The 54,919-nt window shown below is 69.1% G+C and carries 59 protein-coding genes and 1 pseudogene (1 of these 60 cut by a window edge); 38 read left to right on the plus strand and 22 right to left on the minus strand.

Going from position 1 to position 54,919, the window contains the following annotated elements; all coding sequences use genetic code 11:
• The 10 genes in view from ON38_RS32715 to ON38_RS32760 are tightly spaced (at most 56 nt apart) and all read left to right on the plus strand, a layout consistent with a single transcriptional unit that may run on beyond the window.
• Positions 1-526 carry the 3' portion of an alpha/beta fold hydrolase gene (locus tag ON38_RS32715; protein WP_051165579.1) on the plus strand. 302 nt of this gene lie to the left of the window's left edge, so the window shows 526 of its 828 coding nt (coding positions 303-828); its start codon lies beyond the left edge, outside the window; the stop codon is at positions 524-526.
• On the plus strand, positions 523-1,263 hold the full coding sequence (locus ON38_RS32720; protein WP_039829143.1) for an SDR family oxidoreductase: 741 nt from the start codon (positions 523-525) through the stop codon (positions 1,261-1,263). Before ON38_RS32715 ends, ON38_RS32720 begins: the two co-directional genes overlap by 4 nt.
• A gap of 52 nt (positions 1,264-1,315) precedes the next feature.
• Positions 1,316-2,104, plus strand: a complete 789-nt coding sequence (locus ON38_RS32725) for an SDR family oxidoreductase (RefSeq protein WP_039829144.1) — start codon at positions 1,316-1,318, stop codon at positions 2,102-2,104.
• 56 nt (positions 2,105-2,160) lie between these two features.
• On the plus strand, positions 2,161-3,837 hold the full coding sequence (locus ON38_RS32730; protein ID WP_039829146.1) for a thiamine pyrophosphate-binding protein: 1,677 nt from the start codon (positions 2,161-2,163) through the stop codon (positions 3,835-3,837).
• Positions 3,838-3,841: 4 nt separating this feature from the next.
• Positions 3,842-4,432 (plus strand): alpha/beta fold hydrolase, encoded by a 591-nt coding sequence (locus ON38_RS32735; RefSeq protein ID WP_039829148.1) that lies wholly within the window; start codon positions 3,842-3,844, stop codon positions 4,430-4,432.
• Positions 4,425-4,652 (plus strand): recombinase-like helix-turn-helix domain-containing protein, encoded by a 228-nt coding sequence (locus tag ON38_RS32740; protein WP_039829149.1) that lies wholly within the window; start codon positions 4,425-4,427, stop codon positions 4,650-4,652. The genes ON38_RS32735 and ON38_RS32740 overlap by 8 nt, the downstream gene beginning before the upstream one ends.
• Position 4,653: 1 nt before the next feature.
• Positions 4,654-5,739, plus strand: a complete 1,086-nt coding sequence (locus ON38_RS32745) for a Rieske 2Fe-2S domain-containing protein (protein WP_039829151.1) — start codon at positions 4,654-4,656, stop codon at positions 5,737-5,739.
• Complete coding sequence (locus ON38_RS32750) at positions 5,736-6,077, plus strand: hypothetical protein (protein WP_039829152.1); 342 nt, start codon at positions 5,736-5,738, stop codon at positions 6,075-6,077. The genes ON38_RS32745 and ON38_RS32750 overlap by 4 nt, the downstream gene beginning before the upstream one ends.
• Positions 6,074-6,514 (plus strand): RidA family protein, encoded by a 441-nt coding sequence (locus ON38_RS32755; protein WP_051165580.1) that lies wholly within the window; start codon positions 6,074-6,076, stop codon positions 6,512-6,514. Before ON38_RS32750 ends, ON38_RS32755 begins: the two co-directional genes overlap by 4 nt.
• 10 nt (positions 6,515-6,524) lie before the next feature.
• The gene (locus ON38_RS32760; protein ID WP_245564494.1) at positions 6,525-7,652 is read left to right on the plus strand and encodes an FAD-dependent monooxygenase; all 1,128 of its coding nucleotides are present in this window, start codon (positions 6,525-6,527) and stop codon (positions 7,650-7,652) included.
• Positions 7,653-7,751: 99 nt separating this feature from the next.
• Here ON38_RS32760 and ON38_RS36750 read toward each other — a convergent pair whose 3' ends face one another.
• Complete coding sequence (locus ON38_RS36750) at positions 7,752-7,940, minus strand: MmyB family transcriptional regulator (RefSeq protein WP_306306711.1); 189 nt, start codon at positions 7,938-7,940, stop codon at positions 7,752-7,754.
• Between ON38_RS36750 and ON38_RS37990 the strand changes: the two genes are divergently transcribed.
• Positions 7,911-8,033, plus strand: a complete 123-nt coding sequence (locus tag ON38_RS37990) for a hypothetical protein (protein ID WP_281004658.1) — start codon at positions 7,911-7,913, stop codon at positions 8,031-8,033. The genes ON38_RS36750 and ON38_RS37990 overlap by 30 nt on opposite strands.
• 69 nt (positions 8,034-8,102) lie before the next feature.
• Here ON38_RS37990 and ON38_RS32770 read toward each other — a convergent pair whose 3' ends face one another.
• From ON38_RS32770 to ON38_RS32780, 3 genes are read right to left on the minus strand one after another with little or no spacing between them, the layout of a single operon-like run.
• Positions 8,103-8,981: a sugar phosphate isomerase/epimerase family protein gene (locus ON38_RS32770; RefSeq protein WP_039829156.1), complete on the minus strand. Its 879-nt coding sequence runs from the start codon at positions 8,979-8,981 to the stop codon at positions 8,103-8,105.
• Positions 8,978-10,168, minus strand: a complete 1,191-nt coding sequence (locus ON38_RS32775; RefSeq protein ID WP_039829157.1) for a dihydrodipicolinate synthase family protein — start codon at positions 10,166-10,168, stop codon at positions 8,978-8,980. Before ON38_RS32775 ends, ON38_RS32770 begins: the two co-directional genes overlap by 4 nt.
• Complete coding sequence (locus ON38_RS32780) at positions 10,165-11,328, minus strand: Gfo/Idh/MocA family protein (protein ID WP_039829158.1); 1,164 nt, start codon at positions 11,326-11,328, stop codon at positions 10,165-10,167. The genes ON38_RS32775 and ON38_RS32780 overlap by 4 nt, the downstream gene beginning before the upstream one ends.
• A gap of 174 nt (positions 11,329-11,502) precedes the next feature.
• On the opposite strand from ON38_RS32780, the gene ON38_RS32785 reads away from it, so the two are divergent.
• From ON38_RS32785 to ON38_RS32805, 5 genes are all read left to right on the plus strand, one after another.
• Positions 11,503-12,543, plus strand: a complete 1,041-nt coding sequence (locus tag ON38_RS32785; RefSeq protein ID WP_039829160.1) for a LacI family DNA-binding transcriptional regulator — start codon at positions 11,503-11,505, stop codon at positions 12,541-12,543.
• Between the two features lie 255 nt (positions 12,544-12,798).
• Complete coding sequence (locus ON38_RS32790) at positions 12,799-13,542, plus strand: ABC transporter permease (RefSeq protein ID WP_245564495.1); 744 nt, start codon at positions 12,799-12,801, stop codon at positions 13,540-13,542.
• A gap of 43 nt (positions 13,543-13,585) precedes the next feature.
• Complete coding sequence (locus ON38_RS32795; RefSeq protein ID WP_039829162.1) at positions 13,586-14,626, plus strand: ABC transporter substrate-binding protein; 1,041 nt, start codon at positions 13,586-13,588, stop codon at positions 14,624-14,626.
• Between the two features lie 17 nt (positions 14,627-14,643).
• The gene (locus ON38_RS32800; RefSeq protein WP_039829164.1) at positions 14,644-15,447 is read left to right on the plus strand and encodes an ABC transporter ATP-binding protein; all 804 of its coding nucleotides are present in this window, start codon (positions 14,644-14,646) and stop codon (positions 15,445-15,447) included.
• A 40-nt stretch (positions 15,448-15,487) separates the two neighbouring features.
• Positions 15,488-16,630 carry a glycerate kinase gene (locus ON38_RS32805; protein WP_039829165.1) on the plus strand — a complete coding sequence of 381 codons (1,143 nt, stop codon included), beginning with the start codon at positions 15,488-15,490 and terminating at the stop codon, positions 16,628-16,630.
• 99 nt (positions 16,631-16,729) lie between these two features.
• On the opposite strand, the gene ON38_RS32810 is transcribed toward ON38_RS32805, so the two are convergent.
• A complete protein-coding gene (locus ON38_RS32810) occupies positions 16,730-19,285 on the minus strand; it encodes an ATP-binding protein (RefSeq protein ID WP_157182036.1) in 2,556 nt (851 codons plus the stop codon).
• 559 nt (positions 19,286-19,844) lie between these two features.
• Between ON38_RS32810 and ON38_RS32815 the strand changes: the two genes are divergently transcribed.
• The 4 genes from ON38_RS32815 (at position 19,845) to ON38_RS32830 (ending at position 24,315) form a co-directional block, all read left to right on the plus strand.
• A complete protein-coding gene (locus ON38_RS32815; RefSeq protein WP_039829169.1) occupies positions 19,845-20,156 on the plus strand; it encodes a hypothetical protein in 312 nt (103 codons plus the stop codon).
• A gap of 348 nt (positions 20,157-20,504) precedes the next feature.
• Entirely contained in the window at positions 20,505-21,422 is a 918-nt protein-coding gene (locus ON38_RS32820; RefSeq protein ID WP_039829249.1) for a tyrosine-protein phosphatase, read from the plus strand.
• A 178-nt stretch (positions 21,423-21,600) separates the two neighbouring features.
• A complete protein-coding gene (locus tag ON38_RS32825) occupies positions 21,601-22,071 on the plus strand; it encodes an NUDIX hydrolase (RefSeq protein ID WP_039829171.1) in 471 nt (156 codons plus the stop codon).
• Positions 22,072-22,386: 315 nt separating this feature from the next.
• Positions 22,387-24,315 (plus strand): S9 family peptidase, encoded by a 1,929-nt coding sequence (locus ON38_RS32830; protein ID WP_051165581.1) that lies wholly within the window; start codon positions 22,387-22,389, stop codon positions 24,313-24,315.
• Between the two features lie 60 nt (positions 24,316-24,375).
• Here ON38_RS32830 and ON38_RS32835 read toward each other — a convergent pair whose 3' ends face one another.
• The 3 genes from ON38_RS32835 to ON38_RS32845 form a co-directional block, all read right to left on the minus strand.
• Complete coding sequence (locus ON38_RS32835; protein WP_039829172.1) at positions 24,376-24,867, minus strand: hypothetical protein; 492 nt, start codon at positions 24,865-24,867, stop codon at positions 24,376-24,378.
• Positions 24,868-24,880: 13 nt separating this feature from the next.
• A complete protein-coding gene (locus tag ON38_RS32840; RefSeq protein WP_039829173.1) occupies positions 24,881-25,357 on the minus strand; it encodes a GreA/GreB family elongation factor in 477 nt (158 codons plus the stop codon).
• A 329-nt stretch (positions 25,358-25,686) separates the two neighbouring features.
• Entirely contained in the window at positions 25,687-27,222 is a 1,536-nt protein-coding gene (locus tag ON38_RS32845; protein ID WP_039829174.1) for a PucR family transcriptional regulator, read from the minus strand.
• A gap of 328 nt (positions 27,223-27,550) precedes the next feature.
• On the opposite strand from ON38_RS32845, the gene ON38_RS32850 reads away from it, so the two are divergent.
• On the plus strand, positions 27,551-28,141 hold the full coding sequence (locus ON38_RS32850; RefSeq protein ID WP_039829175.1) for a hypothetical protein: 591 nt from the start codon (positions 27,551-27,553) through the stop codon (positions 28,139-28,141).
• Positions 28,142-28,162: 21 nt separating this feature from the next.
• Here ON38_RS32850 and ON38_RS38330 read toward each other — a convergent pair whose 3' ends face one another.
• The gene (locus ON38_RS38330) at positions 28,163-28,450 is read right to left on the minus strand and encodes an SbtR family transcriptional regulator (protein ID WP_373281266.1); all 288 of its coding nucleotides are present in this window, start codon (positions 28,448-28,450) and stop codon (positions 28,163-28,165) included.
• A gap of 3 nt (positions 28,451-28,453) precedes the next feature.
• On the opposite strand from ON38_RS38330, the pseudogene ON38_RS37840 reads away from it, so the two are divergent.
• Positions 28,454-28,762, plus strand: a pseudogene (locus ON38_RS37840) (CocE/NonD family hydrolase); the annotation flags it as partial.
• Between the two features lie 100 nt (positions 28,763-28,862).
• Here the strand turns inward: ON38_RS37840 and ON38_RS32860 are convergent.
• Both ON38_RS32860 and ON38_RS34535 read right to left on the minus strand, forming a co-directional pair.
• Entirely contained in the window at positions 28,863-29,507 is a 645-nt protein-coding gene (locus ON38_RS32860) for an ankyrin repeat domain-containing protein (RefSeq protein WP_039829177.1), read from the minus strand.
• A 61-nt stretch (positions 29,508-29,568) separates the two neighbouring features.
• Positions 29,569-30,732, minus strand: coding sequence for a Tle-like phospholipase domain-containing protein (locus ON38_RS34535; protein ID WP_051165582.1), 1,164 nt, complete (start codon positions 30,730-30,732; stop codon positions 29,569-29,571).
• Positions 30,733-30,889: 157 nt separating this feature from the next.
• Here ON38_RS34535 and ON38_RS32870 point away from each other — a divergent pair, with 157 nt between their 5' ends.
• Positions 30,890-31,852 (plus strand): hypothetical protein, encoded by a 963-nt coding sequence (locus tag ON38_RS32870; protein ID WP_039829178.1) that lies wholly within the window; start codon positions 30,890-30,892, stop codon positions 31,850-31,852.
• A gap of 22 nt (positions 31,853-31,874) precedes the next feature.
• On the opposite strand, the gene ON38_RS32875 is transcribed toward ON38_RS32870, so the two are convergent.
• Positions 31,875-32,933: an alpha/beta hydrolase gene (locus ON38_RS32875; protein WP_245564497.1), complete on the minus strand. Its 1,059-nt coding sequence runs from the start codon at positions 32,931-32,933 to the stop codon at positions 31,875-31,877.
• Between the two features lie 136 nt (positions 32,934-33,069).
• Between ON38_RS32875 and ON38_RS32880 the strand changes: the two genes are divergently transcribed.
• Genes ON38_RS32880 through ON38_RS32890 form a run of 3 tightly spaced genes read left to right on the plus strand, consistent with a single transcriptional unit; the run spans position 33,070 to position 35,940 of the window.
• Positions 33,070-34,122, plus strand: coding sequence for a hypothetical protein (locus tag ON38_RS32880; protein ID WP_039829180.1), 1,053 nt, complete (start codon positions 33,070-33,072; stop codon positions 34,120-34,122).
• Positions 34,119-35,015 (plus strand): SAM-dependent methyltransferase, encoded by an 897-nt coding sequence (locus tag ON38_RS32885; protein WP_083873292.1) that lies wholly within the window; start codon positions 34,119-34,121, stop codon positions 35,013-35,015. Before ON38_RS32880 ends, ON38_RS32885 begins: the two co-directional genes overlap by 4 nt.
• A gap of 49 nt (positions 35,016-35,064) precedes the next feature.
• Complete coding sequence (locus tag ON38_RS32890; RefSeq protein ID WP_083873293.1) at positions 35,065-35,940, plus strand: phytanoyl-CoA dioxygenase family protein; 876 nt, start codon at positions 35,065-35,067, stop codon at positions 35,938-35,940.
• A 4-nt stretch (positions 35,941-35,944) separates the two neighbouring features.
• Here ON38_RS32890 and ON38_RS32895 read toward each other — a convergent pair whose 3' ends face one another.
• Complete coding sequence (locus tag ON38_RS32895) at positions 35,945-36,835, minus strand: class I SAM-dependent methyltransferase (protein WP_039829185.1); 891 nt, start codon at positions 36,833-36,835, stop codon at positions 35,945-35,947.
• A gap of 635 nt (positions 36,836-37,470) precedes the next feature.
• Between ON38_RS32895 and ON38_RS32900 the strand changes: the two genes are divergently transcribed.
• Genes ON38_RS32900 through ON38_RS32915 form a run of 4 tightly spaced genes read left to right on the plus strand, consistent with a single transcriptional unit; the run spans position 37,471 to position 41,019 of the window.
• Positions 37,471-38,454, plus strand: a complete 984-nt coding sequence (locus ON38_RS32900) for an ABC transporter ATP-binding protein (RefSeq protein ID WP_051165583.1) — start codon at positions 37,471-37,473, stop codon at positions 38,452-38,454.
• The gene (locus ON38_RS32905) at positions 38,454-39,266 is read left to right on the plus strand and encodes an ABC transporter permease (RefSeq protein WP_039829261.1); all 813 of its coding nucleotides are present in this window, start codon (positions 38,454-38,456) and stop codon (positions 39,264-39,266) included. Before ON38_RS32900 ends, ON38_RS32905 begins: the two co-directional genes overlap by 1 nt.
• Positions 39,263-40,405, plus strand: a complete 1,143-nt coding sequence (locus ON38_RS32910; RefSeq protein ID WP_051165584.1) for a sensor histidine kinase — start codon at positions 39,263-39,265, stop codon at positions 40,403-40,405. Before ON38_RS32905 ends, ON38_RS32910 begins: the two co-directional genes overlap by 4 nt.
• Entirely contained in the window at positions 40,402-41,019 is a 618-nt protein-coding gene (locus tag ON38_RS32915) for a response regulator transcription factor (protein WP_039829187.1), read from the plus strand. Before ON38_RS32910 ends, ON38_RS32915 begins: the two co-directional genes overlap by 4 nt.
• 6 nt (positions 41,020-41,025) lie before the next feature.
• Here ON38_RS32915 and ON38_RS32920 read toward each other — a convergent pair whose 3' ends face one another.
• From ON38_RS32920 to ON38_RS32930, 3 genes are all read right to left on the minus strand, one after another.
• Positions 41,026-42,027 (minus strand): NAD(P)H-dependent flavin oxidoreductase, encoded by a 1,002-nt coding sequence (locus ON38_RS32920; RefSeq protein ID WP_085995539.1) that lies wholly within the window; start codon positions 42,025-42,027, stop codon positions 41,026-41,028.
• Positions 42,028-42,134: 107 nt separating this feature from the next.
• Positions 42,135-42,578 carry a MarR family winged helix-turn-helix transcriptional regulator gene (locus ON38_RS32925; RefSeq protein ID WP_039829190.1) on the minus strand — a complete coding sequence of 148 codons (444 nt, stop codon included), beginning with the start codon at positions 42,576-42,578 and terminating at the stop codon, positions 42,135-42,137.
• Positions 42,579-42,638: 60 nt separating this feature from the next.
• Complete coding sequence (locus ON38_RS32930; RefSeq protein WP_039829191.1) at positions 42,639-43,388, minus strand: class I SAM-dependent methyltransferase; 750 nt, start codon at positions 43,386-43,388, stop codon at positions 42,639-42,641.
• A 233-nt stretch (positions 43,389-43,621) separates the two neighbouring features.
• Between ON38_RS32930 and ON38_RS32935 the strand changes: the two genes are divergently transcribed.
• A complete protein-coding gene (locus ON38_RS32935; RefSeq protein ID WP_245564499.1) occupies positions 43,622-44,125 on the plus strand; it encodes a hypothetical protein in 504 nt (167 codons plus the stop codon).
• Between the two features lie 91 nt (positions 44,126-44,216).
• Here ON38_RS32935 and ON38_RS32940 read toward each other — a convergent pair whose 3' ends face one another.
• The gene (locus ON38_RS32940; protein WP_039829193.1) at positions 44,217-45,233 is read right to left on the minus strand and encodes an ABC-2 transporter permease; all 1,017 of its coding nucleotides are present in this window, start codon (positions 45,231-45,233) and stop codon (positions 44,217-44,219) included.
• A gap of 347 nt (positions 45,234-45,580) precedes the next feature.
• On the opposite strand from ON38_RS32940, the gene ON38_RS32945 reads away from it, so the two are divergent.
• From ON38_RS32945 to crcB, 3 genes are all read left to right on the plus strand, one after another.
• A complete protein-coding gene (locus tag ON38_RS32945; RefSeq protein ID WP_039829194.1) occupies positions 45,581-46,090 on the plus strand; it encodes a nuclear transport factor 2 family protein in 510 nt (169 codons plus the stop codon).
• Between the two features lie 90 nt (positions 46,091-46,180).
• Positions 46,181-46,672, plus strand: coding sequence for a fluoride efflux transporter FluC (locus tag ON38_RS32950; RefSeq protein WP_245564501.1), 492 nt, complete (start codon positions 46,181-46,183; stop codon positions 46,670-46,672).
• A complete protein-coding gene (gene crcB, locus ON38_RS32955) occupies positions 46,669-47,031 on the plus strand; it encodes a fluoride efflux transporter CrcB (RefSeq protein ID WP_039829195.1) in 363 nt (120 codons plus the stop codon). The genes ON38_RS32950 and crcB overlap by 4 nt, the downstream gene beginning before the upstream one ends.
• Before the next feature lie 68 nt (positions 47,032-47,099).
• Here crcB and ON38_RS32960 read toward each other — a convergent pair whose 3' ends face one another.
• Together ON38_RS32960 and ON38_RS32965 are read right to left on the minus strand one after the other, a co-directional pair.
• On the minus strand, positions 47,100-48,197 hold the full coding sequence (locus tag ON38_RS32960) for an NAD(P)H-dependent amine dehydrogenase family protein (protein ID WP_039829196.1): 1,098 nt from the start codon (positions 48,195-48,197) through the stop codon (positions 47,100-47,102).
• A 53-nt stretch (positions 48,198-48,250) separates the two neighbouring features.
• Positions 48,251-49,276 carry a Rieske 2Fe-2S domain-containing protein gene (locus ON38_RS32965; RefSeq protein ID WP_039829197.1) on the minus strand — a complete coding sequence of 342 codons (1,026 nt, stop codon included), beginning with the start codon at positions 49,274-49,276 and terminating at the stop codon, positions 48,251-48,253.
• 167 nt (positions 49,277-49,443) lie between these two features.
• Between ON38_RS32965 and ON38_RS32970 the strand changes: the two genes are divergently transcribed.
• Complete coding sequence (locus tag ON38_RS32970) at positions 49,444-50,064, plus strand: TetR/AcrR family transcriptional regulator (RefSeq protein WP_039829198.1); 621 nt, start codon at positions 49,444-49,446, stop codon at positions 50,062-50,064.
• Positions 50,065-50,266: 202 nt separating this feature from the next.
• Here the strand turns inward: ON38_RS32970 and ON38_RS32975 are convergent, their stop codons facing one another.
• A complete protein-coding gene (locus ON38_RS32975) occupies positions 50,267-51,193 on the minus strand; it encodes an NAD(P)H-binding protein (RefSeq protein WP_218000884.1) in 927 nt (308 codons plus the stop codon).
• A gap of 39 nt (positions 51,194-51,232) precedes the next feature.
• Between ON38_RS32975 and ON38_RS37995 the strand changes: the two genes are divergently transcribed.
• From ON38_RS37995 to ON38_RS32990, 3 genes are read left to right on the plus strand one after another with little or no spacing between them, the layout of a single operon-like run.
• On the plus strand, positions 51,233-52,060 hold the full coding sequence (locus tag ON38_RS37995) for a LysR family transcriptional regulator (RefSeq protein WP_039829199.1): 828 nt from the start codon (positions 51,233-51,235) through the stop codon (positions 52,058-52,060).
• Between the two features lie 48 nt (positions 52,061-52,108).
• Positions 52,109-52,939 (plus strand): metalloregulator ArsR/SmtB family transcription factor, encoded by an 831-nt coding sequence (locus tag ON38_RS32985; RefSeq protein WP_039829200.1) that lies wholly within the window; start codon positions 52,109-52,111, stop codon positions 52,937-52,939.
• Entirely contained in the window at positions 52,936-53,535 is a 600-nt protein-coding gene (locus ON38_RS32990; RefSeq protein ID WP_039829201.1) for a dihydrofolate reductase family protein, read from the plus strand. The genes ON38_RS32985 and ON38_RS32990 overlap by 4 nt, the downstream gene beginning before the upstream one ends.
• A 111-nt stretch (positions 53,536-53,646) precedes the next feature.
• Here ON38_RS32990 and ON38_RS32995 read toward each other — a convergent pair whose 3' ends face one another.
• Both ON38_RS32995 and ON38_RS33000 read right to left on the minus strand, forming a co-directional pair.
• Positions 53,647-54,474: a MerR family transcriptional regulator gene (locus ON38_RS32995; protein WP_083873301.1), complete on the minus strand. Its 828-nt coding sequence runs from the start codon at positions 54,472-54,474 to the stop codon at positions 53,647-53,649.
• 120 nt (positions 54,475-54,594) lie between these two features.
• On the minus strand, positions 54,595-54,919 hold a 325-nt coding region (locus ON38_RS33000), incomplete at its 5' end, for a DUF6764 family protein (protein ID WP_373281265.1).

Raw genomic sequence — 54,919 nt, forward strand, 5'->3', positions numbered from 1 at the left:
TCTGCTCGGTACATCCTGGGGCGGGGTGATCGCGACCGCGGTCGCCGCCGCGCATCCGGCGTCGGTGCGTTCGCTCGTCTTGGCCGACAGCACCCGCGGCTCGGGTGTGGACCCCGAGCGGGCGCGGGCCATGCGGGCACGCATCGGTGAGCTGCGCGAACTCGGCGGACCGGCGTTCGCGGCGGCCCGTGCGCCACGACTGGTCTCGCCTGCCTGTGCCGAGGAGATCGCCCGCGCTGTGGAATCCGATATGGCACGGGTCCGGCTGCCCGGTTACACCGCCGCCGCCGAGTACATGGCCCGCACCGACACCGGGCCGAGCCTGGCCACCCTGGCGGCACCCACGCTGGTGCTGGTCGGGGCGGACGACATCGTCACCGGCGTCGACGAATCCCGGCTACTGGCCGACGCCATTCCCGGCGCCCGCTTCGGACTGATCCTGGGTGCCGGACACGCGGCAGTGCAGGAGAAGCCGGTCGAGACGGCCGCGCACATCCTGCGGTTCTGGAAGGAACTGGACGAATGAGCAGACTGGTCGTGGTCACCGGGGCCGGCCGGGGACTGGGTTTCGCGATCGCCGAGCGGCTGGCCGCCGCGGGGGACCGGGTGGTCATCGCGGAGATGCGCGCCGAACTGGCCGAGAGTGCCGAGAAGACACTGCGGGACAAGGGGTACGACGTCACCGCGGTGGTCACCGATATCGCCGACCGCGATTCGGTGGTGGCCCTCGCGAGCCGGGTGGCGGACCTGGGTGGCGCGGACGCGCTGGTCAACAATGCCGCACTCGCGGACGGTGTGGGCGGTGACGCGTTCTGGGAACTCGATGAGGGGTTCTTCCAGAAGGTGATGACCGTCAACGCGTTCGGGACCTGGCTGGTCAGCAAGCATTTGTTCGCCCAGCTGGTGCGGGGCGGCCACGGCGCCATCGTGAACATCGCCTCCGACGCCGCGCTGTACGGCTCGCCCCGCCTGGTGCACTATGTCGGTTCCAAGGGCGCGGTCATGGCGATGACCCGCACGATGGCACGCGACGGGGGCCCGCACGGGCTGCGGGTCAATGCCGTCGCCCCCGGCCTGACCCGGGTCGAGGCCACGGCCACGGTGCCGGCGTCGCGGTACCGGCTCTACGCCGACAACCAGGTCCTGGATCGCGAGCAGACGCCCGAGGATGTCGCGGGCACGGTGCAGTTCCTGCTCTCGGACGCGGCGAGCTACCTGACCGGCCAGACGCTGGTGGTCGACGGCGGATTCGTCATGAACTGACCCCCACACCCGGCTTTTCGAAACCTTCCCCGCACAAGGAGACCGACCCTCGATGGATCTGCAACTCACCGGCCGCACCGTGGTCGTCACCGGCGCGAGCTCCGGGGTGGGACTGGCGACGACCCGGATGCTCCTCGCCGAGGGCGCCCGGATCGCCGCCTGCGCCCGCGATCTGGACCGGTTGCGCGCCGCGATCGATTCCATCGACGATATCGATCCCGCCGCGGTGTACCTCGCGGCCTGCGATGTCACCGACCGCGCCGAGGTCGAAGCCTTCATCGACTCCGCTGTCGAGCGTTTCGGCGGTATCGACGGGCTGGTATGCAATGCCGGCCGCTCCCTGATGGCGCCGCTGGCGGAGACCACCGATGAACAGATCCGCGCGGAATTCGACCTGAAGATCTTCGGTTCCTGGAATCTGGTGCGTGCGGCCCGCGGTGCGCTGGCCGCCGCGGACCGAGGCGCCGTCGTCAATGTCAACGCGATCCTGTCCCGGCAGCCGGAACCCCGGCTGGCCGTCACCTCGGCCGCGCGGGCCGCGTTGCTCAACCTCACCCACTCCATGGCCGAGGATCTCGCCGCGGACGGCACCCGGGTGAACTCGGTGCTGCTCGGGCTCGTCGACACCGGTCAGTGGCGCCGCCGGTTCGAGACCTCGGGGACCGCACTCGACTACGACGCGTGGAGTGCGGAGATCGCCGCCGACCGCGGTATCGCGCTGGGCCGGTTCGGTACCGCCGAGGAGGTCGCGTTCCCGATCGTCACCCTGCTCTCGCCGCGGAGCGGCTACATCACCGGCACCAGCATCGACGTCGGCGGTGGCGTCGGCCGTTACATCTGACCATCGGCCCGGCCCGGCGGATCCGCCGTTCCCAGATCTCTCCGGAGGACATACCCATGACGACCACCGACAGCCCCGGCGCGAAGGAGCCCACCGGCGGCGACGTGCTCGTCGCCGTAATGCGCAGGCACGGCATCGATACCGCGTTCGGCGTGATCAGCATCCACAATCTGCCGCTTGTCGAAGCGGTGGCGCGGGAGCTGAACTTCGTGGAGGTGCGACACGAGGCGGCGGCGGTCAATGCCGCCGACGGGTACGCGCGCGCGACCGGAAAGATCGGTGTCGCGATCACCAGCACCGGAACCGGCGCCGGCAATGCCGCGGGTTCGATGCTCGAAGCGTTGACCGCGGGGAGCCGGGTGCTGCATGTGACCGGCCAGATCGAGAGCGAGTACCTCAATTCGGGCGGATCGACCCGGGGCGTCATCCACGAGGTACCCAAACAGCTGCAGATGCTCGATGCCGTCTCCCGTTACGCGGCGACCATCGAACGCGCGGAGGACGTCGAAGCGGATCTGGAAACCGCCATCGCCCATATCCTGGCCGCGCCGCAGGGCCCGGCCAGCGTGGAGTGGCCGTCGGATCTGCAATATCTGGCGCGTCCGGCCGATCAGCGCGACTACGAGCCGCCGGTCTTCGACATCCCGGTGCCGGAGCGCGACGCGATCGCCGAGGCCGTCGCCAAGCTGGCGGCGGCCGAGCGCCCCCTGATCTGGGTGGGCGGGGGAGCGGCCGGCGCGAAATCCGAGCTGGCCACCCTGCTGCACACCCTCGGGGCGGGCCTGCTGACCAGCAACTCGGGACGCGCCATCGTGCCCGAGGACGACCCGCTGGTGATCGGGAACTTCGCCACAGCACCGGAGGTCGCGCCACTGCTCGCGGACGCCGATCTGCTGCTGTCGATCGGCACCCACTTCCGCTCCAACGAGACCAAGAGCTACCACCTGCGGTTACCGGACACGCAGATCCAGATCGATGTGGATCCGGCGGCCATCGGCCGTATCTATCCGGCGAAGGTCGGCCTCGTGGGGGATGCCGCGGCCACTCTCGCCGCGATCAACGACAGCCTGACGCGCACCTCGGTGGATCCGGGGTGGTCCGGCCGGGTCACCGACACCAGGGTGGCGGTCCGCGCGGCACTCACCGCCTATATCGGCGGGTACGCGGAGATCTGCGAAGGGATGCGGTCGATACTGCCGCGCGACTCCGTGGTCGCGCGCGATGTGACCATCCCCTCCAGCCAGTGGGGCAACCGATTGCTGCCCTTCTATGAACGCGGGACCAATATCTTCCCCCTCGGTGGTGGTATCGGACAGGGGCTGGCCATGGGGATCGGTGCCGCGCTCGGCCGGCCCGAGGTGCCGACCGCGGTGATCGCCGGGGACGGCGGCCTCGCCGTACACCTCGGCGAACTCGCCTCGCTCGCCGGTAGCGGCGCCTGGTGCGTCGTGGTGATCTTCAACGACGGCGGTTACGGCGTCCTGCGGAACATGCAGGCGGCCAATGGTTTCGACCGGTCCGGTGTCGACCTGTTCACGCCTCGGTTCGATCTGCTCGCGGCCGCACTCGATATGCCTTACACCCTGGTTCAGGGTCCGGGACGTTTCGAGAGGGCGTTCGCGGACGCGGTGGCGACGCGCGGTCCGGCGATCGTCGAGGTCGATGTGGCCGCGATCGATCCGCCGCCCGGCCCGTTCACTCCACCGGTGCACATCCCGGTGCGGGAGGGGTGATCCGATGACCGGCAACGAATGGGACGACGACACTCCGGCGCACGCGCTGGTGTGCCTGCATGCCGGACCGGACCCGGCGCGCTGGTTCGCCGACCAGGTCGAAACGCTCGGCGCGATCGCGCATCGGTCCGCCGCGCCGCCCCCGGCCGACCCGGGATCCGTCGACGCCTGGGCGGACGAGGCCGCCGCCGGCGTGACGGCCCTCGGCCACGACCGCGTCCACCTCCTCGCCACGGGTGCCACGGCCTACGGTGCCATCGCGTTCGCCGCCCGGCATCCCGCGCTCGTCACCAGCCTCGTACTCGGCGACCCGCAGGTCGATCCGGACGCTCCCGGATACGGCGAGTTGCTGGCACGGGTGGCCGCCCCGACCCTGGTGATCGCCTCCGTCCCCGACGAGCGCGTGGATATGGCGCAGGCCCAGAGCATCGCCGGTGGCATCGACAACGGGGTGTTCGTCGTCATCGACGGCGGCACGATCCCGGCCCACCGCGAACGCGCGGCCTCGTTCAACGAATGGGTCACCGCGTTCACCGTCATCGCCGAAGGTCTCGATGCCATGGCATCACAGCAACAGGAGAAAACCCATGCCTGACACCACCGAGCACTACCTCGAGCCCAATCAGACCCACCCCGAACCGATCAGCCCCTACGAGACCAAGCTGTCCGGTTCGATCATGGAGATCTTCGGCCGGGGCACCCATGATCTGCCCGGGCTGATCGCGGGCCTGAACGAACTGGGTCTGCACGCGCCCGACGGGCAGGCCTGGACCGAGGACAATTTCCGCGCCGAGATGCGACGACTGGGAGACTGAGATGACCACCGCGACCACATCCGCCCCGACCGCGACCGGCGGTCCGAAGAAGCGCGCGGTCGGCGTCCGCAAGGATATGACCGCCGCGGATATCGCCGCCACCGGGCTGCGCGACCGGTGGTATCCGATCCTGCCCTCGCGCATGGTGAAGCCCGGGGAATCCAAGAAGGTCACCCGGCTGTCCGTCGACTGGGTGCTGTTCCGGGATCCGCAGGGAACCGTCCATATGCTCGAGGACCGGTGCCCGCATCGCAGCGCCCCGCTGTCGGTGGGCCAACACCTCGGCGACCGGCTCGCCTGCAAATACCACGGTGTCCAGGTGGACGGCACCGGCACCGTCGTCTCCGTGCCGGGGATGCCCGGCTGCGCGCTCGAGGGTAAGCGGGCGACGGTGTCGTTGCGGGTCGTCGAGGCCGCCGACACCATTTTCGCGTTCGTCCCGCTGACCCAGGATTCCGAGCCCACGCCGTTCGTCCTGCCCGACCGGCTCACCGACGAGGCCGTGTCCTGGTTCCCGAATTTCGCGGAATGGGCCGGGCCCTGGCGTTTCTATATGGACAATGTCCTCGACCCGATGCACGGTGCTTTCCTGCACCGCGATTCGCATTCGATGTTCGGCGGCGACACCTCGGCGCGCTTCCGGATCCGGGAGACCGACCGCGGTTTCTTCTTCGAGAAAACCGATCAGGTCGGCGTGAACTTCGACTGGGTCGAGTACGTGCGCGGATCCATGGACTACGTCGACCTGGAGATCCCCTACGCGCCGAACGCCGGCCCCGGCGGCGTCTTCGGCATCGTCGGTATGGCCACCCCGATCGACGCGGACAACTCCGCGATCTTCCACTGGCGCACCCGCCGGGTCGACGGCTGGGAGCGCGAGGTGTGGCGCTTCCTCTACCGCACCCGGCTCGAGGCCCGGCACTGGGAGGTGCTCGAACAGGACCGCGAGGTGCTCGAGGCCCTGGCCGCCGACGCCGACGCCGAAGAGCACCTGTATCAGCACGACCTCGGTGTCTCGCGGATCCGCCGCATCTACCGGGCGGACGCGAGGAAACAGGCGGCGATCCTGGCAGGCGAAACGGTATGAGCGCGCCGCGGGCGGATTCCGCCGACACCATGATGCTGACGGTGTTCCTGCGGCACGACCAGTCGCAGAACCTGGAGCAGATCCAGGGCAGGCTCGACGAGGCCGGCTGGTGGCAGCACTTTCCGCCCGCGGGCTGCGAAGTCGTCTCCTGGGTCGTCGCGATGGGCGTGGGACAGATCGTGACATTGCGGCTACCGGTGGCGCGGCTCGCCGCCGTCAATGTGGAGCTGGAACGCCGGGCGTGGGGTGTGTTCCACACCGACTTCTACCCGACCTACGACTTCGTGCCGGTGCGCGAGCGGCTGACCCGCGAATCCGACGAGCGGCGCGGCGCATGACCCGGGTCGCGGCGGAAACGGTCGCGGAAGCACCGCGGCCGGGCATGTTCAGCAACGCCCGGGTGCACGGTGATCAGTTCTTCCTGTCCGGGATGCATGCCGGCGGGCCGGGCGGGCTCGTCGGCGGCGCCGAGACCTACCTACAGGCCCAGGAAGCGTTCCGGCGGGTCCGGGCACTCACCGAGGCCTGCGGGGCCGTCGTGGACGACATCCTCGTCCTGCGTGTCTATCTGACCGATATCGCCGACCGGGCAGCGGTCGGCCGGGCGCGCGCCGAGGTGTTCTCCGGCGATTTCCCGTGCTCGACGCTCGTCGAGGTGTCGGCGCTCGTCGAACCAGGCCTGAAGGTGGAGATCGAGGCCCAGGGAATCATCGGATCCCACAGCGGCACCCGATCCGCCGCCGGCCCGGATCGCCCGCACACTTTCGAAAGTTGAGGACAGAACCATGAGCATGGCACCGAGTGTCGCCGTCTGCGGGGCGGGTATCGGCGGTCTCACCGCGGCCCTCGCGCTCCGCACGATCGGCATCGACGCGCAGGTCTTCGAGCGGACGAGCCGATTCGCCCGGGTGGGCGCGGATATCAATCTCACGCCGAATGCCGTCCGGGCGCTCGACGGCCTCGGACTGGGCGCGGCGCTGCGGGATTCGGCGGCCCGGCCGCAGTTCCGGATCAGCCGGACCTGGGATACGGGCGTGGAGACCTCGCGGCTCGAGATGGGCTCGTCGGCGGAGGCGCGCTACGGATCACCGCAGCTCACCCTGCACCGCGGTGATCTCATGTCCACCCTCGAATCGGCGCTGCCGAAGAACAACATCTCGCTGGGCCGGCAGGTCGTCGATATCCGTGACGGTGCCGTCCATTTCGCAGACGGCGGGATGCACCGAGCCGACGTGATCATCGGTGCCGACGGTATCCATTCCGCGGTCCGCACCGCGCTGTTCGGCCCGGAGCACCCCACCTTCACCGGTGTCGTGGCATTCCGCGCGGTCGTCCCGGCGGCGGCGGTCGCCGCGGTGCCGAATCTGGACTGCTTCACCAAATGGTGGGGGCCGGACGCGGCGACGCAGATCGTGACGTTCCCCCTCGGCCAGGGCAAGGATATTTTCATCTTCGCCACTTGCGCACAGGACGAGTGGACCGAGGAGTCGTGGACGACCCCCGGCAGCGCCGATGAACTGCGTGACCTCTACCAGGACTTCCACCCGGAGGCGCGCGCCCTGCTCGACGCCTGTGACGATGTCCTGAAATCGGCTCTGTACGTGCGTGACCCGCTACCCGCGTGGACCGCGGGTACCGTCACGCTGCTCGGCGACGCCTGCCATCCGATGATGCCGTTCATGGCGCAGGGGGCAGGACAGGCGATCGAGGACGCGGTGGTGCTGGCGCGCTGCCTCGGGTCGGACGGCTACGCCGGCGTGGCAGATGCCCTGGCCGGGTACGAGAACACCCGGATGGACCGGACCGCCCGGATCCAGCGCGGTTCCCGGTCCAACGAATGGCTGAAATCGGCGGGCAACGGTGACTGGGTGTACGAGTACGACGCCTGGAATGTGACGCTGGCCGGCGCATAGGAGGGACGGCCGGCGCACTTTCGGAACGGCCTGCGCGGCCGGGCGAATCGGCGCGCGGCACTCACGGGCGACCGGCGCGGGCGAAGTCCGTCACCGGAGTCACCCCACCGGGACGTAGACGACCAGGTGCAGATCCGGATGGTCGGCGGGCGCCAGGCGATGGTGCTCGTAGCGCAGCAGCCCTCGTGCGGGATGCCGGAAAACCCTCGTACGCGAGGCGAAGCCCTCGATGTGGTGACTGCGCCAGCCCTCACGGAAGTGCGTGCTCGATCCCAGCAGCTCCTGGATGACCGTGCACGCGCGGTCTCCACCGCCCTGCGCGCCTACGCCGCCCTGGCCCAGTCCGCCGACCGAGGTGCCGTGCGCGCACTCGACCGGTGACCGGCGCGGCTCGCCACGACTGCGCGGTACCCGGCCCAGGACTGTCCACTCCTGGGCCGGGCCGTCCCATCAGGCTCGATCCACAAGGGACGGAAGGACCAGATCCCGGTAGCGCTGCTTCATCGTCTCGATCACTTCCCGGCCGTCGGTGGCCCACACGGCCGCATTGAAGATCTCGACCTCGACATCGCCGCGGTAACCGGCGGCGCGAACCCAGCGGCCGATGGCCGCGAAGTCGATGACCCCGTCACCCATCATGCCCCGCGACAGCAGCGGGTCGGGAGTCATCGGGTCGAGCCAGTCACACACCTGGTACGAGCTGATCCGCCCGGACGCGCCGGCCTGTGCGATCTGTTCTTCCAGGGTCGGATCCCACCAGATGTGAAAGGTGTCGACCACGACACCCACGGTCTCCGCCGGATACGGCCGCGCCATCGACAATGCCTGCGCCAGTGTGGAGATCACCGCACGGTCGGCGCAGAACATCGGGTGCAGCGGCTCCAGCGCCAGCCGGACACCGCGCTCGGCCGCATACGGAACCAGCAGCGCGAGCCGTTCGTCCACCCGTTCGCGCGCGGCGACGAGGTCCCGGTCCGGCATACCGCCCACCACCATCACCAGTTCCCGCGTGCACAGGGTCGCGGCGTCGTCGATGGCGCGGCGATTGTCGTCGAGGGCCGCCTGCCCGTCGCCGGGCTCGGTCAGGAAGCCGCCGCGGCACAGGCTGGAGACCCGCAATCCCGCATCGGCGACGAGCTTCGCCGCGGTGGCGGCACCGATTTCGTCGACCCGGTCGCGCCACAGTCCGATCGCGCCCAGCCCCGCACGGGCCGCACCGTCCACCGCCTCGGCGAGGGTCCAACTCTTCGTCGTCATCGTATTCAACGACAGCGACCGGTATGGATCGTCCGGATCGAACGGCGTCTGCTGTCCTGCGACCGATGTCATGAGACCGCTCCGTTCAGTTCGAGGTAGACCCGCATCCGGTGCGCGGCCAGTTCCGGGTCCGACAGCAGCCCGGCCCGGTCCGCGAGCCGGAACAACTCCGCCAGGTGGGGTACGGATCGGCCGGTGGACAGCCCCGCCACCATCGAGAATCCCGGTTGTCTGCCGTTGAGCCACGACAGGAACGCGATACCTGTCTTGTAGTAATAGGTTGGTGCGGCGAAGATATGCCGCCCGAGTGCCCGGGTGGCCTCGAGAATTTCCGACGCACGTGTCACATTGCCGTTGTCGAGTTCCTGGAGCGCGGTGGACGCGGCCGGGTAGATCGCGGCGAAGATACCCAGCAGGGCATCCGAATGCCCCTGCGTGTCACCGATGATCAGCTCGGGATAGTTGAAATCGTCGCCTGTGTACAGCCGCACCCCGTCGGGGAGCGTGCGTCGCAGTGCGATCTCGTGTGCCGCGTCGAGCAGGGAGACCTTGACTCCGTCGATCTTCGATTCGTTGTCCTCGACGAGGGCGCGGAAGGTGGCGGTGGCGGTGGCGATATCGGGGCTGCCCCAATATCCGTGCAGCGCGGGATCGAACATGGTGCCGAGCCAGTGCAGGATCACCGGTCGTTCCGCATCGGCCAGTAATCGCTCGTAGACGTAGAGGTAGTCGGCGGCCGAACGGGCGACCTGGGCGAGCGCCCGCGAGGCCATCAGGATCACCTGGGCTCCCGCCTCGGTGACCACGTCGATCTGTTCGCGGTAGGCGTCGACGATCCGGTCGAGCCCGGCCGATCCGGAGGGGAGTCCGGCGAGGTCGAGCTGATCGGTGCCGGCTCCACAGGCGAGCAGGCCACCGGCCGATACCGCCTCGGCGCCGGATCGGCGGATCAATTCCGCGCTGGCCTGCCAGTCGAGTCCCATTCCGCGCTGCGCGGTGTCCATGGCGTCTGCGACACCGAGTCCGTAGGACCACAATTCGTGCCGGTAGGCCAGTGTCGCGTCCCAGTCGACAGTGGCGGGAGTACCCGGTGTGTTGTCCGCTGTCGCACGCGGAATCACGTGTGCCGCGGCGAAGGCCACGCGGGAGGTGATCGGCCGCGCCGGCCGCGTCCAGGCGCCCGGCGTGCCGAGAACGTACGGTTCGAGCCGGCCGTCGATCGGCAGTGTGACCGATATCCCCGTTGATGTCGCGGTCACAGCATGATCTCCGGGATCTCGATCCGCCGGCCTTCGGCGGAGCTGCGTAGTCCCAGTTCGGCCAGTTGCACACCGCGCGCGGCGGAGAGCAACTCGTAGCGGTGCGGCCGGCCGTTCACCACGTCGGTGAGGAACTCTTCCCACTGCACCTTGAATCCGTTGTCCAGATCCGCGTTCGCGGGTACTTCCAGCCATTGATCGCGGAACGGCTCGGTCACCGGAAGGTCCGGATTCCAGACCGGTTTGGGCGTGTGCGAGCGATGTTGCGCCACGCATTTGCGCAGGCCGGCGACGGCGGATCCGTGCGTTCCGTCGATCTGGAACTCGACGAGTTCGTCGCGGTACACCCGTACCGCCCACGAGGAGTTGATCTGTGCGACCACGCCGTTCTCCATCTCGAAGATCCCATAGGCGGCATCGTCGGCGGTGGCCGGATACGGCTTCCCCTGTTCGTCCCATCGAGTGGGGATATGGGTCGTGGCCTTCGCGGTGACCGCCTCGACCTTGCCGAGCAGGCCCTCGAGCACGTAGTTCCAGTGACAGAACATATCGACGACGATGCCGCCGCCGTCTTCGGACCGGTAGTTCCAGCTGGGCCGCTGGGCGGGCTGGCCGTCGCCCTCGAAGACCCAGTAGCCGAATTCGCCACGCAGCGAGAGGATCCGGCCGAAGAATCCTTCGTCGACGAGCCTGCGCAACTTCACCAGGCCGGGCAGGTAGAGCTTGTCGTGCACGACGCCCACGGTGACGCCGGCGTCCGCGGCCACCCTGGCGAGCTCGATCGCTTCGGTCAGCGTCTCGGCGGTCGGCTTCTCGGTGAAGACGTGTTTACCCGCTTTCATCGCTGCCGCCAGTGCCTCGGCGCGACGTGAGGTGACCTGTGCGTCGAAGTAGATATCGATGGACGGATCGGCGATGACGGCGGCGGCGTCGGTACTCCATTCGGCGATGCCGTGTCGTTCGGCGAGCTCGGCGAGTTTGGCGGCATTGCGACCGACCAGGATGGGCTCCACCAGGACGCGGGTGCCGTCCGGGAGCAGCAGCCCGCCGCCGTCGCGGATGGGCAGGATCGATCGCATCAGATGCTGGCGATAGCCCATGCGACCGGTGACGCCGTTCATGGCGATGCGGAGCGTGCGTGGGGGAGTGGAATCGGGCATTGGTATGTGCCTCTTCTGATCTGCGTGACTGACGACCGCGGAACGGGTCGTGGACGATGCGGAGGGACCCGCCTCCGTCGAGTGGACGAGCAGCGCCGGAAAGCGCTTTCCACGCTATGCTAGTCGCGAAGTCCGGTCAACCCCACGCGTACCGAGAGAACGAGGAACGAAGCCATGGCGCCTGTGAGATTGCAAGACGTCGCGACTCGGGCGGGTGTCTCCCAGGCGACCGCGTCCCGCGTACTCAACGGCTCGTCACGGGTCCCCGGCGAAGGCGTTGCCGACCGGGTGCGCGCCGCTGCCGCCGAACTCGGATATGTGGCGAATGCCCAGGCCCAGGCCCTCGCGCGGTCTTCGACCGGACTCATCGGGCTCGTCGTGCACGATATCGCCGACCCCTACTTCTCCTCGATCGTGCAGGGTGTCCAGGCGGCGGCACGCAGGGCGGGCAAGCTCGTTCTGCTGGCCAGTACGCAACGCGATTTCGATATCGAACGCGAATCCGTGAGCACCTTCATCTCGCACCGCGCCGACGCCATCATCCTGGCGGGTTCCCGTCAGAGCGGAGACCTCGACCGCGATCTCGAGAAGGAGTGCGCGCGGTATCTGGACAACAGCGGCAAGGTCGTCGTGATCGGGCAACCGCTTTCCTTCGGTGCCGCGGTGGAGCCCGAAAATCACGCTGCCTCGGCGCAATTGGCTGTATCCCTGCTCGAGCAGGGGCACCGGGATTTCGCCGTCATCGGCGGGCCGGGTCATATCAGGACCGCGGTCGACCGGCGCAACGGCTTTGTCGAAGCGCTCGCGACACGGGGTGTGACGCCGCTGGTGGAGATCGCGGGCGACTTCTCCCGTGACGGTGGTTTCAGTGCCGCGCGGCGCCTCGCCGCCGCGCTGGAGCTGGGTCCCGGCCGGGCCGGCGCCGTCAGGCCCTGCGTTTTCGCGGTGAGCGACGTGATGGCGATCGGGGCGATCGCGGCGTGGCGTGAAATCGGCCTCGCGGTGCCCGACGACATCTGCGTCGCCGGGTTCGACGATATCCCGACCCTGCGGGACCACGTGCCCGGTCTTTCGACGGTGGCGCTCTCGCTGGTCGAGATCGGCGAGCGGGCCGTATCGCTGGCGCTCGACGAGTCCGCCACGGCCGCGCGGACCCACGAATTCGTGCCCGGCCGGGTGATCCTGCGGGACAGCAGCGTTTTGCGACCGTCCTGACCTGCGGAGATCCAAAACCCTTGACACTGTGGGTCCGGTCACACTAGCCTCGGTTCCAGCTTCGGAAAGCGCATTCCCAGCGGGTGTAGTGCGAACCCCGCTCCACTACTAGCTTTAGGACTCCAGATGGCGGTAGTCACGTCCGTCGAGGCCAGTTCCTCCGCGCCGAAAGCGACGCAACCCGTCCGCCCTCGGCGCCGGAAGTTCCCATCTCCATCCACCGTATGGTCGTCCATATGGCGGCCGCTCGCTCTGGTGGCCGTGCTCGTGGTCGCCTGGTGGGCCGTCACCGAGTACGGGCTCGTCGAGCCCTACATCCTGCCGTCACCGGCGGATACCTGGCGCACCGCCACCGACAATTCGGCCTACCTGCTCCAGCACACCTGGGTCACGACGTATGAAACGGTGGTCGGCTTCGTGATCGCCGCGCTGATCGGCGAAGCCGTCGCCCTGGTGATGATCTACTCGCGCGGTGTCGAGCGGACAATGTACCCGCTCATTCTGTTCGCGCAGGTCATTCCCAAGATCGCGATCGCCCCGCTGTTCATCGTATGGCTCGGCTTCGGTACCAGCCCCAAGATCCTGGTCGCCGTACTGATGGCATTCTTCCCCATTGTCATCTCCGGGATGGCCGGGCTGCGCTCGGTGGATCCGGAGATCCTCGAACTCACCTCCACCATGGGCGCGAGCAATTGGAAGACGTTCGTGAAAGTGCGTTTTCCGGCTTCGCTGCCGCAGTTGATGTCCGGCCTCAAGATCGCCGCCACTCTCGCGGTCACCGGCGCCGTCGTCGGCGAATTCGTGGGCGCGAACGAGGGCCTCGGCTACGTGATCCTGCAGGCCAACGGAAATATCGACACGGCAATGCTGTTCGCCGCCCTGATCATCATGTCCATGCTGGGCATAATCCTTTTCGCGATCATCGAAATCGCCGAGCAATTCCTCATTCCCTGGCACGCCTCCCGTCGATCCACGGCTTCGGTCGTCGGCGCGGCATGAGCATGTCGAACCATCGCATTCGCGCCACAGCTGGAGAAATCGCATGAAATTCGGAATTCGCAGACTCACGACGATCGGCGCCGCCGCGGTGGCCTCGATCCTGGTATTGGCCGGCTGCGGGGGCGGCGGCACCGAGGCGAAGGATCCCGGCACCGACGGGAAGACCACCGCGGTGTCACTGATGCTCAACTGGTACCCCTACGGCGAGCACGCCCCGTTCTATTACGGGGTGCAAGAGGGCATATTCGCCAAGCACGGTATCGACCTGAAGATCTCGGCGGGGCAGGGCTCGACCAAAACCGCGCAGGCCACCGGTGCGAAACAGACCGATTTCGGCTGGGCCGATACTCCGGCGGTGCTCAGCAATATCGACAAGGGCGTCAAGATCAAGAGCGTCGGGGTCTATCTCCAGACGACCCCTTCGGCAGTGCAGGTATTCGCCGATTCGGATATCCGGACGCCGGCCGATCTGGCGGGTAAGACCATTGCCGTTTCCGCGGGAGACGCACCGACCACGACATTCCCGGTTTATCTCGACAAGGCGGGCGTTCCGGCGGATCAGGTGACCCAGCAGAGCCTCGACTCGGCGGGCAAGATGTCGGCGATGCTCTCGGGCCGCGTCGACGGGCTCATCGGATTCGCCCACGACCAAGGCCCCACCATTGCGAACAAAAGCGGCAAAGAGGTCCGCTACCTGCGGTATTCCGATCAGGGCCTGAACTTCTTCAGTAACGGGCTGATCGTGAATCAGGCCACCATCGAATCTTCGCCCGAGCTGGTACAGGCCATGGTGGACGCGACGAGCGAGTCCTTCGCCGCGGCTGTCGCGAAGCCGGAGGCGGCGGTCGCCGCGATGGAGGGCAAAGACCCGCAGCTGCCGCCGCAGCAGGTACTGCTGCAGCAGTGGCAGCAGACCATTCCGCTGCTCAGCACCCCGGAGACCGCGGGTAAGGCACCGGGGACCAATTCCGAAGCCAACTGGCGCGCCACCGTCGATGTCCTCAGCAACGCGAAGCTCCTCGACAAAGCCGAGGATCCGGCCAAGTACTGGGACTCCGCGTTCACCCCCACCGGCAAGCCGTGATCGGAGCAGGTGACGAGATGAGCACACCCACCGACACCCTCGCCCGTACCGAGACCGCGGTCGCGGTGGACGACCTGACCGTACGGTTCTCCTCCCCACGCGGCGAGGTCACCGCACTACACGATGTCGGCCTGCATGTCCGTCGCGGCGAATTCGTGTCGATCGTCGGGCCCTCCGGCTGCGGTAAATCGACGCTGCTGAAAGTCGTCGCGGGACTGACCGATCCGAGCGGGGGTCGTGTCGAACTCGGCGGAGCACCAGTGCGTGGTCCGCAGCGCGATATCGGCTACGTGTTCCAGCGCGCCGCGCTGCTGGAATGGCGGACCGTCCGCAGGAACATCCTGCTGCAGGCCGAGATGCGCGGCATGAACAAGCGGGAGGCCGCGGCCGAGTGCGAGCGTCTCATCGAGATGACCGGACTGGCCGGATTCGAGAACGCCCTGCCGCACGAACTCTCCGGCGGAATGCAGCAGCGGGTTTCGCTGTGCCGGGCCCTGCTGCACCGGCCGGAAGTGCTGCTGATGGACGAGCCGTTCGGTGCGCTCGACGCGCTGACCAGGGAACGGATGAATGTCGAGCTACATCGGATCTGGCGGGAAACGGGCACCACGGTACTGCTGGTGACCCATTCGGTGGCCGAGGCCGTATACCTCGCCAACCGGGTGGTCGTGATGAGCCCGCGGCCGGGCAGGATCATCGAACTGCTCGACGTCGACCTGCCTCCGCACCGGGAGTACGCCGCGACGATGGAGACGCCGGAGTTCATCACGGTCGCCAACCGGGTCCGGGATCTGCTCGGCTCGGTGGCGCCGGCCGACTGATATCCGAACCCCGCCGGCGCAGCGACAGGAGGTCGACCCCGTGAGGGTGCTGGTTGCCCCCGACAAGTTCAAAGGAAGCCTCCCCGCCTCAGAAGTGGCCGATCGGCTGGCGGAGGGCTTGGCGACGGCGGGGGTCGGCAGCCACAGAATGCCGCTGGCCGACGGCGGTGACGGCAGCGTCGATGCCGCGGTAGCGGCCGGTTTCACGCCGCATCCGGTGACAGTGGCGGGTGCGGCGGGAAACCCGGGATGCGGGCGGATCGCCGTCGGCGACGGTACCGCTGTGGTCGAGGTCGCGAATACCTGCGGCCTCACCACCCTGCCGGACGGCCGGAAGCTGCCACTGGACGCGAGCAGTTTCGGTATGGGACAGGCCATTTCGGAAGCACTGCGATACCATCCGCGCCGATTGGTTCTCGCTCTCGGCGGTAGTGCCAGTACCGACGGCGGAATGGGACTGCTCGCGGCGCTCGGCTTCACCTTCGCCGATGAGCGGGGAGTGCTGCTGCGACCGTGCGGACGGAGTGCGGGACGAGTCCACACCGTCGACTCGTCGCGTGCGGCCTGGCCGGCCGGGGTCGAGATCGTGGTCGCCGGTGATGTCACCAACCCGCTGCTCGGTCCGAACGGTGCGGCGGCGGTGTACGGGCCGCAGAAAGGGGCCACCGCCGCCGACGTCCGGTTTCTCGACACCGGCCTGAACAATCTCGTCGCGGCATTCGCCCGCAGCGGCTATCCGGACGCGCGGACCGTCGCGACCGCGGCCGGAGCGGGCAGCGCGGGCGGGATCGGATTCGCCGCGTTACTGCTCGGGGCCACGATCGTGTCCGGTGCCGAGTACTTTCTCGAGCTGCTCGAGTTCGATCGGTACCTGACCGGTGCCGATCTGGTGATCACCGGGGAGGGAAGTATCGATGAGCAGACCGCGAACGGCAAACTGCCCACGGTGCTGGCCCGCCGTTCCCGCCCCGTTCCGGTCGTCGCCGTCGCCGGGCGGAGCACACTGTCCCGCGAACAGTGGGAGCCGGCGGGGTTCACGACCGTCTACTCGCTCGGCGATTTCACCGACCGGGATACCGCCGGTGATCCCGAACTGACCCGGGAGTTACTGATCCGGATCGGCCGGCGGATCGGCCGCACCACGGCCGTGCCGCCCCGGACCCGTTCAGCGCAGAACCGATGAATACCTCTGTCGCCCAAGCTGATACGTGGCAGGACGGGTGGTGACCGTGCCGGTTCGGTCGCCGTCCGTGCCCGTGGGTCGCGGCTGCTGCCGGTCCGGCTAGCGGCGGCGTGGGGCCGGGCGAGTGCGGGCCGGTTTGCGCCTGGCTTCCTCGGCCACCTCGTCGCGCCGGTCCGGCGGTACGAGGGAGCGGATATCGTCGCGGGAGCCGATCATCAATTTGCTCAGTACGGCGGCCATCTGTGCGTCGACCGTCTTGTAGGAGCTGCCCCGGCGCGCGGCGATCGCGGTATTGGTCCAACCCGCCGCGGCGAGGACGGCCACTTCCTGTTCGGCCGTCGACAGTCCCTGCCAGGGTGAGGGCCGCTCGCGCCGCACCGGGTGCTCGACGGGTAGCCGATCCATCGAGAGGTTTCCCAGCGCCAGCTGCACCACCTCACCGAGCTCGGGCCGCAGCAGCGCGCCCTCGCGTTCGGCTTCCTCGAACGCGGTCCGGCCCAGCACCGAACGTGCGGTTTCGGCGGCGCGGTCGGTCTCGTCGGCGAACGGGCCGAGATTGGCGATGTCGACACCGAGCCCGCGGCGTAGTGTGGCGCTTCCGCCGAGCAGCCGCGCGATATCGCGCGCCCGCGCCTTCGCGGCATCGGAGTGCCGGTCCTCGCCGGCGTCGAGTATGCGTGCCGAGATCCAGGCCTGGATGTGGACGCCCCATACCGCGCCCCAGCGGTCGCGCATGGCGAGCTGTTGCGCCAGTGTGGTCCGTCCCAGCAGGAGCGCTTCGTTCGGATCACCGTGTTTGCTCAGGGTGATCGCCTGGGCCAATCCGGCCCAGGACGCCGCCCACTGCGCACCGGAGTGCTCCGCGTTGTCCATATGACGCCGGCAGGTTTCCAGCGCCTGTTCGCTCGTGGCGTAGAAAGCCGTGGTAAGAGCTTCGAACAGCTCACTCATCGCCGCACCGCCCGCTTCTCCCTCGGCGGTGAACCGCTGCCGCGCGCGGGCCAGCACCGGAATGGCATGGAGATCACGATGAGTGAGCATCAGCTCGGCACCCCGGGCGAACTCGACCTCGGCGGGCAACCCGAGATCCCGGTCGGACTGCTCGCGCCAGCCGGGGTCGGCCCCGCAGAGCGCGACGCATTCGTCGAGGATCCGGGCGGCGTCCCGATGCAACCCCTGGCACATACTGACCCAGGCGATCAGCGACATCGCCCGGACCTGCAACGGCACCGGCCGGGGCTCGAGGGCCCAGGTGGCGGCGAGCGTGCGCTCGGCCCACCGGCGCGATTCGCGCAGCGAGCCGGTGAAGAAGGGGATGCGCACTGCGATCAGCCCGGCGGCGATCTCCAGTCCGACCACGGCCTCCTCCGGCGAGGCGATACTGCCCTCCACGGCACACAGCAGATTGCCCCAGGCCGCCCGCGCCCAGTCCAGCAGATCCTGCTCGTCGGGGCCGAACCATCCGGCTCGCGCGGCGGCGACCTTGTCCCGGTAGTACCGGCGGTGCCGGCGAGCCAGCCGGTCGGCTTCCTCGCCGTTCTCCCCGATCCGCTGCTGGGCGAAGACCCGGATGGTCTCCGGTAGCGAATAGCGCACGGAGGACGTGGTCAGGTGGACCGAAACCAGGGATTGGTCGACCAGTCGGTCGAGCAGGCCTTCGATCTCGGCTCGGGCCAATCCGTGCGCGCTCACCGGTTCGTCATCGGCGCAGACCGCTTCGATGGCCTCCAGTTCCGCGCCGGCGTCCTGGCCGGGAGTATCGGTGTTGTCGGGGTCGGCGTCGTAGCCGGCCGCGAACACCGACAGGCGGTCGAACAGGAGCCGCTCCTTGTCGCGGCAGAGATCGTAGGACCAGGCGATGACATCGCGAATGCTCTGGTGCCGGCTGTCCGCGCCGACCCGGGGGCCGTGCTGCCAGCCCAGCCGTCGGTCTCCGGCTTCGCCACTGAGGTCACGCAGGATCATCGGCAGTGGCCGGCGCGACAGCCGCGCGGCCGCCAGCCGGATATAGAGGGGGTGATTGTGCACGTGCCGGCAGATCGCCGCCGCCTGATCGGTCTCGCTGTCGGTGAGCGTGTATCCGACCAGCCCCGCGCGGGCGCGGAAGAGCGTCAGCGCTTGTTTCTGCGACAGCGCGGGAACCGGGATCAATTGCTCGTCCACCCACCCGATCGCCTCCCGGCTGGTGGCCAGCACAGTGAGCCCGGGCGCCGCGTCCAGCAGGTCGGCGATCACTCCTCCCGCACCGTCGAGCACGTGCTCGCAATTGTCCATCACCAGAATCGTCTGCCGATTCCGCCCGGGTGCGTCGCGGCGGCCCAGTGTGTCCAGTACCGCGTCCCACGCCGACCTCCCGGAGAAGTCGGCTTCGATCACCGAGCCCGCGACCTGTTCCTCGACCGCCGCCGCATCGGCGCCCCGGGGCAGCACCGCCAATCGCACCCAGTGCACCGGGACCCGCCGCGCCTTGTGGAACCGGTGGACGGCCTCGGTCGCCAAGCGGGTCTTGCCGATGCCGCCGGCGCCGATCAGTGTCACCAGGCGGGTCCCGCCCAGCAATGCCATACCGATCTTTTCCAGTTCCCCCTCCCGGCCCACGAAGTCGCTGGCAGCCGCGAGTGGCGGCCCCGGAGCAGCAGCACGTCCTGGCGACATAGCAATGCAGAATAGTCGAAATGAAAGGTGCAGGGACCGCCACCGTTCCGGGCCCGTGGTCATCGGGACAACGGTCCGTGCCGGGCCACAGCGTGCGGGCCGGGCGCCCGCGAACCCGGCGCCTCCGCGCCGGCACCGGGCCCTCCCCGGCGGCCGGACCGGCCCGGGCCCGTGCTCGGCGACCGATATCGCCCGGAGAAGCCTCTGCGCTGGTGACAGCGCAGTTCGCGGGTCGGACGTGCACAGCACCCGGGAACGAAAAACCTCCACTCACCCGATGCGAGATCTCTACCTACGCGACGACTGTTGAGGCACCGGTGCGGTGCGGATGGCGATACGGACTTCTGCACCGTGTGGTGCCGGTGGGAGACGATGACGGCCTCGCCGGTCCGCAGCGTTCGCGGACGCGGGGCGGGCAATGATGCCCGGCGGGTCGAGATCGTCGACCGGATATGCGGTGTACGAGTGCCGGGCCCACTGTGCGGGCGCGGCCGCGACGATTACAACCGGCCGAGGGAGTCGAGTGTCTCCGGGGCCATCGATCCGGAACGGGTTGGATATGACTGCACTACCGCCTCTGGCCTACGGGTATCTGCGCGACGACATGATCGGCGGCAGCGACGGAGCCACGGCAGAAACGACCTTGCGCGCTGCGGCGACGGCATTGGGATACGACCTCGGCACGGTCTTCCACGAGCCCCCGTCCCCGGACGCAATCCTGCCACCGGTATTCATCGATCTCGTCCAGGAGTGCAGGCGAGCCGCGGCGCATTCGGTGATCACGCTGCCCGGCCACCTGTCGTGCGGTTCGGTGTGCAGTATGGTCCTGCGGGCGCGTGCCGAGGTGGTCGTCCACGAAGTCGAACACTGAGACCGGCGCGGTCGCCTCATCCGCGCTGACCGGGGGCTTCGGGTGTCCGCGTCGGTGCGCCACGAAGGACGGGGCGCCCTCTCTCCCGAGTGCGTTCGGAGTGGGCCGCGGCCCTGCTGCCGCGTCGCGGTCCCATCCCGGCATCCGGGGGCGGTCGTTGCTCGCTCCCGTTGATCGGGAAGGTCCGGATCGCGGCCCATCGGGTGTGCCTACGGTGTGAGTCGCACCACCGCCCCGGGCGGGACCGGGCGGGTCACGCCCGGTCCGGCGGCCCAGGGCAGTGCGCTGCGCCGTCCGTTGCCGGAACCCTTCGGGCCGGCTCGGTTCCCGTTCGAAAGGAATCTCCCGGTGACGTTCTCTCGTGCCACGCGCGGTGTCCTGGCCACCTCCGCCGCTGTCCTCCTCGGTGTCGTGCCTCTTACGACCGCCCCGGCGCCGGCCGGCCCCGTGGCTCCGGTCCTGCAGGCGCCCGGAACGGCGGAGCGGGCGCTGGGTCTGGTGCATGCGCCCAATGCCCGCGATATCGGCGGCTACCCGATGCAGGGTGGGAACAAGGTGCGGTTCGGCGTGGTCTACCGCGCCGACGCCCTCGCGAAATTGGATTCCGGCGAACAGCAGAAGCTGGTGGATCTGGGTATCACCCGGGTGATCGACTTCCGCAGCCCCACCGAGGTGTCCCAGGGGCAGGATCGGCTTCCGGCGGGGATAGGGCGTACCGAATACCCGGTGTACGACACGCAGAACGATCTCTACGTGATGATGAACGAGCTCATAGCCGGCGGTCCCCGGGCGCAGCAGGCGGCACTCGGCGACGGTAAGGGCGCCGAGTACATGCGGAACTACTATCGCTGGCTGGTCACCGACGCGACCGCACGTACCCGGTTCGCGGCGGCGCTGCGGGATATCGCCACGGAGCCGGGCGCGGTCCTGTACCACTGCACCGCCGGAAAGGACCGCACCGGTTGGATGACCGCGATCCTGATGTCGGTGCTCGGCGTACCCAAGGGGCAGATCTACCAGGACTATCTGGAATCCGGCGACAACCTGGCCGCCGGGAACAAAGCGCTGATGGATGCGCTGGTGCGGCAAGGGCTGGTCGAGGACCCGGCGCTGTGGGAGCCGGTTCTCGGCGTACAGCGGGACTTCCTGGACGCCGCGTTCGATCAGGTGCGGCAATCCTTCGGCTCGATGGACAACTTCCTCAGGAACGGACTCGGCGCCGACGACGCCACCCTCGAGGCGCTGCGAACCAAACTGGCGGGCTGAACGCAGGCAACCGCGGCGTGATAGCTACGCGCCTTCGTCCAGGAGGAAGCGCATCTCCGATCGGCCGATCTGCCGCAGTTCGTCGCGGCTGCGCCCGGCTGCCGCCCTTGCGCGGCAGCCGGGCCGCATTCTCGGGGCGTTCCCCTTACTCGAGGTGCGGTCCTGCACACTGGGCGTTGTGAAGTACAGCGCCGGAGTCCTGCTGTTTCGCCGCGATCCCGAGATCCGAGTACTGCTGGGGCATATGGGCGGGCCGCTGTGGGCTCGTAAGGACACGGGGGCGTGGTCGATCCCGAAGGGGGAGTACGAGCCGGAGAACGAGGATGCCCGCGCCGCCGCGGGGCGTGAATTCCGCGAGGAGCTGGGATCACCGGTGCCCGCCGGCGAGTGGATCGCGTTGGGCGAAGTCCGATACGGCAAGAAGCAGCTCGTGGTGTGGGCGATCGAGGGTGAACTCGATCCGGCACAGGTGGTGCCGGGCACCTTCGAGATGCAGTGGCCGCCACGCTCGGGCGAGTACCGGAATTTCCCCGAAGTCGATCGGGTCGAATGGTTCGAAACGGCCACCGCGCACGACAAGCTGGTCGCCGGGCAGCGACCGTTGCTGGAGCGACTCACCGAGCGACTTCGCGAGGCCGGACACCGGTGAACCGAAGTTCATCACCCGGCCGCGGTGGTAGCCGTATCCGAAGCGGCGTGCGCGGGTGTCGCTAACGGAGTTGATTGCGCAGTTCGGCCGGCAGGTCGGCGGCAGCCTCTCGGAGGGCCTCGGTGAACTGCCGCCGGAGTGGTTCGTCCGCTGTCTCCTCCCGCTGTACGAGAACGGTAGTGCGGTGTGCGGCCGGGTGATCTATTCGGACGAGGGCGATCCCGGAGGGTATCGCGGGTGAGCGATATCCGGCTTGAGCGTGCCGTAACGGCACAGTGTCTGATTGCTGTTGTCACCAACGAGTAGGAGCAGTCCATGACCGTGTCCGAACGCTCGACCGACCGGCAGCCGGCCCTGATCGATGTCGAGACCTTCTTCGCCGATCCGCAATTCGCGAACGCGTCGATCTCCCCCGACGGTGCCCGCGTCGCCTACCTCGCCCCGCACCGTGGGCGACTCAACGTCTGGGTCCGCGATATCGACCGGACCCACGACGACGCCGTCCCGGTCACCGGGGATGCCCGCCGCGGTATCACCACCTACTACTGGACCGACAACCCCCGCTGGCTGCTGTACCTGCAGGACACCGACGGCAACGAGGACTGGCACCTCTACCGCGCCGACCTCGGCGACCCGGGCGCCCCGGCCGTCGACCTCACCCCGCTCGAGCCCGGGTCGCGGGTGGTGGGCGCGGAGCCGCTCGACTCGGTCCCGGGCAGCGTGCTGGTCACCATGAACCGTCGCCCTCTGTTCTTCGATGTGTTCCGGATCGACGTCGCCACCGGGGAGACCGTCCTGCACCGCGAGCAGGGCGACCCGACGGCCACAATCCTGTTCGACCGCCGGGGCGAGCCGGCCTTCCGCACCGCGCTCGCCGCGGACGGTCTCGTCGAGATCTCCGCCATCGACCCCGGCGGGCACATCCGGTTGCTGCGCCGCCTCGGCGGCGCCGAGCACCCCATGAGCGTGCAACCTCAACTGATCACCGCCGACGGGAAGGGATTGCTCGTCGGCTCGTTCCAGGACGGTGACGATTTGCGGCTGGTCCGGATCGATCACGAAACCGGCGCGGAGACCGTCGTCGCCGCCGTCGAGGGACACGACCTGGATATCAGCGGGATGATGCTGCCCGGCGTGCTCCCGCCGCCGGTCCACACCGACCGGGCCACCGGCGAGGTCCTCGCCGCCAGGTTCGTCGGCGACCGTCCGCACGTGGAAGTCGTCGACCCCCATTTCGCCGGGGTCTACGCGGCGCTGCGGGAACTCTCCGACGGCGTGCCCGGCACCCTGTCCTCCGATTTGTCCGGGACACGCTGGGTCGTCACATTCGTCCACGATCGCGATCCCGGCGTCACCTGGTTCTACGACCATGCCACCGGTGCGGCCCGGTTGCTCTTCCGCTCCTACCCGGGCCGGGACCCGGCCGACGCGGCCCCCATGGAACCCGTCGAGTTCGCCGCGCGCGACGGTCTGCCCCTGCACGCGTACCTGACGCTGCCGGTCGGCCTCGAGCCGCGGAACCTGCCATTGGTGCTGCTGGTGCACGGCGGGCCCTGGGCCCACGACGCCTGGGGGTACAGCGAGGACGCCCAGTTCCTGGCCAACCGGGGCTACGCCGTGCTGCAGGTCAACTTCCGTGGGTCGCTCGGCTACGGGCGCCGGCATGTGACGGCCGCGATCGGTGAATTCGCCCGGGCCATGCACGTCGATCTCCTCGACGGCGTCGACTGGGCCGTCGGCCGGGGCTACGCCGACCCCGGCCGGATCGGCATCTACGGCGGCTCGTACGGCGGGTACGCGGCCCTCGTCGGGGTCACCGTCACGCCGGACCGATTCGCCGCCGCCGTCGACTATGTCGGTATCTCCGATCTGGCGAACTTCTTGCGGACCCTGCCGCCGTTCACCCGGGCGTACAGCGTGAACAACTGGTACCGCTACGTCGGTGATCCCGAGAACGCCGAGCAGGAGGCCGATATGCTGGCCCGGTCGCCGATCACCATGGCCGACCGGATCACCACCCCGCTGCTCGTCGCCCAGGGCGCCAACGATGTCCGCGTCGTACAGGCCGAATCCGACAATATCGTCGCCTCGCTGCGCGCCCGGGGTGTCCCGGTGGAGTACCTCCTCGCCGACGATGAGGGACACGGCTTCGCCAACTCCGAGAACCGGGTCCGCCTCTACCGGGCCATCGAAGCGCACTTCGCCGAGCACCTCGGCGGCCGCCGCGGTGCCGCCCGGGAGTGACCGGCGGCGGGGAGGCCGGTCCGCCGCGCGGGCTCGTGCCTCGCCATCAGTGAGTCTCGGCTACCGGCCTTCACCGTGCCGCACCGGCGTAGATGCCGCGGGGCGGGCATCGGGCACCAGGATCGTCGTGTGCCACCGGTCGTCCTCCCACATCTGTTCCGGCACAACGGCGTCCGCCCGGCCATCGAGGGGTGTGGCCAAGGCGATCACCAGGGTGGTCCGTTCGACCAGGCGGCGGCGTCCCCGGTTCATCGGGCCGGAGATCTCCAGCACTGCCGGGCCGGGGCCTATCGTGACGGGCACATCCACTCGCAGCGGCACCGGTTTCCAGGTCGTGGGATCGTCACCGCGCCGGGCGAGGTAGGTGCGCGGTGCGTCCTCGGTGCCGAACGAGACCCCCGCCAGCGCGCGATCGGCGCGGGGCAGGCCGAAGAGTTCCCAGAATCCCGCGGACAGCCAGGAATGGATCGGCAGTGCGATCGTCCGGGCGTCCCGGACGATCGCTGGGGAATCGATATGGACAAGGGTGATTCCACTGGCGAGCTCGCGCATTCCCGAGCTCGCCTCATACCGGGTGGGCAGCGCTCGACACCGTGTGGCCGTAGGGGACGGCCTCGACGAGGGTGACCCGGACCTCCGTGCCGTTGGGTACGCGGTAGCTGCGCTGTTCGCCGCGACGGGCTCCGGTGAGCGCGGCGCCGAGCGGCGAGTCGGGGGAGTAGACCTCCAGTTCGTCGTGGTCGCCGGCACGGCTGCCGAGCAGGAATGTCTCGGTGTCGGCGGTATCGTCATAGCGGACAGTGAGCACCATGCCGGGTTCGGCGATACCGTCGTCCGGCGGGTCCTGCCCGAATACGGCGTTGTTCAGCAGATCCCGGATATGCGCGATCCGGGTCAGCCGCTGCTGCCGCGCGGTGAGGCGGTCTTCCGGGTCGGCGTTCTCCGCCTGCCCGGCGGCTTCGGCGGCGAGCAGTTCGGCCAGTTCGGACCGCAGTTGTTCGTGGGCGTGCGGAGTCAGCCATATGGGCGAGCTATTGGTCATATCCGTCCTATAAGGGGTTCGATCGGAAAGGAGTTCTGCCGTCGGGGCCGGGGAGGAGAGGCCGCCCCGACGGCAGAACTCCGTGGAGCCGGGTACCGACGACACCGGCTCCACGGATGGGGAGATAGCCGAGGATTCAGCCGGGTATCGGATCGTCCGACCGATACCGTGCTGTCCGTTCGCGGGCGAGCCGACTCGTTGCGCGCGCCATGCTCACCTCCACGTCGAACGATGCGCTGTAACAGCCATGATGGCCCGGGAGACGCCGGGGCGCATGTCCCCCCGGCACAGTTCGAGCCCCTCGGGTTGTTCGATTTCTACAACCGCGATCAGTTCTCCTCGAAAGCCGCCAGATCGATCGTCATGGCCAGCCGGGTCCGTGGGTCCTCCAGTTCGAGCACGGCCACTTCGCGCATCTTGCGCAATCTGTTACGGACGGTGTTCGGATGGACGCCGAGGTCCGCGGCGGCGACCACCGGATCGCCCTGGGCGTCGAGCCACGCCCGTAGGGTCGCGACATAGTCCGTGGCGTGCGCGCTGTCGTATCGGCGCAGCTCCGCGACCGGCCCGCGCGCCGGGATCCGACCGGTCCGCGCCGCCGCCCGCAATCGCTGGAGCAGAATATCGCCCCACGATTCGTCGTAGGCCGGATACGCGGTATCCGCCGCGCCCTGTTCGTGCAGTGCCAGGCATTCGTCCGCCTCCTGGCGGGAGGCCGGCAGGTCGGCGGCCGTGGCCGGGCCGCCGATCCCGGCCGACAGCGTCACCCGGGCGGGGAGCGCCGTGCGCAGCGCGGACACCCAGTCCCGCGCTGTCCGGACCCGGTCGCCGGGCAGGATCGTGTAGACGGTGTTGTCCGACAGCGTGCTGCGGCCCGGCCGCGACCAGCCGAACCCGAACGTGGCCTGCTCGAAGGCCAGCAGTAGCCCCGCATGCCGTTCCGTCGCGATCTGGGCGCGTACCGCGACGACCCGGAGTGGGGCAGGCGCCAGCCCGAGCCTCCCGGCCACCGTGGCGGCGTCCGGGCTGCCCTCGAGGAGCCGGATCACCAGCCCGGATTCCACTTGACGTTCCAGATCCGCGCTGGCCCGCGACCGCAGCAGATGCAGGGCCACGGTGCGGGCGCCGTCGGCCAGGGCGGCCCGCCGTGCACTCGACAGCGGTTCGGTGCAGGTCACCCACACCGAACCCAGCAACTCCCGGCCCACCCGCACCGCGACCACCATCCGCCCGTCGAAGCCGTGGCCGGGATCCGGTTCGACGAACACCGGTTCGTCCGAGCTCGCCAGATGCGCGTGGACGCCGCGTGATTCGAGGAGTTCGCGCAAGGGAGCGGGTTGCCGGCGCTGCAGCACCGTTTCTCGCAGAGCTCGGTCGGCCGGCTGCCCCAGTGTGGCGTGGGCCATCACGCGCGACAGCGGGTCTTCGATCGTCACCGCGTCGCCCACCGCGGTGGCCAGGCTGTCCGCCAGCGCGAAGAGATCGGTGGGGCCGCGCCCGGACGCGGTTTCCCGGCCCTCCAGCACCAGCCCGTACACGACCCCGGCGAGCTGACTCCACGACACCGCGGGATCGACCACCAGCACCGCGACCCCGCCGCCGGGCCCGATCGCGGCCGCTTTCCGGTCGGCTTCGCTGCCCCCGCGAACCAGGACCGCGACCGCTTTCGCCGCCCGCGCCCCGGCCACCGCCTCGTTCACGGAGCCCGCGCCCACGGCGAGGAGGACATCGCCGGTCGCTTCTTCCACGCCGGTCGCGTCGAACATCGCGACACTGCGGATCACGGTCGCCCGCGACACCGGGCAGCAGCGCAATCGGACGCCGTACCCGCCCAGCACGTTCACGAGCTGGTCCAACCGCACCATGCGCGACTCCTGTCCACCCGGGTCCCGTCACCGTAGCCGCGCGGGTACCGGCGCTCCGCGACGGCCGGTGCCACCCGGCCGATCCGCACCGTTGCCGGGGCCGACGGCGCCTGGCGAGGGAGCTGGCACCGAGGCCGGGACGCGACCTCTACGGCACCGGCCTCAGGGACGGAGTGCCCAGCTACGAGAGCGGTATTTTCGTCTCTCGGCCGTCGGGGGCCCCGGCAGCCGATCGGACCGCAACCGTATGGGCCGCAGAAGTGTCGGAGGGCCGGGATAGCCTCGGCCGTCGCCGCCGCCCGGGCGCGACGGAGCGAAGGAGGACCCGATGAGTCGCGAACCCACCGTGCGCGAGGTCGTGGACCTGATCGTCGAACTCGGGCTCGTCGCCCCGGAAACACCCGCTCAGCGGACCTTCCTGGGCCGGCAGTTGCTGGTGGAGTCGTTCGACGAACCGCTGAGCTATTACGGGCACACCGAGCAGAGCGCGGTGCTCGCCCTCCTCGAGGAGCTGGGGATCCGGTACACCTTCGACTACAAGACTTTTCGTCATATCGGGGAGAGCAGTCACGACGAACGGCGGGAATGGTACGAATCCGAACTGCAGTCGATCGCGGAATGCAGCCGCGGGATGGTGACCATCACCGATGTGCGGTTGGTGGAGAACGACGAGCAATGGGAGTTGCTGTTCGACAGCAACGGAGTCACCGAGTCGTGGCCGGTATACCCCGGTGACGACGAGGACCTGGAAGCCGCACTCGTCTTCGCCACCTATGTCACCGGAATCCATACCGGTGTCGTCGAGCAATTCTGGTCGGTGGACCCCCTCGACGAAGACGTCAGCGGCGAAGCCGTTTTCGGCGATCTCGCAGCCCTCGGCAAGCTGGGAGCGCGTTTCGGCCTCACCTTCGGGCCATAGGCGGGACGCGGTCCGTGCCCGTCAGGGCCCGTGTACGCGCAGACCGTCGACGAGGATCGACAGCAGGCGCGGGGCGCGCGCGTCGAGTTCGGCATCCTCGAGCCGCGACAGCCAACCGATGAGCACGATGACATGGCGGGCCTCGGCGTCGGCCGGGACGGTTCCCGCCGCGTGCCCCGCGGACAGCAGCAGTTCCACCGCCTCGCCGATCGGGCCGAGACTGTGCGCGGCGAGGTCGCGCCACGTCGCCGCTTCGACGGCGGCGAGAGGTAATCGGGTGTACGCACACGAAGTTCTACATACAAGCAATAGGTTATGACGAACGAGCTGGACGGGCCGTGGTACGAGGAACGCAACCCCATCACCCTGGCCCCCCGGATCGATATCCCGGTCTACCTGCAGATCGACCAGGGCCGCGGCTGGACGATGGACGGCACCATCGAACTCTTCCACGCGCTGAAAGGGCCGAAGAAACTCGATATCGGCCCGTACCCGCCGATGCAGTCGCGGCCCTTCGTCGAAGAGCACGACACGATGTTCCGCTGGTACGACTACTGGATCAAGGGCATCGACAACGGTGTGATGGACGAGCCGGCGGTGGCCGTCTTCGTATGCGGCACACCGGTCCCGGCTGGTGTTGCCGTTCACCGTTCGCCCCGTGGCGAGCGAGTAGGGGCCGCCGGGCGTTTCGGTGTGCCGCCGCCCCCACGGCCGCCGGTCGTCATCCTTCTTCCCGCGCACTCCCATGCTCCGCCAGCCACGCGGAGATCCGGTCGACCGCGGCGCGGGAAGCGGGCGGCAGCAGCAGCGACGGGGTCATGAACAGGTATCGCTGGAATGTCACTCCCTGTCCGTTGACCGCCGTGGGGTCGGCCCCTGCTTCCAGCAGCGCGAGGATGTCGGCATACCTGTCCAGTTGCGCGGCGGCGTGCAGCGGCAGTTCACCGGCGAGGTCGGCGATATTCGGATCCGCCCTGTTCTCGAGCAGGACGGCGACATTGCGATCCTGTTGCCGTAGTACTGCGTTCAGCAGCGGGGTGCGTCCGGTGCGCGAGTTCGCCACGTTCGGGTCCGCTCGGGTGAGCAGCGTCGTGAGGTACCCGGGGTCGTCGGTCTCCGCCGCGCAATGCACAGGGGTATCACCCTCGTCATCGGTGCGGTGTGGGTCGGCGCCGGCCTCGAGCAGCACCGCGCATGCGGGTTCGGATCGGCTGAGCACCGCCCAGTGCAGCAGGGTCAGGCCCTCGTCACCGACGGTATTCGGATCCGCGCCGGCGGCGAGCGCCTCGCCGAGGCGCACGCTGTCGTGTGCCGCGATCGCCGCGGCGCATTCCAGGGCAGCCGTTGCGTCGAACGGTGTCACCATCGCGTAGGTCCTTTCCGCAGTCCCGGCCGCCCGTGCCGCGGGCGCGGCCCCCGGACGGTGGTCACGACCACGGTTGCACAGTGTCGAGAGCCTGCTGTACCGCGCCCATACTGTGCAGTCGCAGTGCGTGCGGGAACCGCGCGCCTCGTTCCTCGGGCGGGAACGGGTCGGGGAGGTCGATCCGGCTGCCCAGGGCCGGCTGCACGCGCGACAGCCCGCCCGCTGTCACCGTGGCCCCGGCCGAGCCGCCCATGGCCACGCCGACGATACTGCCGAGCCCGCGCCCGGCCATACTGCCCGCGGCCCGGCCGATCGGTCCGCCGACGGCCCCGCCCACCCCGCCGCCGAAGGCGCCGCCCAGCAGGCCTCCCACCAGCCCGCCGGTCACCGCCCGGCGCGCCCGATGTGCCTCCTGGAATCCGGTCAGCGGATCCCCCGCCACCACGTAGCTGCGCACATGTCCCGCGGCCGCGAAGGCGCGGGCCGCGTCGGGCTCGAACCCCAATCCGCGAATGGTCCGTTCGGACAGTCCCGCCGCATTGAAGGTCACCGCCGGCGTCCCCGATTTGAGCGCTGCCGTGACGGCCAGGCCGCCGCCGAGAGAATGCCCGGTCAGCACCAATTGGTTCCCGAAGGCGGTCCGGGCCAGTTTGCCGAGCCGGCCGGCGAGCACGTACTGCTGCGCCTGCAGTCCCGCGCCCTGGGACACATTCGTCTTCCAGCTCTTCCAACTTCCCTGTCTCCGCAGGACGGTACCGGCGAAGGCGAGAACATGCCGCCCTTGCTCATCGCGGTACAGCGCCGCGGTGAGCCCGCTGCGCGGATCCCGGAGCGCGTCTTCCGGTATCCCGACGGCTTTCAGCTCGGCGCCGGTGAGCCGGACGAAGCCGTCCATCCGGGTCGTCGATCCCGGTAGATAGACATCGGCTGCCAGTTTCGACAGCGTCGCGTCGTCCACCTGTGGCTGCCGGGATCGCATCTGTGCCGAAAAGGAATCTCGCGCATTCGGGTGCTCCGCACCGTCGCCGAAATAGCCGGTGCGCGAATCGCTGCCCGTCCGATCGACATCGGACAGTAACCGATCGGCGTCCGCCAATTCCTGTTGTGACCGGCGCAGCTGTCGGGCCAACCCGTTCATTCGTTCCGTCAACGCGAACCGGGCCTGTTCGACCGCGCCGGTCAGCCGTTCCGCGAGCCCGCTGAGCAGCTTCGCCGAAGACGCCAACGTGACCTCCCGCCCCGTATCGACCGTGCCATACCGTACCCGAGAAATCGATATTTTCCTCCGCGGGCGCTGATTATCGAATGGCAGAGCGGGTAGGCGCGGTGGAGGTGCATCGTGGCACCCGCCAGAAAATCGACACCGGAGGAACGATATTCGTATGACTTCGCGTGAAACCACCACTCTGCTGGCGCAGTTGCGTGCGATTCGCGAGCTGACCGATACCGAGATCCAGATCGCGGAAACCCGTATCGGACAGGCCCGGACCGAGGCAGTGCGCCGCGAATTGACCCAGAACGCCGAAAACGCCCGGGCCCGTGCCGAGGCCGTCGGCGCCGCCATTCGCGAACTGGGTGGCGTACCCGAGGTGATCGGCCCCTTCCTCGGGCGGGCCACCGCCGTGGTGAAGGCGCTCATCGAACAGGCGCAGCCGTTCGACGAGGCCCTGCTGGGCGATCTCACCCTGGAACATCAGCTCCTCGACCGCGCTCGGTATGTCAAGGCCCTCGCGACGAGTGCGGGGCGCCGCGATATCGCGGCGCTGGCGCAGCGACTGATCACGGCGCACACCGCGACCGTGGACTGGCTGAGCACTGTCCTGGCCGAGGAGGCGCTCGGCGGCCCGGCCGCGCTGCGCCGCACACCGCTGCAGGCGGCGGCCGGTGCCGCCGTGAAGTTGGTCAACCTGCCCGTCACCTGGTCCGCCCGCGGGGTCGATCGCGCGCTGGACACCGTCCGCGCCACCCCGCCCGCGCTCGGCGAACTGCTGGCCCGGGGTGCGCACGCCGGCGATATCGCCGCCCGGACGCTGACCGCTTCCCGTGACGCCGCGCTCGATAGCGCCGAGCAGGTGACCCGCCGGGAAGGCGCGGGTACCGCCGCCGGGTCCTTGCATTCGGTCCGCGCGGCCACCGGTGTGCTCGAACCGGAGGAGCTGCCCATCGACGATTACGACCAGCTCAATGTGAGCCGCGCGGTGGCCGCGGTCAAAGAATTGACCGACCCGGCCGATATCCGGGCGATCGTCGCCTACGAGGAAGCGCATAAGAAGCGGCACGGTGTTGTCTCGGCGGCGCAGACCCGACTCGCGGTCATCGCCAAGGACGTGGCCGGGCTGAACTGACCGCTTGTGTTCGCCGCGGCGTTCAGCCGGCGATCGTCTCCATCCAGTCCCGCACCGCCGTCTGATAGTCGGCGGTGTTGCGGGCGAGATTCACCGAATGCCCGCTGCCGGGGAGCACGAAAGTGCGCAACCGCGCGGCCGGGGCGAAATGCGGTGCCTCGGCGGCCTGCAGGGTCGCCGTATCGGCACAGACCCGGGCGCACAGCACATCGTCGCTCCCGTTGACCACGAGCACCGGAGCGGTGATCTCCGTGGACATGGGCGGCAGCGTGGAGGTCAGCCCGTCCGGATACTCGGTCGCGGCGAACACATCCTTGGTCGCTTCGTCCACGGCGACGACCTCGGGGTCGGCGGTCGCGGGCGAATGGAACGATTTCTCGCGCGTGCCCGGCCGGGTGGTGAGATACCCACTGTCGTAACCCCGGCCGGTGAAGGCCGGATCCTGCTCGGCGGGCCGATAGGTGCTGATGACGCCGAGCGCGCCCGCGACGTTCAGGCCGTGCGAATAGCCGGTCAGCAGCACTCCGTCGACATCGTGATGGGTGGTCGCCTCCAGCACTGCCACCCCGGAACTGAGCGAATGCCCGCCGGTGACGACCTTGCCGAAGGGCCGGGCGCCGGGGAAACCGGTGCGCAGGGCCCCGACGATCTCGTGCAGGGCCTGCGCATCGCCGGTGGCGGTGACCGCGGTGCTGGCCGGTCGGCTGCTCGCACCGGTGCCGAGCCGGTCGATCACCAGCGTCGCGTACCCGGCGGCGTTCATGGCCCGCCGGAAATTGTAGACCTGCGGGTCGTGCGGGAAATCCCAGTAGGTGCTGTTGTAGTTGGAGCCCGGCATCAGCACCATGACGGTATCGCTGCCCCCACCGGCCGGCGTGCACAGCGTGGTCGCCAGGGTGCCGCCGGTGCGCAACGGGAACGCGGTGGGCGCACACTGCCCCGGATCCTGGGCGCGCGCGACACCAGGGGTCAGCAGTGCGAGAACGGTTACCGCAGCGGCGGATACGCGCACCGCGATCGTGGAACCCCGCAGCTGCCGCGATCGCTGCGGACGGCCGAGCGCAAACCTACGAGCAGTCATGTGCCCGGGACCCTAACGGGGCTTTGTTCGGCACGCAACGGATCGGTATCTCCGGAGCGGGAACCGATGGGGGAGTGCGGGCCCGGATTCGCACGTGGACATGCCGATTCCCTATAGGGAGAGCTAGGATGCGAGCGTGCAGAGGCGGGCCGTCCATTTCGTCGGAAGCTTTCCGGCCGTCGATACCGAAACCGCCATGCGGGCCATGCTCGACGCCGCCGGGCCCCACCTGCGAACCCTGCCGACCGGAGAGACCGGTCGCTACGAATTCTATATCCGCCCGATCATCGAGGATTTGGCGGCGCAGGGTGTGCTGGAAGCGAAACGGGTCAGGGAATGGCGCAGCAGCCGGGACCGTACCCGCTACCGTGTGCCGCGGGGGAGGGCACTGACCGCCGCGGCCCTCGACCTCGGATACCGGAGGGAGACCGAAGAGGCGGTGCCGGTGTACGCGCGACTGCGCCGAGCCCGCGGGTTGTCCGGAACGGCACTGCAGATCGGGATGCCCACCGCCTTCACCCTCGCCTTCGTCGCGCTGGGCGCGAGCGGCGTGCTGCGGCATCGCCGTGCCTTCGCCGACGCCACCGTGCGTGAGATCATCGCTGTCCGTGAACTGGCCGGACCCGAGGTCGTCATACAGCTCGAGGCCACCGCCGAACTGGTGCTGATGGCGATGGCGCAGCCGGCGCACGGCTCTGCCGACCGGGCACTGGGATTGGCCCGCGGCCCGGCGGAGCTGGCGGCCGCCGCCCCGGCCGGCACCCGGTTCGGGATCCACCTGTGTCTCGGCAGCCTGCGCAATCAGGCGCGCGCCACTCTGCGCGACACCCGTCCACTGGTGGATCTGGCCAATGCGATCGCCCGGCAGTGGCCGGCGGATCGGCCCTTGGAATTCGTGCACGCCCCGCTCGCGGCCGGTGCGATTCCGCCGCCGCCGCGTCCGGAGTTCTATGCCCCACTGGGCGATCTCGCGCTGGCCCCCGGTACCGCTTTCTACGCGGGTCTGGTGCACGACGTACCCACGGAACAGGAACAGCTGCACGTATTGTCGGTGGTCGAGGCAGCACTGGGGCGGCCGGTGGACGGTGTCGCCTGCGCCTGCGGTCTCGGCCGTCGATCGCGACCGGTGGCCGACGCGCTCATGAGCCGCGCGGTCCGCGTCGCCGCGGAGGGAGAAGCGCGGACATGAATTCCGACGGGGTGGCCGCGAACGGTCTCGGAGGGGCGGATGGACCGGTGCCGGAGATCGAGCGTGTGCCGCAGGGGGTGGATCCGCACGAGCCGCGTTCGGCTCGGGTATACGACTATCTGCTGGGCGGGAAGGACAACTACGACGTCGACCGCGCGCTGGCGCATCGCATCCTGACGGTAGCCCCGGAAACCAGATCGCTGGCGTGGTTCAGCCGCAATTTCCTGCTGCAGGCGGTCCGTACGGCCGCCGCGGCCGGCGTGCGGCAATTCATCGATCTCGGTTCGGGAATCCCGACGTCTCCCAACGTGCACGAGGTGGCGCACGAAATCCATCCCACGGCGCGGGTCGCCTACGTCGACAACGATCCGGTGGTGTTCGTGCACTGCAACGCCCTCATGGGCAGCCACCCCGGGGTTACCGCGCTGCGCGCGGACGTACGCCGTCCCGATGAACTGATCCAGCGGCTGGAAACCGAATCGGGTATCGATTTCGCGGCCCCGGTGGCGATCACGCTCGTCGGCGTGCTGCACTATGTGATGGACGAGGAGGATCCGGCCGGACTCGTCGCCCGCTATCGCGAGGTCATGGCGCCGGGCAGCTATCTGGCGTTGACCCACGGTGCCGATATCAGTCATCCCGAGATCATCGAGCGCACCTCGCAGGACACGAGGAACAGTTCCGCGCAGGTCCGTTACCGATCGCGTGAACAGGTGACATCGTTGCTGGACGGTTTCGAGAACACCGGGCCCGGCGTGGTCCCCCTCCAGCAGTGGCTCGCCGACGATCTGCCGGAAACGAAGCTGGTGCTCTACGGAGCCGTCGGTCGTAGACCCGCGTGCCAGGACCGTGGTGGACGCAGCGGCGGTCTTGCGGAACAGCAAGAGCGGTAACACAATTGGATTCGGCCCGCCGGTGGGCCGAATCGCTCGAGGAGCAGTCGTGGACTCTGCGCAATCGCCGCCTCCGGTGGAGGTCATCACCTCGCTCGACGATCTTCGGGGCGATCTGGCCCGCCGCCATCCGGCCACCACCACAACCTCCGACGCGGTCGATCCGGCCGTGACCGCCGCAGATCTTTCCGCTCTCGAACGGGACGGCTATGTCATCTGGGAGAATCTGCTCTCCCTCGATGAATGCGAACAACTGCGCGGTGCGCTCGCCCCGCTGCTCGAACGCACCGGCCGCAACACCTTCGAGGGGCAGCGGACCCGACGGGCCTACAACCTGCTGGAGAAGACGCGCGCATGCGACATGCTCGTCGAACATCCGCGGGTGCTGGCCGTGCTCGATCGGTTGTTCCTGCCGAACTATCTGCTCTCGCAATTGCAGGCGATCGATATCCACCCCGGCGAACAAGCCCAGATGCTGCACCACGACGACGGTTTCTATCCGATCGCGCGACCCCGGCCACCGTTGAGTGCGGCGACGATGTGGGCGATCGATGCGTTCACCGACACCAACGGTGCCACGGTGGTACTGCCGGGCAGTCATCACTGGGATTCCGCGCGCGGCCCCACCGAAGCCGATACGCGGACGGCGGTGCGGATGCCGGCCGGGTCGTGCGCCTTCTATCTCGGCACGCTCTGGCACGGCGGCGGCGCGAATCGCAGTGCCGCGGCCCGCTTGGGTGTGACCGCGCAGTACTGCGAACCCTGGCTGCGGCCGCAGGAGGCCTACACCCTGGCCACCGGCCGGGACACCGCGCGGACGGTATCGGAGAACATCCGGCGGATGCTGGGGTACAGCATCCACCCGCCGTTCATGGGTGCCGTCGACGGAATGCACCCCAAGCGGCTGCTCGAGCCACCGGGATGACCGACTATCCGGACGCGGCGGCACTCTCCACTGTGCGCAGCACGATTCGATACAGCACCAGGTGCTGCTCGTCGAACTGACGGATCGACGCCTCGAGATACCGCTCGTAGGCCTCGGCGACCCGCGTCCCGGCCAGCCGCTCCGCCTCGGCGCGCCGCGCGCGGAGTCGGCGCAGCCACTCCGCGCAGGTGGTCGCATAGTCGTGGCGGTCGTTGACCACCGAACGGATTTCGAACAGTTTCTCCGACGCGTGCGCGAGTTCGGCAAGTCGCGGTGGATCGGACTCCGGGAAGATCTCGTCGGCCAGGAAGCGCACATCGGTGATCGAGTGCTGGTCGAGCGGACGGTTGCCCTTGCCGATCGTCTGGACCACCAAGCTGCCGCCCGGACGCATCATGCTGTGGCAGTAGTCGAAGAAGGCCCGGTAGGTGGCGGTGCGTTCGCGGCGCGACAGCCCGAACCGTACGAAATGTTCGAGCGCCCCGACACAGAACACGGTGTCATAGGGGGTGTCGGGCCGATGGTCGTGCCAGTGCTCCAGACGCACCTCGGTGCGCTCCGCGCCCAGGGCGCGGACGTGCCGGTACTGGTCGCGGCTGAGCGTGAGCCCGGTGACCCGGGTCTGCGCGTACCGAGCTGTGATCGCCCGCATCAGGCTGCCCCAGCCGCAACCGATATCGAGAATCCGCTCGGTGCCGGTGAGCCGGGCTTGGTCTATCAGGTAGTCGAGCTTGCGCTGCTGCGCGCGTTCGAGATCGTCGCCGTCGGCCCACCGGGCGCATGAGTAGGTCAGGCCGGGGTCGAGCCACAGCCGGTAGAAGTCGGTGCCGATATCGTAGTGATGCTCGACCGCATCCGCCGATGCGCCCTGGTGTGCGCCGGTATCCGATGTCATCGCGGACCTCCGAAGTTTCGTGTTGCGTCGGTTTTCCGGTAGGTGTCCGGGCCGGTCCGGTCGCTCCTTTGACGGGCTCGGCGGATGCCCGGAGATCCCGGCGGGTGCGCGGCGTGAACCGGTCGGCCGGGTACGGGGTTCGTCCGGGGCGCCGGGAACTTGGGGGGCCGGGTGCGGGAACCGGGGCGCGGTGTCCGTGTACACCGGGTGACTCGTTCCGTAGCGGGTGCTGTTCACCGGAGCGCCGGTGGGCGGTGGGTCGGGACCGCCGGTACGGCAGACGATCTCTCGGACGGTCTCGCGGGCTCTCCTGTTCGCGAGCCGGGAGTGTGTGGGATCGATTCGGCGCCGTAGCCGATTCTACGTGCGCACGGTCGCGCCCGTCCAGATGCCGTGGCCGCCAATTGCGTTGCGGGAGAAACTCGATCGTAGAAGGGCGGGCTCTTGCTCGGTCGATCGGGCCGCCTGCGCTCGGTCGGGTCGATGCCCGGCTGCCCGGAGATCCACCGCCGGCCGGGCGGGGAACCGGGCCGGCCACCGATGACTTCTGTCATCTCCGCACCATGAGAAATACACGAAATTCGAGTGACTGCGCGTACTACAAATCCCGGGCCGGTCCGATGATCGTAGAAGTCATGACCAGCGGCTATCCCGATTCACCGCAACCGAGTGGGCGACCAGGGCACGATATCGTCGTCGCGCGCGGTCTGCGCCGGACCTACGGCACCGGAAAGAAGGCGTTCGAAGCGGTCCGCGGTGTCGACCTACAGGTCGCCGAGGGTGAGGTGTTCGCCCTGCTCGGCACCAACGGGGCCGGCAAGACCTCGACCCTCGATATGTTGGAGGGACTGGCCGAACCTTCGGCCGGTAAGGTCGAGATCTTCGGCCTGGACCCACGTCGTGATCGTGCCCAGGTGCGGGCGCAGGTCGGCATCATGTTGCAGTCCGGGGGTCTGCCCACCGAGCTGACCGTCCGCGAGACGCTCGAGATGTGGCGGGGGACGTGCAGCAGTCCGGCAAACACCGCAACGGCTCTGGCGCAGGTCGGTCTGGTCCATCGCGCCGATGTCCGGGTCGGGTCCCTCTCCGGCGGTGAACAGCGCCGTGTCGATCTGGCCTGTGCCCTGCTCGGGCAGCCGCGGTTGCTGTTCCTCGACGAACCGACCACCGGACTCGATCCGGAGAGTCGCCGCGGGACGTGGCGACTGTTGTCCGAGCTCAAGAGTGCCGGGGTGAGTATGGTGCTGACCACGCATTATCTGGACGAGGCGGAAGCGCTGGCCGATCGAATCGCGATCATGCACCGGGGCGAGATGGTGCGTACCGGGACCCTGCGCGAGATCGTCGACGGACATCCGGCCCGGATAGTCTTCGACCATCCGGGGCTGCCGTTGCCGAAGCTGTCCACCGTCCGCATCGAGGCACACGCCCGGATCACCGTCACCACCCACGACCTGCAGGGCGATCTGTCGGTACTGCTCGGCTGGGCGGACGGTCGGGGCGTGCGGCTGGGTGGGCTGGAGGCCCGCGCCGCGTCGCTGGAGGCGGTTTTCCTCGATATCGCCGACGATTCCGCTGCCGCGCCGACGACCGACACCGAACCGATCGGAGCCCGCTGATGACCACGCCCGCCGCACCCGTCCCCGGTTTCCGCCGCCGCCCACTCGCCGCGCTCGCGAAGGCCGAATACCTGCAGTTCCGGCGGAACAAAACGCTCGTCTACATGGCGACGGTCTTCCCCATCGGAATACCGGTGGCCCTCTTCTTCATCGCCCGGCGTGGCGATACCGATGCCGCGGATCTCGCGGTGCTCACCTTCGAGATGCTGGCGCTGGTCACCCTGTTGTTCGTGCAGTACTACTCGGTACTGTCGATGGTCACCACCCGCCGCGGGGAGGGCGTCCTGAAACGCCTGCGGACAGGTGAGGCCGCCGACTGGCAGATCCAGACCGCGCCGGCCATACCGGGGGCGGTGCTCACCCTCGCCTGCACCGCCGTCGTCTCCGCGGTCGTCTTCGGTGCGGGCGCGCCCGCACCGGTCCATCCGTTCGCGCTCGCGCTCGCTCTCGTGGGCGGGATCGTGCTGTTCTCGCTACTGGCCGTTGCAACCAGTACGTTCACCAAGAATGCCGAGGCCGCCCAGATCACCTCGCTGCCGGTGATGACGATCGCCATGCTGGGGATGACATCGATCCGCGGGATGCTGCCGGATCGGCTCGCGGAACTGGCCGGCTGGACCCCGTTCGCGGCCGTCGCCGATCTGGTGTCCCTCGGTGTCGCCGGGAAAGCGGCTCTTGCCGACTCCGGCATCGCGCGTGATTTCGCAGGTACCCTCGCCGAGGTGGGGCGTCCGTTTGCGACACTGGCGATATGGACCGTTCTGGCGTTCGCGCTGATCCGCCGGAGCTTTCGCTGGGACGACCGCGGGTGAGCCGCTGGACCGCCCGGTGGCGTGCGCTGCCGGCGGGCGCCAAGTTCCGGCTCTACACCGGGATCACCTTCCAGAGCGCGCTGGTCATGGTGGTCGTCGCCATGGCGGTCACCGTGCGCTCACCCTGGGCGGCCGCCGGAATCGTGCTCGCCGGTATGGCGGCGGTCTTCGCGGCGGAGGCGCGCGCCGAATTCGCCATAACGTCGCGGTGGTCGGCGCGGGGCCGGGTCCTGCCGGCCGCCGTTGCGACGCTGGCGGGGGTCTGGGTCGTCGCTGCAGTGGTCGCCCGGACGGAGGCCGCCGAATCCGCTGTGGTCCCGGCCCGGATGGCCGGCGTCTATGTGGCGATCCTGGCCGTGTTCTCGATCGTCTCACTGCTCCGGCACCAGTGGTGGATCCTGCTCGCGCTGAGCACGCTGACGGGACTCGTGTTCGGCTCGTCCCCGGCCACGGCGCTGGCCGGGGCCGTCGTGACCTTCGTCGCCGGGGCGTTCGTCATCGCCACGGTCTGGCTCACGATGTGGGGGCTGCGGGTCGTGGACGAGGTGGAACACGCGAAGGTGGTCGAGGCCGAACTGCAGGTGGCGCAGGAGCGGCTGCGGTTCGCCCGGGATCTGCACGATGTGGTCGGTCGCGGATTCTCGGCGATCGCCGTGAAAAGCGAACTGGCCGGGGTGTTGTCGCGATCCGGTGACACCGACCGGGCGGCCCGGGAAATGGACGAGGTAAAAACCCTGGCCGTCGAATCGATGGGGCAGATGCGCGAACTGGTCCGGGGTTATCGCGGGATCAATCTGCTGAGTGAGGTGGCCGGTGCGCGTTCGCTGCTCGCGGCGGTCGGTTGCGAACTCGGCGTCGAGGGCGATCCCGCGGCGGTCCCGGCGCGCTTCCACGAGGTCGCGGCCTGGGTGGTCCGCGAGGGTACGACCAATATTGTCGAGCATTCCACGGCCACGTCGGCGGCTCTCGCATTCGGCGGCGCCGGGATGTCGCTGCGCAACGATCGTCCGCGCGGTACACCCGGACCGCATTCGGGACTGCGGGGTCTCGCCGAGCGGCTCGCGGCCGTCGGCGCGCACCTCGCCGTCACCGCGACGATCAACGAGTTCGTCCTGGAGATACGCTGGGAGAAGCAATGATTCCGGTCTTCCTCGCCGACGACGAAACACTCATCCGTGCGGCGCTGGCGACGATGCTCGACCTCGAAGCCGATCTCGAGGTCGTCGACCATGTCGGTTCCGGTGCGGAGCTCCTCGCCGCGTGGCAGCGCCGCGCGGCGGACGTCTCGCCCGCGGTGGCCGTGATCGATCTGCAGATGCCCGGTATCGACGGTATCGAGACCGCCACGCAACTGCTGCGGCTCACACCGGGCGCCGCCACATTGATCGTCACCAGCCACGGCCGGCCCGGCTATCTCAAACGGGCGCTGGCCGCCGGTGTCCGGGGTTTCCTCCCCAAAACCACCTCGGCGGCGACGCTTGCCGAGGTGATCCGCACCGTGCACGGCGGCGGCCGGTACGTCGATCCCCAACTGGCCGCGGAAGCCATCAGCGCCGGCGACACCGTGCTCACCGCGCGCGAAGCCGATGTGCTCGAATACGCCCTCGACGGCTCGTCCATCGAGGACATCGCCCGGCGCGCGCACCTGTCGCCGGGTACCACACGCAATTACCTCTCCGCGGCAATGGCCAAGCTCGGGGTCTCCAACCGGTACGAGGCCGCACTCGCAGCGCGCGAGAAGGGCTGGATCTGACGCGCCTCAGTCGTTGCCCGGCACCGCGCCGCCGTCCGCCGCGGTCCCGGCGCTCTCCGTCCACCGGCCCAGCAGACGATCCGCTCTGTCGCACAGCGCGGCGATCACTTCCCCGGCCGGGAGGCTGCGGGTGAGCGCGCCGACACCCTCGCCGGCGTCAACGGGGGCGTAGCGGGGATCCCCGGTGGCGGCGGCCGCCGCCACCTCGTCGCGGGCCGCTCCGTCCCCGGCCAGCACGGTTTCCCGCGCCGCCCAGTGCCGGGTGGTCTCGTTGGCCAGTACGCGGGCGGGGTAGTGATCCGGCCAAGGAAGTCGCTGCCCCAGGTCGAAGACGCGGGTGACCACCGTATCGGTGGCCCGGGCGCGCAACAGCGCGGCGCGCGCGGGTTCCGGAGTGAGGGCCTCTGGGCAGGCCGACAGGCAGGTGCCGAGCCAGGCCCCGGCCGCTCCTGCCGCGAGCACGGCCGCCAGACCCCGGCCGGTGGCGATACCTCCGCCGGCGAGAACAGGCACCGTGACCGCGTCGAGTACGGCGTCGAGCACGGCCAGAGTGCCCAGTCGGGTGGCCCCGTGGCCGCCGCCCTCGCTGCCGCGCGCGACCAGGACATCCACTCCGGCCGCCACCGCCCGGCGGGCGTGGTCGGCGTCGTAGACCTGGGTGACCGCCGCCGCGCCCACCGCATGGACCCGGTCGACCCAGGCCCACTCCGCGGTGAAACCGACCGATACGAGCGCGGGATGCGCGGCCAGCGCCGCCTCCAGGAGCGCGGGTTCGCGCTCGAGCACCCAGCCCACCATGCCGATCCCGAACACCGTGGGCGCCGGATCGAGCTGTGTGAGTTCGCGCTCCAATGCCGCGACCGATCCGGTGCTGCCCATACCGATCATGCCCAGCCCGCCCGCCGCCGACACGGCGGCCGCGAGGCGTCCCCCGGCCACCCCGCCCATCGGGGCGTTCACGATCGGAAACGACAAACCCATCCGGCGCGACCACGACGTTCCCGGCACCCACAGCCTCCTTCTCGTCCGGGCGCACTGGCGCTCCCGGTCGAGGCGACATTACGGGAGAGCGGCTCCCGGTCGCGCCGGGCCGCCGCGCCGGCCGGTATCCCGGTTCAGCCGGTGGTGCCGCCGGTGAACGCGTCCACGACGGCCGCGCCGATCCGGCGCTGTACCGGGTCGGCCTCGGACCCGAACAGGCGTTCGTCGACGTCGGCGACCACCTGCTGGGCCGCGCCGAGCAGCCGGATCCCTTCGGGAGTGAGTTCGATCGCCGACGCCGACCCGGCCCGGGCCGTTCGGTCGTGCACCAGTCCGGCGCCGACCAGGGCCTTCACCGCCGTGTGCACACTCTGCACGCTGATTCCCGACATGCGCGCCAGGTCCGAGAACGACGCACCCGGGACTCCGGAGATATGGCCGAGCAGACCCAGGCGGCCGACGGTCAGGTCCAGCGCTGCCAAACCGGCGTTGAGTTCGGTCTCCACTCGCCGCGCCACCGTCAGCACGATGATCGAGGCGCTGGCCGGCGGGGGTGTCGGGCCGTTGTCGGTACTCACCGATCCAGTGTCGCGCACCGCCGCCGGGGCACCGGCCGGCAGGCGCGACTGCCGTGCGGGTCAGCGGACCGCGTCGATGAGATGCCGGGTGGAGAATGCGACGAACGGATGTCCGGCTCGCATCTCCCGGTCGAGTTCGGTCAGGGTGTCCCGGTAGCGGGCGACCGTGAAATCGGGCACCCACCATACGCATTTGCGCAGGGTCCAGACGACGGCGCCGATATCGAAGAACTCCATCCGGCAACGTGCGGTGCGCAGGTCGGTCACGGTCAGCCCGGCGGCTTCGGCCGCCGCGGCCTCCCGGGCCGGGTCGCGCTGCGTGCGCCGGTCGGGCAGCGGGCCGAGGAACCGTTCGATGAGCTCGAACGCCGAACCCGGGCCCACGTGCTGGGCGAAATAGTGGCCCCCGTCGGCGAGAACACGGCGGATCTCGGCCCAGTCGGGGCGCACCGGATGCCGGGCCGTGACGAGGTCGAAGCTGCGGTCCGGGAAGGGGAGCGGCTCATCCGGCGTCGTCTGCACCACGGTCACCCCGCGGCCGCTCAGCCGCTGCCGTGCCCGTTCGGCGTTCGGCGGCCAGGATTCGGTCGCGTGCAGAGCCGGCGGCAGGACCGCGGCCTCGGCCAGGACTTCACCGCCTCCGGTATCGATGTCGAGGGCCGACCGGGCGGTGGCCAGCCGGCGGCCCAGCTGCCGTGCGTAACCCCAGGGCGGCCGCTCCTCGGTGGCCCGGCCGTCGAGCCACGCGAACCCCCAGCCGCCGACGTCGGCGGCTTCGGCTTCGGCTACGAGATCGTCGAAGGAGCGCATCCGCAGATGCTCGCAGATGTGCAGGAGACGGCAAAGCGCTTTTGCCGCACACCACCGGTGCCGATGTGAAACGTTGCCTGGTCAGGCATTTTCCGTGTCGGCGGCGGTCGGCTCGGCTACTGTCGATCGCGCGTGCGGGGGTGGAAGATATCGCATTGCCGCGCGCGGGGCCTGCGGGCGCCGTCGCGCCGATCCGCTGCACCGAGGGCATTGTCGAGCGAGGAAGGAGCCGTATGTCTCGTACGCGCAGGACCGTGATGATCACCGCGCTGGTCGTGCCGCTGGCGCTGGGTTGCGCAGTGGGCGAATCCGCCGCGGCGCCGGTCGCGACCCCGTTGCCCATCCCTGTGGTGACCGGCCCGGAAATCGGTCCCGGCGCCGTTCCCGGCGGTGTTCTCCAGACGATCGCCGTGGTGGGGACGACGGGAGAACAACAGGGGACGGTCACCTTCTCGGTGCCGGCTCCGGCGCCGTACCACTATCAGTACAACTATCGCTGGATCACCGTGCACTGGCGAAACCTGAACACCGGCGCCGCGGGCAGTATCGATCTGCGGCACTGGACCGGTATCGATGTCCGCGGCGAGAATTACGCCGCGGCGCTGCCCACCAGCGCGTCGGTGGTGACCGGTGGGGGCCCGGTGGTGGTCACGGCGACGCACAACCGCGAGCAATACCAGGCCCCACCCTTGTCCAACGCGGTGATCCCCGGCGCGGGGGTTGTCATCGCGGTCTGAGCCGGCCGGATTCGCGGGCGCGGGTGCGGTCGTGCGGTACCGTCCGCACTTGCGCCGGCCGGACTCGGTCTCGGCACGGGTGTCGCCCGCCTCAGCCGGCCTCGGCGCCCACGGTGTCCCGGCTCTCCGATCGACGTTGCGCGACGAGGAACACCCCGATCGCGACCGCCGACCATCCCGCGAGCACCAGCCAGGGGCCGAGGTGCTGGTGGTCAGGGAAGTAGACGGCGGTGTGCTGGGCGTTCACCGAGGCGCCCGGTGGCAGCCACCCGCCGATCGTCGCGAGCAGGCGGGGAAGCAGCGGCCACGACACCGAGCCGCCGGAGCTCGGGTTGCCGAGCAGGATCATGATGCCCCAGGTCGGCAGGATCGCCCACCGGCCGAACAGGGCGTGGAACATGGTGAAGACCATGCCGCAGGTGAACATGGTGAGCGCGAGCACCGCCCACGAACGGAACGGGAGTTCGAGGGCGCCGAGAATCCAGTCGACGGTCGCCACGATGGCGAAACCGCCGAGCAGTGCGTACGCGGCGGTGCAGGCGATCCGTTCGCCCGGGCGCAGTGCCCCCGCGTTGACCCCGAGCTGCACCGCGCCGACGAATCCGACGACGACCGAGGCGATCGTCATATAGAAGATGGTGAGGCCGTGCGGATCGCCCTGCTGCAGCGGATTCAGATCGTCGACTCGTACGATGTACCCGGCGTGTTCGGCGATCGGCGGCAGCCCCTGCGCAAGAGCGGTCGCCACCGTCTGGCCGGAGGCACTGGACAGTTCGAGTGTCAGGGTGTCGTCCGAGGTGGTGACGACGGCGAACACTTCCTGGTTCTGGAGCGCGTCCGTGGCAGTCGCGCGATCGGCGAACCGGTGGACCCGCAGCGAACTGCCCATTGCCGTCGCCAGCTCGGCCTCCAGTTGCGCCGCCTGTGCGGCGGGCATCGACCCGACCACCGCGATGGGCACATACTCCGGCTTCGGATTGGCGGTGGCATAGGTGTAGGAGCCGGCGAAAAGGGCGGCGGCACAGGCGAGGATGCCGATAATCACGGTGGCCGGGAAGAACCGTGACCCGCGGAAGTCGTGCCACCGTTTCGCGATATCTCCGGTCATCGCGCGGCGGCGCGCGGGCCCGTCCGCCGGTGCACCGCTTTCCGGTTGGGTGCGCTCATCGTGCCACCTTTCACGAGCAGTCGAATGATCCAGCACTCCGCGGGAACTTCCGGCCTTTCCGGCGCCGTGGGTCGGTGCGACCCGGGGCCCCGTTCGCGGTCCGGTGGGCCGTGGGCAGCCCGGCGGAAAGACCGTCCGGCAACCGCCCCACCATAACGCGCGACGGTGCCGGCCCGGCCGGTCCACATGCGCGTCCTCGTCCCCGCATGTGGTGTGATGCGATACGAGCCGGTTCGGCCGGGCCGGCGCAGCGCAAACGGATACCGGCCGTCGAACGAGGAGGCCGCATGCCCGGAACACCGTCACCCGAGGCCGACCCGGCCCACCGCCTCACCGTGCTCGAAGCGATCGAGGCGATCAAGGCGCTCAAACACCGCTATTTCCGGGCCTGCGATGCCAAGGACCCCGGCCTTTTCCGGGAGTGTTTCGTCAGCGAGGGGTCGGTCCTCGATTACGGCGAGTTGGGCGTATCGGACGCGGACGGGATGGCCGCGGTCTTCGAGTCCATCGCCCTGCGCCGGGTCGACGGCAAACATGTGGTGCTCGATATGCACCACGGGATGCACCCCGATATCACCGTGCACGCCGACGGCACCGCCACCGGGCAGTGGACCATGCAGTTCCGCCAGGTGAACCTGATCGACCACACCGATACGCTGTCCACCGGCGAATACGAGGACTCCTACGTTCTCGAGGGCGGCCGCTGGAAGATCGCGGCCTCCCGGTTCCGCCGCCTCTGGTCCATTGCCCGGCCGGTCGACGAGACCTGCCGGATCGGCTGGTACGCGGGCTCGTGACGCCCGGTGGCGCCGCGGCCCGCGGTGGGGCCGACAGTCCCTACCCCATCACCTCGTCCGGCCCGGACGGCTGTGGAGTAGGAGACCGCTGTGCCCGATGATCCCCAGGCGATCCACGGACCGTCACTGCCCTTGGACCCCGATGTCGATCTGCGGGACCCGCCCCAGCGCGCCGAACTCGCCGCGTCCCACGGCGCGATTCTCGCGGTCATCGCCGCCGGCGGCGCCGTGGGCGCGCTGGGTCGTTACGGACTGACCCTCTGCTGGCCCACCCCGGCCGGCGGGTTCCCGTGGGCGGTATTCGTCATCAATGTCAGCGGCAGTTTCCTGCTCGGGGTCCTGATGGTGGTGATCACCGAACTGCGGCCGGCGCATCCGCTGGCGCGCCCGTTCCTCGGGGTCGGCGTACTGGGCGGGTTCACCACGTTCTCCACCTACACCAACGAGATCCGGGCCCTACTCGAACCGGATTCCGCGCTGATCGGTGCGGCCTATCTGGTGTCCACCCTGTTCGCGGCGGTCGCGGCATGCGCGCTCGGGGTCGGCCTCACCCGCCGCGCCGGCCGGGGAGGGGTGCGATGAACGTACTGCTGGTGATCGCCGGAGCCGCGGTCGGTGCGCCGCTGCGTTACCTGCTGGACCGAGTCGTCCAGGCGCGGCACGACGGCCGTTTCCCGTGGGGCACCTTCGTGGTCAACGTATCCGGAAGTCTCGTTCTGGGGGCTGTCACCGGCGCGGGACTGCCGGCCGCGTGGACGGTTCTGGTGGCCACCGGATTCTGTGGCGCCTTCACCACCTACAGCACCTTCTCCTACGAGACCGTGCGCCTGACCGAACAGCGTGCCTACCGGCACGCGCTCGGTTACGCCGCGGGCAGCGTGGCCGCCGGGCTGATCGCGGCGACACTGGGCTACGCCGGCGTCCGCGGACTGCTCGGCTGAGCCCGCGGACCCCGATCCCCGGCCGCGCCTTCACTCGTGTCGCGGTGCTGCCGCCGCGGCGCCGCCCGCTACCGCCCCGGCCGGAGATCGAAGCGCCCGGCAAAGGCGCGCAGCGGGAGGTCGGCGCTGGTGATGATGCCGGGACGCGCGGCCACCACGGAGCGCAGCGAGTTGAGGGCCGGCAACCCGGTGACGGTCATCCCGATCGAGGCGAAGTTCGCCGGGTTCGACAGATCGAAGCCCTTGCGGGGGAAGATCATATGTTTGCTGTAGATGCTGGGATCACCGGTGATCTGGGTGATGTAGCAGCCCTTGATGTTCCACGCGGGATCGGTGTGCGGGGTCATCTGCCATTCGAGATGGGTTTCCACCCGCGGCACGCCGTCGACCAGACCCTGGTACTTGATGTAGTTGGCGCCGAGTGAGCCCTTGGGCAGGAAATACCAGCCCAGGTCGACGTCCTTCGTGCACGCGCCGAGCTCGTAGTGGAAGGTGACCTCGTCCAGCTCGAGGTCGAAGGCGTCGGCCATCAGGTAGACCGAATCGGCGAAGACCGCGGTGTATTTGTGCAACGTGTCCGGGATGGCCGGATCGTCGACCGGGCGGCCGTAGCCGACTGCCTTCCAGGTATCGACGGAATGGTGACAGGAGACGTCCACCGATTCGGTGACGGTGATGTTCTCTATCGCGGCGACGTCGGCGGTGTGCACGATTCCGAGGATCTGGGCCAGACCCGGGTTCATCCCGGTGCCGTAGAAGGTGGAATCGCCGCGCTCGCACGCGGCCCGGATGACCTCGCTGGCCTTTCGGCCCGACGGATGGGAGTGGTTGGTGTCGCGGTGGAATCCGGTGATCCAATCCGCGGTGGTCACCACATTGATGCCCGCCTCCAGGACCTTTTCGTAGAGATCTTCGTCGGGGAAGACACCGTGGAAGGTGAGGACATCGGGCCGCGCCTCGATGATCTGCTCGACCGTACCGGTCGCCGTCACTCCGATCGGGCCGATACCGACGATCTCGCCGGCATCCCGCCCGATCTTGTCCGGCGTGTAGCAGTGCAGCCCGACGAGTTCGAGGTCCGGATGATCGCGGATGCGGCCGATCATCTCGGTGCCGAGGTTGCCGGTCGCGACCTGGAATACCCGGATCTTGCCGGAGGTGCTCATGAGTGGACCTTTCTGTCTGCGGGTCGTCGAGGTCGGCGGTTCGGGTCCGCGGGTCAGGTGCCGGTCGCGTGCGCGTCCGGTGCGGGGCCGACCGCGCCCTGGCCGGGGTAGAACTGCCGCGCCCATTCGCGCAGTGCCCGGAACCCCGCGTACTCCTTGCGCGACAGTGCGGGCGGGTCCGAGTAGCGCTGATGTGCCCAGATGTGGATATCGGCTTCGAACTGCTCGATCACGAAACCGGCCATCGACGTGCCGTAGGCGCTGATTTCCGGGCTCTCGTCACCGGGCCTGCGGCCGATCCATACGGTGAAACGGACGTCGGAGGTGTGTTCGTCGACCGGGGTCACCGCGGGCATGGTGCGGTTGTCGATCATGCCCCAGCTCTTGGTGATCGAACATCCCAGCCCGGCGTTGATCGATTCGACACCGCTGTCGACCTGGTCCTCGGCCACACCCGCGTCGAAGGCGATGGTGAAATCGACGTAGGAGACGGGTCCGGAGAAGTCGTGGCGGGTGAACTCCGGCACGAACGGTGTCTTGTGCACGTACTTGAAGTGCGCGAAATCGACGCCGTTCTCCATGACGTACTGGGGGTGCAGTTCGAGCCCGGGCCGGTAGAGCGTGGCCGCGGGCACCGGCGGATAATAGTCCGCGGCGCTTTTGCCGTCGTCGAAGGCGGTGAAGATATCCGGTACTTCGAAATACGGTGGCCGGCCCTCGATGTCGTACCAGATCCAGACGCCTTCGTTGCGCTCGGCCACCGGGTAGCTGCGGATGCGGCGGCCCTTGTTCGGGTGGCTCTCGTAGGGGATGCAGACATTGCGCCCCTCGCGGTTCCACTCCCAGCCGTGGAACGGGCAGACGAGGTTCTCGCCCTCCACCCGGCCGCCGTAGCCGAGATGCGCGCCCAGATGCTCACAGTAGGCGTCGAATACGGTGATCTGTCCCGACACGGTTCGCCAGGCCACCATTTCGCGGCCGAAGTATTTCATTCTGTGGACCGCGCCGACGCCGATCTCACTGCACCAGGCCACCTGGAACCAGCCCGTCGGCTCCATCGGCAGTGGCGGTTTTGCCATCGCGATCCTCCAGGCATCGAGGGCTGTAGCGGGCGCGCCACGGGCGGGGTCGTCGATGTATGACGCCGGTCATATGGCGCACTTGAGAATAGAACCCTCTTTGAAAGAATGCAAGAGGCCTTTGTGAAACTGGATCACCCTGCTCAGGGCGGGTAGAGTCCACCATCGTGACGGAAGCGGCGGTGGGCGGGAGACGAGCGAACAGGCGCGGGATCCAATCCCGGGAGAGCATGCTCGAGGCAGCGATCGTCTCCCTGGCCACCGGCGATCCCGCGGCCGTCTCGGGTAACCGGATCGCTCGCGATATCGGCGCCACCTGGGGCGTGATCAAATACCAGTTCGGCGATATCGACGGCCTGTGGGCGGCGGTCCTGCGATACACCGCGGACAAGCGCGGGGACCTGCCGGCCGGGATCAAACCGGACGGCACCCTGTACGAGCGGGTGGCCGCCATGATCGACGCCATGGCCCGCGGACTGCGTCGGCCGGAATCGCTGGCCATCGAAACGCTGCGCGCCGCCCTGCCGCGAGAGCACGCCGAGCTGGAACGCGACTATCCACGCACCGCTGCCGAGCTGGCATCGTGGAAACCGAACTGGGACAAGGCCTGTCAGCGCGCTTTCGCCGATATGGACCTGGACCCGGTCAAGGTGCGCCAGGTGGCCGCCCTCATCCCGGCGGCGATGCGTGGTATCACCTCCGAACGCACCCTGGGTACCTACGGTGACCTCGACGACGCGCTGAAAGCTCTGATCGGCGGCATAGTCGCCTATTTGGAGAGCCCCTGAGCGCGGTTCGTGCGGCGCGGTGGCGCCGGCTTCCGAGGCTCCGGCTCGGCGGAGCCCCGGAGTATGGATGGACCTCGCGCCGGACGCCGCGGCCCGGTCGCCGAGGACCGGACGCGGGGCCCGCGTGCCCGGCCGCCGGGACACGCGGAACGTGGATGCTGCCACCGGCCGACCTGTCGGCGGCGTCCGGCTGCCGGGCGGATCAGGCCAGCGCGGCGGGCGCGAGAACCGTTGTGCACCACTGGCGGAAGGTGGTGGGAGACGTGGTCCGCGGTGTGCGCGGCACCCCGTTGTCGAGGCCTTCGTCCTTGGCCCGCATCATGTCGACCATGCCCTGGACGAAAGCGTCGCCGGCGCCGAAGCCCGCGGTGGCTGCGGCCAGTTCGTCGAGCGTGATCCGGCGGTAGCGCACCGGCCTGCCCAGTACCTCCGACATCGTCTGTGCCATGTCGTCGGGTGTGAGGTCCTGCGGACCCAGCACCGCCACCTCGCCGGTCCCCGTCCATGATCGATCGAGTAACAGACCGGCCGCTGCCGCGGCGATATCGCCGGTCGCGGCCAGTGGTGCAGGGAGGTCGGCGGCGAGGGTGCCGGTGAACACCCCCTCGTCGCAAATGGAGCGCAGTTGGCGCAGCACATTGTCCATGAACGACGGGTTCGCCAGCGCGCGATAGTTGACCCCGGTGCCGGCGATGAGGTCGTCCATTGCCAGCGAGGCGGTGACGAGACCGGCATGGTCCGCGACGGGGGTGCCGCGGCCCAGGGCCGAGACTCCGACCACGTGCCCGACCCCGTGTGTGATGAATGCCCGGGCCGCGGCCCGGGTGAAGCCGGAATACGCGACATTCAGGCTCGGCGCGGCCGGATCCGGTGGGACGAGCCAGAATACGGCGTCGGCTCCGGCGAACGCCCGTTCCACGGTGTCGGGGTCGCCGTGCGAGCCGCGGACGATCTCGACCCGGTCGCGGACCGAATCGGCGAGCGCGCCGGGGTCGCGCACGACCACGCGGAGTTTCTCGCCCTGGGCGGGGGCGCGATCGAGGAGTATCCCGAGAAGCCGGCTTCCGATGGCGCCCGTGGGCGTGGTGATCACGATCATGGTCTCCACCCTGCGTGCGGTCCCGCTCACCGTCCAATACCTCCTGGCGTGGATTGATATCTTCAGGGTATGGATCTCGACCTGCGTAAGCTCCGCTACTTCGCCGCACTCGCGGAGCATCTGCACTTCGGCCGGGCCGCCGAATCCCTCTATATCGCGCAACCCGTACTGAGCAGGCAGATCCGCGCGCTCGAGCGCGAACTCGGTTGCGCACTGCTGGAGCGCACCACCCGCAGTGTGCAATTGACGCCCGCGGGCACCCAGTTGTACGAGGAGGCGCGCGGGCTGTTCACCGTCGCCGAATCCGCTGTCCGGCGCGTGCGGGAGGTCGACCGCGGGGTGGAACGCCTCGTCGTCGGATTCGCTTCCGGGCTGCGCGTATCCGCGGCCCTGCGCGCGTTCCGCGCGAGTCACCCCGAGGTGGAAGTCGAACTGTTCCAGCTGAAGTGGTGGGAACAGGAGCTTCCGCTGCGCGACGGCCGGGCCGATATCGGATATCTGCGCCGGCCTTTCGACGACACCGGGCTGTGCACTGTCACGGTGGGCGCCGAGCCGAAGATCGCCTGTCTGCCGTCCACCCATCGGCTCGCCGCCGCTCCGGCCGCCGATCGGCCACTGCTCGAGGTGGACCTCGCGGGGGAACCGGTCATCGGTGCGCAGGTCCGGCGTACGGCCTCGATCGAGGAGAAGTTCGAGTTGATCGCCTCCGGCCACGGCATCGCGGTGGTGCCACGGGGTGTGGCGCAGGCGTACTCGCGGCCCGACCTGGTCTACCGGCAGGTGATGGACGCCGAACCTGCCGATATCTGCATCGCGGTGCCCGAACACCGGCGAGAGCGGCGGGTGCGGGAGTTCGCGCAGGTCGCGGCCGCGACGCTGCACCAAGCCTCGGTGTGAGAAAAATATTCCTTGACGTGAATATTCACTTCGGTGAATACTCGCATCATGGATCGGATCGCATCAGCACTCGGCGACGGGGCACGCTGGCGTCTCATCGAGCTGCTGGCCGAGCGGCCGCGGTCGGTGGGTGAGCTCGCGGAGCTGACCGGTTTGCGGCAACCGCAGACCACCAAACATCTGCGAACCCTCGCCCAGGCCGGTCTGGTCACGGTTTTCCCGCTCGGGCAGCGTCGCGTCTACGCGATCGAGACGCCGCCACTGGTCGCTTTCGCGCAACGCCTCGCCGATCTGGTGGAAACCGCCGGGACGCAGGCGGGGGAGCGGGACGTGATCGCGCGCTATCGCGCCGCGATCGATGCCGAAGCCGCGGTCGCGGACCGGGACACGTGGGCCGACGGGCGCAGATTCTGCTTCGACCGGGTGCTCCCCGGGGCCCGCGACGTCGTCTGGCGGTACTGGGTCGAGCCGGACCTGCTGGCCTCGTGGTGGGCTCCGGCGCCCATGACGATCACCGATTGCGCGCTGGAACCGGTACCGCACGGCCGCGTCGTCCTCGACTATCGCGATGCCGAGGGGCAGCACTACCGCTCCGCGGGTGAGGTCGTCGCGGCAGCAGCGCCCGAGCGGTTGGAGTTTCGGCTGTCGGTCCTCGATCCCGCGGGTGCGGTCCTGTTCACCGGGCACTACGACCTGACTCTCACCGTGGCCGAGGCCGCCACCCGCTTGCGGCTCGGTCTGACGCTCACCGACACCGACACCGACGCAGTGCCATTCATCGCCGGAATAGAAACCGGTTGGCAGCAGGTGCTGGACAACCTCACCGTCGCCGTCGGCGGCACCTCCCGGCACGACAACGAAAAGGAAGCAAGAACATGACCGAATCCAGCGGGCGTTCCGTCACCGCGAATATCAATCTCACGCTCGACGGACGCTACAGCGGGCCGGATGGCCCCGGCGATCTGGGCGCGATCGTCTCCTACGCCGCGACCGAGGTGGCCCGGCGGCACCTGAGCCGCATATGGGACGGGGCTACGACGGCGTTGCTCGGCCGCCGCAATGCCGAGGGGTTCCTCGGCTACTGGCCGTCGGTCGCTACCGACGCCAGTGCCGACCCGCGCGACCGCGGATACGCGAAATGGCTGGTCGATACTGAAAAAGTGGTGCTGTCCAGCACGTTGGAGAACGCGCCCTGGGAACGGACCCGCATCGTGAACGCGCCGGCTGCCGAGGTGGTGCGCGAACTGAAGGACCTGGGCTCGGGCGATATTCTCGTCAATTGCAGTGCGAGCGTCATCAAGCCGCTGCTGGCCGCGGATCTGCTCGACCGGCTGTATCTCATGATCACCCCCGAGATCGCGGGTGGCGGGCAGCGACTGTTCGACGACGGCCTGCCCGCGACGAAATGGACCCTGACCCATCATGAGGTCGGCGAACTCGGTGAAATGGCGATGATCTACGACCGCGCCCGGTAGCACGGGTCCGCGCGTCCTGGACCGTGCTGTGCTGATCCCGGGTGCCCGGCGCAACGATGCGAAAGCGATTCGGTGCCCGGGGCGGAAACCCGCCATGCCGGAGACGGCGGTTCAACTGTGCTCCCGGTTCGCAAGCCGGTCGATCAGGTGGACGGCCGCTTCGAGTGTGCCCACCCGCTGTGCGCCGGTGGGAGTGGTGCGGCCGGTCCAGCCGGGGCCGGCGAGTAGCAGTCGCGCCGGCGCCAGGGTACTCGCGGGTAGCGGCGGAGCGGCGGCGGTCCGCGGTGACTGGGACCAGAGCACCACCACCGGAGGGCGGTGTGCGCCGGACACAGCGCCGGCCGGCGCGCTGCCGGGCACCGAGGCGCCGAGCAGTACCGCGAGGACACCGTTTTCGGCCAGCGCGGCACGTAGTACTTCTAGCGGAAGGGTATGGCACTCGCCCCCGGTGCAGGCCAGCAGCACCGGGGAGGGCTGCCCGGCCGCCCGTGCCGGCGGGACCGCGCGATGCAGGGCGGCGGTGATCGTCCCGGACAACGCGTGCTCCACCTCGATCAACCCTTGCCCCCGGCGTTGCCGGTCGATCAGTTCGGCGAAAGCGGGCCGGCACAGTCCGTTCCACGTCGCGGCCACGCCGAGGTGCGCGATGTGCTCGGTGAGGAGGTCCATGAGTTCTGTGGTGTCCAACCGCGCGGCCGCCGCCATCAGCGGTGCCACATTTCCCGGAACGAGGCGGGTCGGGGCCGCGGTGCGGGCCGCCGCGGCGGCGTGGCGTGGGCCGATACCCGCGCGCACGAGGTCGACCATTCGCCTGAGCACTGCCACATCACCCGGGGTGTAGAGGCGATGTTCACCGGGCCGATGCGGCCGGGGAGTCAACTCGTAGCGCTGGTTCCAGCTGCGCAGCGTCGCCACCGGGACGCCGAGGTTTCTGGCCACCGCGCCGACTGTCCACTCGGTTTCCGTACCGGACCGGGTCACTGTCTCGTCTCTTTCCGGCTGTCGGCCGGGGCGGTGTCAGCCGTGCCTACCGGCCGGTGCGCGCGCTCGGGGCCGGTGTCAGCCCAGCGATAGGCATCCCTGCCAGGTCTGGAAATCCCCCGCGAAGGCGGGACCGCCGGTGCAGGTGGGGGCGGCCGTCCCGGTGATGTCCACCGAGGCTCCGGGCCCGGCGATGCCGAGGGACAATCCCGGGCGCTCACCCGTCGTCGTTGCCCGGGCGCCGGGACCCACCGCGATGGCCGCCGGGCCGGAGAGGAATTGCGCGGTGGATGTGGCCGTCCCGCCGTTCTGGGCGATGGCCAGGGACAGGCTCGTCGCGGCGGCGTCGGCCCGGGCGGTTCCGCCGGAACCGTAGGCGGCGGCCGCACCGCCCGCCGCGCCG

This window comes from Nocardia testacea NBRC 100365, from assembly GCF_000308775.1.
GTDB classification, from domain to species: domain Bacteria; phylum Actinomycetota; class Actinomycetes; order Mycobacteriales; family Mycobacteriaceae; genus Nocardia; species Nocardia testacea.

Coding starts and splice junctions, on each gene's coding strand:
- ON38_RS32720 (WP_039829143.1), top strand. CDS start 523: ATGAGCAGACTGGTCGTGGTCACCGGGGCCGGCCGGGGACTGGGTTTC.
- ON38_RS32725 (WP_039829144.1), top strand. CDS start 1,316: ATGGATCTGCAACTCACCGGCCGCACCGTGGTCGTCACCGGCGCGAGC.
- ON38_RS32730 (WP_039829146.1), top strand. CDS start 2,161: ATGACGACCACCGACAGCCCCGGCGCGAAGGAGCCCACCGGCGGCGAC.
- ON38_RS32735 (WP_039829148.1), top strand. CDS start 3,842: ATGACCGGCAACGAATGGGACGACGACACTCCGGCGCACGCGCTGGTG.
- ON38_RS32740 (WP_039829149.1), top strand. CDS start 4,425: ATGCCTGACACCACCGAGCACTACCTCGAGCCCAATCAGACCCACCCC.
- ON38_RS32745 (WP_039829151.1), top strand. CDS start 4,654: ATGACCACCGCGACCACATCCGCCCCGACCGCGACCGGCGGTCCGAAG.
- ON38_RS32750 (WP_039829152.1), top strand. CDS start 5,736: ATGAGCGCGCCGCGGGCGGATTCCGCCGACACCATGATGCTGACGGTG.
- ON38_RS32755 (WP_051165580.1), top strand. CDS start 6,074: ATGACCCGGGTCGCGGCGGAAACGGTCGCGGAAGCACCGCGGCCGGGC.
- ON38_RS32760 (WP_245564494.1), top strand. CDS start 6,525: ATGAGCATGGCACCGAGTGTCGCCGTCTGCGGGGCGGGTATCGGCGGT.
- ON38_RS32770 (WP_039829156.1), bottom strand. CDS start 8,981: ATGACATCGGTCGCAGGACAGCAGACGCCGTTCGATCCGGACGATCCA.
- ON38_RS32780 (WP_039829158.1), bottom strand. CDS start 11,328: ATGCCCGATTCCACTCCCCCACGCACGCTCCGCATCGCCATGAACGGC.
- ON38_RS32785 (WP_039829160.1), top strand. CDS start 11,503: ATGGCGCCTGTGAGATTGCAAGACGTCGCGACTCGGGCGGGTGTCTCC.
- ON38_RS32795 (WP_039829162.1), top strand. CDS start 13,586: ATGAAATTCGGAATTCGCAGACTCACGACGATCGGCGCCGCCGCGGTG.
- ON38_RS32800 (WP_039829164.1), top strand. CDS start 14,644: ATGAGCACACCCACCGACACCCTCGCCCGTACCGAGACCGCGGTCGCG.
- ON38_RS32810 (WP_157182036.1), bottom strand. CDS start 19,285: ATGTCGCCAGGACGTGCTGCTGCTCCGGGGCCGCCACTCGCGGCTGCC.
- ON38_RS32815 (WP_039829169.1), top strand. CDS start 19,845: ATGACTGCACTACCGCCTCTGGCCTACGGGTATCTGCGCGACGACATG.
- ON38_RS32830 (WP_051165581.1), top strand. CDS start 22,387: ATGACCGTGTCCGAACGCTCGACCGACCGGCAGCCGGCCCTGATCGAT.
- ON38_RS32835 (WP_039829172.1), bottom strand. CDS start 24,867: ATGCGCGAGCTCGCCAGTGGAATCACCCTTGTCCATATCGATTCCCCA.
- ON38_RS32840 (WP_039829173.1), bottom strand. CDS start 25,357: ATGACCAATAGCTCGCCCATATGGCTGACTCCGCACGCCCACGAACAA.
- ON38_RS32845 (WP_039829174.1), bottom strand. CDS start 27,222: ATGGTGCGGTTGGACCAGCTCGTGAACGTGCTGGGCGGGTACGGCGTC.
- ON38_RS32850 (WP_039829175.1), top strand. CDS start 27,551: ATGAGTCGCGAACCCACCGTGCGCGAGGTCGTGGACCTGATCGTCGAA.
- ON38_RS32860 (WP_039829177.1), bottom strand. CDS start 29,507: ATGGTGACACCGTTCGACGCAACGGCTGCCCTGGAATGCGCCGCGGCG.
- ON38_RS32870 (WP_039829178.1), top strand. CDS start 30,890: ATGACTTCGCGTGAAACCACCACTCTGCTGGCGCAGTTGCGTGCGATT.
- ON38_RS32875 (WP_245564497.1), bottom strand. CDS start 32,933: ATGACTGCTCGTAGGTTTGCGCTCGGCCGTCCGCAGCGATCGCGGCAG.
- ON38_RS32885 (WP_083873292.1), top strand. CDS start 34,119: ATGAATTCCGACGGGGTGGCCGCGAACGGTCTCGGAGGGGCGGATGGA.
- ON38_RS32895 (WP_039829185.1), bottom strand. CDS start 36,835: ATGACATCGGATACCGGCGCACACCAGGGCGCATCGGCGGATGCGGTC.
- ON38_RS32900 (WP_051165583.1), top strand. CDS start 37,471: ATGACCAGCGGCTATCCCGATTCACCGCAACCGAGTGGGCGACCAGGG.
- ON38_RS32905 (WP_039829261.1), top strand. CDS start 38,454: ATGACCACGCCCGCCGCACCCGTCCCCGGTTTCCGCCGCCGCCCACTC.
- ON38_RS32915 (WP_039829187.1), top strand. CDS start 40,402: ATGATTCCGGTCTTCCTCGCCGACGACGAAACACTCATCCGTGCGGCG.
- ON38_RS32930 (WP_039829191.1), bottom strand. CDS start 43,388: ATGCGCTCCTTCGACGATCTCGTAGCCGAAGCCGAAGCCGCCGACGTC.
- ON38_RS32935 (WP_245564499.1), top strand. CDS start 43,622: ATGTCTCGTACGCGCAGGACCGTGATGATCACCGCGCTGGTCGTGCCG.
- ON38_RS32940 (WP_039829193.1), bottom strand. CDS start 45,233: ATGACCGGAGATATCGCGAAACGGTGGCACGACTTCCGCGGGTCACGG.
- ON38_RS32945 (WP_039829194.1), top strand. CDS start 45,581: ATGCCCGGAACACCGTCACCCGAGGCCGACCCGGCCCACCGCCTCACC.
- crcB (WP_039829195.1), top strand. CDS start 46,669: ATGAACGTACTGCTGGTGATCGCCGGAGCCGCGGTCGGTGCGCCGCTG.
- ON38_RS32960 (WP_039829196.1), bottom strand. CDS start 48,197: ATGAGCACCTCCGGCAAGATCCGGGTATTCCAGGTCGCGACCGGCAAC.
- ON38_RS32965 (WP_039829197.1), bottom strand. CDS start 49,276: ATGGCAAAACCGCCACTGCCGATGGAGCCGACGGGCTGGTTCCAGGTG.
- ON38_RS37995 (WP_039829199.1), top strand. CDS start 51,233: ATGGATCTCGACCTGCGTAAGCTCCGCTACTTCGCCGCACTCGCGGAG.
- ON38_RS32985 (WP_039829200.1), top strand. CDS start 52,109: ATGGATCGGATCGCATCAGCACTCGGCGACGGGGCACGCTGGCGTCTC.
- ON38_RS32990 (WP_039829201.1), top strand. CDS start 52,936: ATGACCGAATCCAGCGGGCGTTCCGTCACCGCGAATATCAATCTCACG.